The sequence below is a fragment of the Lactobacillus apis genome, from assembly GCF_002837055.1.
Taxonomy (GTDB): Bacteria; Bacillota; Bacilli; order Lactobacillales; family Lactobacillaceae; genus Lactobacillus; species Lactobacillus apis.
This window is the reverse complement of sequence record NZ_PDKP01000005.1, coordinates 1-57671: the sequence shown is the minus strand read 5'-3', so window position 1 is coordinate 57671 and position 57671 is coordinate 1. Positions and strand designations below refer to the sequence as shown.

The following is a 57671-nucleotide window of genomic DNA, read 5'->3' as shown; positions in this document are numbered from 1 at the left end:
CTTGGATTAGCCAAAAGCAAAAAGAACTCTACTTAGCAGAAATTGATTCCTATGTTGCTAAGTTTAGTAAATAAAAACCTGAACCAATAAAAAAACAACTTCCATTTTTTGGAAGTTGTTTTTTTGAGAGAATATAGAATTAAAACTAACTTATGTTTACGCTTTATCTGCAATTGCTTTAACTGCATTTCTACCAGAGAAAATACAGTAACCAGCATGTGTTCCTGGAACGTTAACACCGTATGTATCGCCATAGAGAACCGCAGAACCATCACTACCAATTGCATATAGTCCTTCAATTGGTCTGCCTTTAATATCTAGAACTTCATTATCTGTGTTAACTCTTAAGCCATCACCAGTTGTGTAAGCTCCGACACCTAATTCAATTGCATAAAACGGACCATTGCCATCAACAGGTAATAGATATTTAGCAGGTTTATGGAAATCTATATCTTCACCGTTTGCTGCCATTTCATTGTAATGCTTTACGTATGAAACAAGATTTGGCGTATCGATTTCTTCAGCCAGTTCTTCAAGGGTATTAGCCTTGTGTAAGTACTCACGACCATCTTTTTCAGCCTGCTCTATATCATCACGCAAGGTTGGGTAGCGATCTTCTGGTACAAATGGCTTCATTGATCTTGGATAGGACTTATCGGTAAAATCATCTAGAATTTTTTGGCTGAAGACGCAGAAAACACGTTCTTGACGGTTCATTGCATTACCTTCATTAGCCCAGTTGACGACCGCAGCACTTTCATCAACAAAACGTTCGCCCATTTCATTAACCCACATTTGTGGTTGATCACAAACTGAGCTCCAAATTGCTGTGCCCCATAACTTAAATGATGGAACTGTGCGATCTTTTAGCTGGCCACCAAACATCATTGACATCCCTGTAAAGAATTGTTTAGCACCAAGTTGCCAAGCCAATTTCAAGCCATCACCTGTGCTCTTGCCTGAATTTACTGGAATAACATTATCAGGGTTTTGATGTGGTGTTTGTTCCATTAACTCTAAATTGTTCAAGTAGCCACCAGTTGCTAAAACAACATTTTTAGCTTTAACAACAGTATCGGTATTATCTTCAACATTAGTCAGAGTCACTTCAAAGGAACCACTCTTAGCTTTTTGAAGATCAGTAACTCTAGTTAATGTCTTAATTTCGACACCGTTTTCTTTGGCATATGGCTCTAAACCATTATGAATTGCATCATGGCCTTTGCCCTCAAACAAATGCCATGTTTTAGCGCCATCACCAAGTCCGGCAACCATCGCAATTTTGGCACCATGGTCTTCAAGCCAAGAAACATTAGTACCAGCTTGATCAATGTACTTTTGCCACATTTTACCGTCAGCCTTGTAATGCGAATAGGTCAACTCTTCTTTTAAAAGTTCTTCTTTATCAAGCACAGAGTTGTCTTTTTGTTGCAATGCAGAATCAGCTGCAAAAACACCTTCAACATAGTTACCAGTACCACCGGTTGTCTTGCCTTTTTCAACTAACAGCGTTTTTAAGCCTTGTTCACCTGCTTCAGCAGCTGCTGCAAAGCCTGCAAGTCCAGCACCAGCAATTACTACATCATATTTTTCTTCAGCCATCACTATTCTCCTTTTTGGCTAATAATTACTTACCAGCTTTTGCTGTCTCAGCAGCATCAATTCCTGCCAGTCGGCCAGAAATGTAAGCAAATCCTAAAGTTCCGCCTTCGAAATCTACGTAAGCTTTACCATACATTCCAGACGCATCAGCACCAGCAACATACAAGTTCGGTACGGGCTCACCATCTGGAGCAAGTGCATGCATTTTTTCGTCAATTGTTGCACCACCGAGTGTACCTAAGTTACGTGCAATGAATTTAACGGCATAAAATGGACCTTGTTCTACTGGAATCATGCGCTTAGTATCAGAGAAGAACAGATCATCCTCGCCCTTCTTTTTAGCGTTATTATACTGATCTACTGCATTTTGCAAGTTTTCTTCGTTAACTCCCATTCTCTGGGCCAATTCTTTAATAGTCTTTCCAATAAAGACCACATTGGTTGAAGATAATTTATCCAAAAGTGTCGTAAAATCAACTTTTTCATGCTCACGCTTGATTGCTTCGTCAGTATCAGTAGGGAAATTGAATTCCATATAAAATTCACGGTGATCTTTCCACTTGCCATAGTGATCTTCGATTGCTACTGTTCCGCCTTCTTTGATCTTATCAAGCATTGCTTGATCCAAAACAACAAATTCGGTTTGTTGTGGTTGCTCTGACAATTCAGCTCCGTGAACTGCAAAGTCGAGTGCATGAGTTTCACTGGCATAACGTTGACCACGATTGTTAACACGTAAGTTTGGAAAATCAGCTAGCGCATTGATTGGCATCCAATTAGGACCAACAATTTTAGCCATTTCACCAATATCTTCATCACTAAAAGTTTGCCAGAAGTAATGCGTAGAACCATTAATATGGTGGGCAGTTCCGGCATCCCACGCCATGTTTAAGCCATCACCAGTATTTTGTAAAACTTGGCCTTGTGTACTTACATCGCCCAAATACTCCTTACGCATTTTTGGATTACCACCAAAGCCACCAGTAGCAATGATTACCTTCTTAGCATTAACATGTAAAACTTGATCATCGCCTTGTGCGACAACACCAGTAACATTGCCATTCTCGTCTTGCAATAGTCTCTGACCGGCAAAACCAAAGTACATTTGGCCGCCTAAAGACTTAAACTTTTCGATTAATTTAGTGACAGCTTTTGTACCGCCCTCTTGGTAACCATGCAATGTAGCGGGCATGCCGATATGGTCATAACTACCGCCCGTTCCGGCATCTACTAACTTCATGATTGCGCCATTTTCGTTTAGCCAATCAACTGTCTTACCAGATTCATCAATAATGCGACGAACTAAAATTGAGTTCATATAGCCTTGAGAAGCGTCCATGTATTCGTCATAGAGCCACTTCTTAGATACAACTGCATTCTTTTCCTTCTGTTGTTGACTATCTCCAGCAAACATACCACCGGCAAAAGTACTTGCACCAAGAGGTGAAATTGTCTTTTCAATTAAGGCTACGCTAGCACCATGTTGACGTGCTGCAAGGGCTGCGGCAACACCGGCACCGCCTGCTCCAACAACTGCTACATCAACATCCACTGTTTTTTTACCAGAAGTGGTAGAATGCGAGCTATTCTCTTTCAAAGCAGCAAAATCAACTTGAGCTTTGCCTAAAGCTTCTTTTACACCTTCGATAATTCCACGTGAAGTTTCAGAAGCGCCTGAAACAACGTCAACATCAACTGATTGATGGTCAACAATTTTTTGCGCCATTTTCTTAAAAGCATTATCTGCCAAGCTATCAGGTGCGTATTTATCTAATGGTTTTACATTAACTATTTTGTCAGAGCCAACTTCAACCTCAAGGTTAATTTCGCTCTCTTTGCCTTGACCAGAACCTGTATATTCACCAGGTATCTTTGTAATTTCCTTTGTCATAAGAATTATTCCTTTCTAAGCCATAACCTTTAATGTAATCTATTCGTGCTCACGAGCAGCATTTGGATCTGGTAAAATTGCTAGCACGATTACTTGAATCATGAAAACAACACCTTGAATAATAAAAGTTAACGCATAATTTGCACCGGCAATTGCTGAAATAATAACCGGAACTCCATATGAAAGAAGTAATGAAACAGTACCTACTAAACCGCCTGCACTACCAGCATTTTTAGGTCCAATTTCAGGGAATGTGATAGGCATTGCTTGCATGATAGGTCCGGTCATGGCACCAAACACACCACCGAGTATCAAAGCAATTGTTAGTGGCATTCCTAAAGGAATGTACCAAGTAACTGCCATCAATAAACCTCCTAAGATTGTAATAAGAATCATTAATGGTTTTGCCTTTTTAGCTTTATTAATAATTGCAGGTCCAAATAATGAACCACATAAGCTACCGATTGTAGCTACAGCCGCAACTGCACCAGCTTGAGCAGGACTCATACCTCTAGCGGCAAAAGCCTGTGGCATAATGCTTGAAAAGGCCTCACTAGAACCCATTCCGAAACCAACAGCCAAAGCAACATACCAAGTTTTCTTACTGTGAGCAGCAGCTTTAAAGAATTCGAGTGAAGACTCAGCCTTTCCATCTTCCACTTGTGGTTGAGGAATTTCTTCTCCTTCTGGAGTATCTTTTACAAAAATCATCCAACAAACTGCTAAAACTAATAAAACAGTAGATGAAAAAGTATATGCTATTTGAACGCTTGGGAACATTGAGCTGGTAGCTTGGGAAAGCATGATACCAACACTGGCTGAGGCAAAGAAAACACCCATAGCGGTATTAGTATCTTGTTTGAACCACGTACCAAAAATCTTCAACGTGTTTGCATTTAACAGTGCCATGTAAACACCAAATAATAGCAACATAATCATTAGTGTAACGAAGTTGGTTGCAATTAAACGGCCATATGCGCCTATTACTGAAATAACTAATCCAATCGAAACAATCTTTTTTGCACCAAATTTATCTGCAAGTGATCCTGCAGGAATACTCAAGAAAACCGCAATTAACATTGGTGCCATTACTAAACTCTGCAGTTGTGCTGGTGAAATATGCAAAGCTGGCATAATTTGAACGGCTAAAGCAGAAATTTGAAATTGAATGTAACTGCTTGTTGCATCAAGCAAAGCAGCAATTGCCAAAATTACCCACCGATAATTCGAAAGCTTCGGTAATTGTTTTTCTTCCATGATTCTTTAACTCCTTTTTGATAAAAACTAATTTTCAGCTGCGTATTGCCCAGCTAATCGACCGAAAGTCTGAGCGTGACTGCAAGTAAGACCAGGAACACGATCAGGATAGCTACCCCAGAAGAAACCACCACTTGCATTACCAGCTGCATAAAGATGTGGAATTGGCTTACCTTTTTTATCGATAACTTCCATCTTGGTATTGATGCGTAATCCATCAAGTGTTGCGAGAAGGCGACCGCCCATAATGACACCGTAATATGGTGCCTTATCAACTGGGAACAATCTGAACTTTTCTTTACCAAAGTCTGTATCTTCGCCTTGCTTGCACATTTCGTTATAGCGTTTAACAGTTGCAACCAAGTTGTCTTTTGGTAATTCCAGCTTTTCAGCTAATTCCTCAATTGTGTCGGCCTTTTGAATCATGCCGTCATCAATCCTGCGCTTAATCTCTTCTTTGTTTTCCTCAGTATTGTAAATGCCAGGCCAACCTAAACGTGAACAGCCCTGGGTATCAAATTGAGCCAAATGATCCATTGTGTCTTCTGACCAAATTTGTGCTTCCAAGTAACCAGGCTGCTTAGCCATTGCATTAATGTCAAATTGATAGGGAACACTTTCGTTACCAAAACGTTCACCATTAAGGTTTACTTTCAGTAACGGATAGGCGCCCATCCAGAAGTATCCTGGATCTTTAAAGTCGATTTGATAGTGGTCTTCAGCATCAGTGCCAACTGGTACAGCACCGCGATCAAAAATAATTTCAGCTGGTTCTTCATCACGAGCAGCTCCCACTTTAAGACCAGCAAGAATACCTGAACCATCATCACGAGGTCCATCTGAATAAACATTTTTCTTGTAGCCAAGTGGATCCCACTTTTTCATTAATTCGACGTTTCCACCATAACCACCCGTACAGATAATGACTCCCTTATTGGCATGGTATTCAGTTTTTTCACCACTAGAACGGTCACTTGTAATGACGCCGGTAACAGCACCACTATCATCCGTTACTAGTTCTTCAAGCTTAGTATTATATTTAAGAGTTACTCCGAGCTCTTTAATCTTATCAATCATCCAATCACCATAATGAGCCCAACCATTATCAGGTGTTGCGATTGCCAATTCGGTGTTAAACGCGGTGTTAACAATCGTTTCATAATGAGCGTCAGATTGCGGTCTTAAGACTCCACCATTAGGCTTCAAAATGTTATCTTCCAGCCAGTTAGCTGTTTCATCCGTGTGATTAGCCCAGGTCCATAACAAACGTTCATCAACATTATCTTGGAAAAACAACGTCAAAAAGTTCATCAGTTTAGCTTTATCAACTTTAATGCCAGCTCTTCTTTGTGCATTACTATCTAGTGCTGCAAAGAATGAGCGGTAGAGAAATTGGGAACTCCCTTGTTTATCAATTAACAGGACTTTAGCACCCTTTTCGGCTGCTGCACATGCTGCCATTCCACCAGCATTGCTTGCTCCTGCAATAATAACGTCATAAGTATTATCCATTTTTTATCCCTCACTTTTAAAGCAATTCTTCTAACCGCTTTCATCATACTGCTAATCAAGTGAATCTCTGCACCATCTTTAGAATTGAAGATTACTAAATGGAATGTTCAACTATTTTCTAATTTAGTTGTCATCAAAAAAGCACTTATATTCCAACGCTTCAGCGTTAAATACAAGTGCTTTTCATTATTTTTATATTTGTGAGTTACTTATTTATATTTACTTGTGAATACTCTTTAACTGCACTCTCCAATGTCTTTAGTACTTCTTCCAAAACTGATTTATTTGAAAAAGAGTCCATATACGCAATTCCATAAGGAGAAATATCGTGATAATCAATCGGAACATAAGTAATACCCTCAGATTGTGAATCAGCAATGAAGTTCGGCAAAATGCCGTAACCCCAGCCTCCACGCACATAGATGTCCATCGCGAGAAAGTCTTGGACAAATTTAATATGCTCCATTCCCAAACTATTAATTAAGGTAGTTTGAAAGTTCATTTGAACATTCAATGAGCTGTTAGGATCTAGCAAAAAAATATTTTTATCCTTTAAATCAGCCATTGTAACTAGCTTTTTTTGGGCAAGTTCAGAATCTTGCGGGCATGCAATAACCACTTTTCCCGTAATCAGTGGCTCAAATAAAACGTCATCAACAATATCAACGTCGTCGCGCGCAATCGCGCAAATATCAACGTGATGGTTTAATAATTCGCCAATCGAATTATTAAGAACAAAGACAAATTGGACATTAATATTGCTGCCAGATTCACGAAGCTTGCGCAAAAAGATTGGCAAAATTTTTTGCTCTAAAGGTGTATCGCAAACTCCAATACGCAGCAACGTTTCCGAATCATTTTTCTTATTTTGCAAATACGCTACCGTATAGTCCATATCATCAACAACATTACGTGCAACACGGTAAAAGTACTTACCGGCATTAGTCAATGAAATACGATGGTGTGCACGATTAATTAACGTTACACCAATTGTGTCCTCAAGATCCTTGATATTTTTTGAGACCGCAGATTGGGAAAAATTGAGTCGCTCTGCAGCAATTGTAAAGCTTGAATTATCCACTGCTTTAATAAAACAGCGCAATTGAGTAAAGTTCATTTTCCTGTCCATTCAATTAATATAAGTTATTGGAGTGGTATTAAAGTAATTGTACAGAAAAAGGCCATCCTAACAAATGGCCTTTTCATTTTTGAATTATTTATCGATTTTACTTAATGCGTCATTAACCGCATCTTTTAGTCCGCGGCTTGTGCTTGAAGCACCAGAAACTGCATCAACATCAACTTTATTTTGCTTAACCATTTCTTCAGGTAATGTCTTGACTGCCTTTAAGCCGTAGTCTTCGGATTCTGCCTGCTTCAGAACTTCAATCTTCTTCAAGTTCTTGTCTTTGTCCGCAGTAACACGAACGACGATTTCGCCGCCCATACCGCCATTGGTTCTACCAATGTATTGATCTTTGCCAGTTTCAAAAGTTTCATGGTTAAGGTCAGAAGTTAAGTGAACATCATGACTAGAAGCACCAGTTGCTGCATCAACAGTAACATCGTCTTTAGTCTTAGCAGCATTTTCACCGGCAATCTTACCCCAAATCAAGCATTCAGCAATGTTGTTACCACCTTGATATTGGTTTGCACAAATACCACCAAATTCACCAGCTGAATATAGATGTGGAATTGGTTGACCCTTAGTATCCAAAATTTCAGCTTGAGCATTTCTTCTTGCACCACCTTGGGTGTTAAGCATTGTCTGCTCCATTTGAATAGCATAAATTGGGCCATCAGCAAACACACGCATAGTCTTTGGATTACGACGGAACTCAGGATCATCACCAGTTTGAGCAGCTTTGTTGAAGCGTTCCAATGAATCTTTCAAAATAGCAGGATCTACCTTAATCTTATCTGCTAGTTCTTCTACAGAGTCGGCCTTAACTACATTTTCCTTATATACTGGATAACTACCAATAATTGGATCTGCATCCAATTCTGCCTTTTTAGCTTCATCAAAAATTAAGTATGGGTGTTCCTGATTAATTGGCACTTTCCATTGACCGTGATTCTTAATGTGACCATGACGGTTTTCTTCAGCTTCATCAAAGTATCTTGTACCATCATCACCAATAACAAATGAACTACCATGAGCAACAGCAATATTTTGTGCACCAAGCATCAGACGACCACGTTCACCCTTTGGCACTGCAAAAGCCATTCCGTGAAGTAAACCAAGTGATTCAAAGTTGTGCATGTGCCAAAAGTCTGCACCAACTTGTTCAGCCATCTTGATGCCGTCACCCTTATTGTAAAGAGTACCTAAAGGTGCTAATCTCTTGGCGCCAAGATAATCTTCAACCATGGTTTGGTTATTTTCAAAACCACCGGTTGTCATTACCACACCATTTTTAGCTTGAACCTTAAGCAGTTTACCTTCGCGTTCAATCAAAACCCCTTCAATCTTACGAGTCTCAGGGTCTTGAATTAATTCCTTAGCAGGTGTGCTGTACATAACATCAATGTTATCCTTACGTTCAACTACTTTTGCTCTTAGGATTTTCCATAAAGCTGCGTCAAACCAAGATTCGCGAACAGTTGTGAAATCATAGGATTCTGATCCTTCAAATTCAGGAAATTCTTCGTAAGCATGATGCAAACGTTCAGGTGCGTATTGCTTTGCGCTACATGGTTTTACACCTAAATATTTTGTGACATAGTTTGGTGTGTTAACCATCCCTTTAACGTAAGTATCAATCATCTCTTCATCAAGTGACATTGGTGCAGTCAAGTTCTTGTAGTACTTCTTTAACTCATCAAAATCATTACCAGTTCCGATTAATTGGGCTGAATAACGCGTGTTGCCTCCTTCATGACCTTCTGGTGCTGCATCAACAAGCAGTACTTTTGAGCCACTATCAGCTGCAAAACGAGCAGCAGTTGCACCAGCACCACCAAAGCCTAGTACAACAACATCGTAATTAGCATCCCATTTAGTATCTTTTTGATAAATCATGATTCTGTCCTTCTTCTTTTTTGTAATCACTTTCATTAATAAGTTAATTTTATCACTAATATTACTTTTGGAATGATTTATTTTAAAAAATTGTCCTACTTATTTAAACAAAAAACCACTTTTGTCATTTGTTTCATAAATCACATAAACGCTTACATCAAAGATTTTGTCATAAATTGTATTTATATTTTTCAACTTATAACTATGCAAAAAAGAAGGAAGTTATCTTCCTTCTTTTTACCAAGATATTTTTATATTCATCTAAGCGAAACTCAATGTTAGTTATTGAGATATTTCTTTAATTCCTCACCCTTAAGTCCAGCGCTAAGACCAACTAACAGTTTGATTCTAGCTTTTGGTCCGGTTAATCCACGACAGAAAATGATGCCCATTTTAGCAAGATTAACGCCGCCGCCCTCGTAGTCGTAAACTGGTTCAGCAATTCCGTTGAAGCAGCGTGATACCAGTACTAGTGGGATATTGTGGTCAATTAAAGACTGCAGCTCAGGCAAAGTCTCTGGTGGCATGTTTCCAGCTCCCAAAGCTTCAATCACAATGCCATTAGTTTCCGGCTTGTTTAATGCGTGGAGTAGTTCTGTACCCATTCCAGCATACGCTTTAACCAAATAAACATTTGAGACAACGTGATCAATTGGTTCATGCGCTTGTGGCTTAATTGTTTGAACGTAATTAACATGCCCTTCGGAAACAATTCCAATTGGACCAAAAGTTGGTGTTCGGAAAGTTGCAACATTGGTGGTGTGAGTTTTTGTCACATAGCGAGCTGAATGAATCTCATCGTTCATTACCACTACTACACCTTTACCCATTGATTCAGGTGAACTGGCAACTGTGATTGCCGTTCTAAAGTTATATAAACCATCGCTGCCCACTTCATTGGACGAACGCATTGCACCAGTTACCACAACTGGCATTTTACTTGAAATGGTTAAGTCTAAAAAGATTGCTGTTTCTTCAAGCGTATCGGTGCCATGGGTAACAACTGCGCCAAAAAAGCCTTCTGCTTCAGCACGACGAATTCGTAAAGAAAGTTCAAGCATTCTTTGAGGTGTCATATGCGGTGACGGTACATTAAAAATTTCTTCCGTTACTAATTCAACTTCACCTTTATTCTCTAGCTGAATGGCAGTAAGTGGATTTTGGTCATTCGGTTTAATATTACCATCTGCATCTTCAGACATTGAAATAGTCCCACCAGTATGCAAAATCAGAATTTTCTTTGTCATATTCGTCTCTCCTAGCTATAAGCGATTAAGCCAATTCTAACATTTATACAGCTCGGATTGAAATGATTAAAACGGAATTTTTACGCCTTAATTAGAGACTTTTTTGATAATTATTCACCATAAACTTCTTTAGCTAAATCAAAGGCAGTCCATGCATTAGGCCAGCCACAATAAAAGGCTAAATGAGTAATTAGTTCTACCATTTCTTCTTTGGTGACACCATTAGTTTTTGCAATACCCATATGCGATTTTAATTGTGGATATGCTCCTTTTGCCATCAAAGCAGCACAAGTAATCAAGCTGCGATCACGTGCTGGCAGCTACTTTTCGCGAGACCAAACTTCACCAAATAAAACATCATCATTTAATTCTGCAAATTTAGGAGCAAATTCACCTAAATTATCACGTCCTGCTGTTTGTTTTTTCATAATTAATTCTCCAATCCTTGATAATATTCATCTGTTACAGGTTCTAGCCACTCTGGCGTTCCCGCTGTAATTGCAAGATGCGCAAACCAACTATCTTTAGTAGCACCGTGCCAATGCTTGACACCATCATGAACTACCACTACATCCCCAGGATGTAATTTCTGTGCTGGCTTATTCTCTTCTTGATACCAGCCCTCACCCGCAGTTGCAATTAAAATCTGGAAACCATTGTTGTGCTTATGCCAATTGTTACGGCATCCTGGCTCAAAACTAACATTTGAAACACCAACATTTAATGCAGGATCTGCAACTAAATTCTCTAAGTAACTTTGACCAATGAAATATTTTTGATATGCTTCATTCTTTTCGCCTAAAGGAAACAAACCTTTTTTGACGCTTTCTTCATTATTTGTCATTCTTGGTCTCTCCAATCTGTTTTAGATAAGCTGCAAAAGTTTCGTCGTCAGCAATGCTGTGATCCTGCTTTGCCTGGTACCAGTCGATTTTTTGTCCAAGCACTTTCATATTGCTATTCAATTCCAGCAACTTTTCTTCAGCAGTAGTTTGAACTTCTTTTAACAAAGCTAGTCGCTGTGGAATAGTTGCATCCCCTTGGGCACGCAGCTGGATGTACTCTTTTAATTGCGGAATTGTCATTCCAGTACCTTTTAGATGCAAAACAAACTCAAGCCAGCTGAGATCATCATCTGTATAGTAACGTTGCCCTGTTTTATCTCTTTTAGGAACAAGTAATTCTTCTTGCTCGTAGTAGCGTAAAGTCGATGGTGTCAAATGCGTCAATTCACTGAATTGACCAATACGATAATGTTCTTTTGCAGTCATCATTACTCCTAGTTAACCTATTATTTTTAACAACTTTACGATATTCCTTCAAGTGCACTTTAAGTCAAGCGCTTTTTAATTTTTACGTTTTATTTTTTATTTTAAAACTTTTATCTTTTACGTTTTATTTTTAAATTTTTATTTTTTGACTTTTAATGGGTATTTTTGCTTGCCAAAATTTCGACCGACTTGTAAAATGACCGTTGGTCATTATTAAAAAGGAGACACTTATGCACGTCTTAACTCCTGAAGAAAAACAAGCCAAAAAACAGCTGATTGCAACAGCTGCAAGCAAACTTTTTCAAGAACACGATTTTAACGAAATCTCAATGGCACAAATTGCCAATGAATCTGGTGTAGCCAAAGGTACACTATTTAACTACTTTAAAACCAAAGAAAATATTTTTATGTACCTTCTTTTATCCGGCTACCAAGACTACTTAAAAGAGGTCTTATTCGATTGGCAAACTGGTTCCCAAATTACTACCTGGGGCCAATTAACTGCTTTTTTATTAAAGGAAAATCACTATTTAATTCACGAAAAGGCTGATTTATTGCGGCTTAATGCACTGCGCGCACCTATCTTGGAAGCAGCTGCTGATCGTGAACAGACGCTTGCCGGAAGAGCTGCTCTCTATCAAATCAGTCAAGAACTTGGTCAGGCCATTGCAAATAGTATTACAGAATTATCGGCTAAAAAGGCTAGCCATATTTTTGTAATTCAGAGTGCGATTATTAGCGGCTTAATGAATATGATGAATCTTGATGAATTTCATCATGACCAACTGCCAGTCGATTTTAAAGAATTTCAAATTGATTTAGAAACAGAAGCAAACCAACTGCTCGAGTTTTATCTACAAGGATTGCAAAAAGAATTGGAGAGATAATTGAAAATGAAAACTGCAAATATCCGTAACTTTGCCATTATTGCTCACATTGATCACGGTAAATCTACTCTTGCCGATCGAATAATGGAGCAAACTGAAACAGTGAGCGAGCGCGAACTTAGTGCCCAGTTATTAGACAGCATGGAAGTTGAACAAGCGCATGGTGTAACTGTCAAATCGCGTTCCGTGCGTAACTTTTATCATGGTGATGATGGTCAGGAATATGAATACAATTTGATTGATACACCTGGACACGTTGATTTTTCTTACGAAGTTTCAAAAAGTCTTGCCGCTAGTGACGGTGCGATTTTGCTTGTAGACGCCACTCAAGGTGTTCAAGCACAAACAATCGCCAACCTGCGACTTGCAGTGAAGCATCAATTAACCATTATTCCGGTTATCAACAAAATTGATAGTTTATCCGCAGACGTTGCATCAACTGAAAAGCAAATTCGCGCACTACGCCCCGAATTTGCGGATTGCGATATTTTGAAAATTTCCGCTAAAACAGGTAAAAATGTGCATGACGTTCTGGAAGCAATTTATCAAAAGATTCCTGCTCCAACTGGTGATCCCAAGGCTCCGCTCAAGGCACTTGTTTTTGACTCCCAATACGACCCTTATCAAGGAATCATCGCAGAAGTAAGAATGATTGATGGTCAACTAACCACCCAACAGAAATTGAAATTGATGAGTCAAGGTGAAACCTTTAATGCTCAAGCCGTTGGGATTTTTACACCTAACATGAAGCCTGTTGAAAAACTCGAAACTGGCGAAGTTGGGTACCTAGTTACCGGTCTAAAGGACGTGGCTGCTGTTCAAGTAGATGAAACCCTAACTGATGCAGCTATTCCAACAGCACAAGCTTTTCCTAACTTTAAGCCAGCACAGTCAATGGTTTACGCCGGACTTTACCCTAAAGGTGATACCAGCTATGAGGCACTGAAGCAGGCCATTAGCAAGCTCGCACTTAATGATTCAGCTTTTCACTACACACCTGAGCAATCAGAGGCACTTGATGCCGGTTTCCGGTGCGGTTTTCTCGGAATTTTCCACTTACAAATTATTCAGGAACGTCTGCGTGACGAGTACCACGTTGAGGTGCTAACAACTGCACCAAACGCTACTTACCACGTCTATTTGAAGTCACCTGATCCAAAGCAAGAATACCTGACCATCACTAATCCAGCTAAATTCCCTGACTTCTCAGAAATTGACTACGTGACTGAGTCTTATGTTAAAGCAGTCATCACCACGCCAGAAAGTTATCTTGGTGCCGTAATGAAGCTTTGCGACCAACATTTTGGTGAAATGGTTGATCTCGATAACCAACAGGATTTAGTAACATTAACCTATAAGTTGCCTGTTTCGGAAATTGCCTATAACTTTTTCAATAGCTTAAAGTCAATTACCCATGGATATGCAACATTAGATACTGAATTTCTTGATTACGAACTTGTTGATGTTGTCAAAATTCAAATTCAGATTAACTACGCAGCAGTTGATGCACTCGACATCATTGTGCCACGCCAAAATGCAGACAAAATTGCACATAAACTGGTTGAAAAACTAAAATACACTGTGCCACGTCGTCTCTACCCGATGCCAGTTCAAGCAATGGTTGAAAACAAATCAATTGCCCGTGTGGACGTTCCTCCACTACGTAAAAATGCAGCTGTTAACGGTGAAAAGCGGAGCATTTCTAAAAAGCAACAACTATTGCGTCGGCAAAGTTTAAACAAGCGTCAAGCAGTCAAAAGCGATATTAAATTGCCTCAAAGTGTTTTCGATGCTGTCTTAAACCTTAATGAAGATGACTAAAAACTAACGAATAACAAGTAAAAAGTAAAAGAGCCCCTAATATTTAGACCTATAGTCTATTTATTAGTGGCTCTTTTTATAGCTGCACTTTTTAGTAGAACTGATAATTAGTTTAAAGGAACACTTGGGCTAACCTCGCAATATCTGCTTCGATATTTTCTTTGTCAGAAACCAGAATGGCAACATCCCTAAATTGAAATTCATTTGCCAAATACTCTGTTTTTGCCTTTAAGTATTCGTCTGATTCCACAATAAGTAATTCATCTTCTTGCGAAGTCGATTTTGAAGAAATGTCTTCGGCTAAAGCCTGCATAGTAATTGCATAAAATTCCTCACCCCATTCCTTATCAAATGTGGCAAGACGATTTATATCATTTGTATAAACAAATTTAGCTATCTGTAAGTTGGGCACATGAAAAGCAATCCCGACATTAAGCCTCTCTTGCCTAATTTCACTTGGTACGTATTGTAGAACTGAATAGTAAATTTTTACTTTCTGCATTATTTTCACCCTTACCTAAAGCTTAAAGTGTTCTTGTAAAACAGCAACAATTTCCTGACAGCGATTAAGCTGGAAGTAAATAAACTTTTTAGCTGCCTGTAAGTCTTCGTTAGTAATGCCCCAATCCGTTAAAGGAATCTCTCTAAAAATATCTGCTTTAGCATCATCGGAAAGATTATCAATCCTTTGCTCTATTTTTGCAAAAGCCTGTTTTCCTTTAATCTGCTTTATCATTGCTTGATAAAGTGGACCATTCAGTTCCTCTAAAACAGTCAGCGGCATTTCCATATCCTGTGATAAGCTATATTGATCCCAAATCTGAGCAATTCTAAAAATGGCACCAAAGTCGATTAAGACAATTCTTTTCGTTTCTTTTTCAAAAAGCCAATTACCACGATTGGCTCCACGATCAATGTTTTCCAAAAGTTGGTCGATTAATAAAATGCCTGCAAAATCTTCCTTGTTAGTTGCATGTCTGAAAAAGTTCGGACATGCGCCTGATGTTGCATTAATACATCTAGAAGCAAAACAAATACCAGCTTGAGCATTGATCTCTTGAAACTGTTTATTTGCATCAATCATGTCTTGAGATAAATAAATTAGTTGCTGCTCAGGGACAGGTAGAGACAAAGCTCTTGCTAGGCGATAGCCAATTAGTTCATTAAATAGTGCCTTTCCAGTTTGATACTTGTTTTGACATTTCAATACCAACAATTCAAATTGATAATCACAGTTAACTAAAAACGGAACCGTCGTTCCCACTTTTAATTTAGCTGCTACTGAAGTTACTCTTTTCATAATACCAACTTCTACAAATACCTTAGTTTGTCAGATTTTTGTATGATAGAAAAAAACCACTTCGAAAATAATTTCGAAATGGCTTTTTAGTTCAAAGTTAAATTAGTCGTCTAACTTTTCTTTGTTAGTAACGTTTAATTTTTCATCGAATGTGTAAACTACTGGTTCACCTGTCTTCATTTCTAAGTTCATGATGTCTTCATCAGAAATGTTTTCAATGTACTTAGTTAAAGCACGAAGTGAGTTACCGTGAGCAGCGATGATAACGTTCTTACCAGCCAATAGGTCTGGTGCAATGTGATCTTCCCAGAATGGCATTACTCGTTCAAGACAAACCTTTAAGTTTTCAGTCCGAGGAATGATGTGTGGGTCAAGATCTGCATAACGACGGTCATGTACTTGACTAAACTCTGAATCATCTTCAAGCTTTGGTGGCAAAACATCGTATGAACGACGCCAAATGTGAACTTGTTCGTCACCATATTTTTCAGCAGTTGCTTCTTTGTTTAAACCTTGTAAACCACCATAGTGACGTTCGTTAAGTCTCCATGATTTAGTTTCAGGAACCCAAAGTTGACCACTTTCTTCTAAAGCGAAGTGCAAAGTCTTGATTGCACGAGTCAAAACTGAGGTATAAGCTTGGTCAAATTTGAGGCCGTGCTCCTTAATTAACTTACCCGCATTCTTTGCTTCTTCTACACCTTTTTCTGACAAGTTAACATCAACCCAACCAGTGAACTTGTTTTCAAGGTTCCATTCACTTTGGCCGTGACGAATTAAAACTAATTTCGACATGAAAAAATATCTCCTTTGCAAATTAAAAGCTTCACTTACTATTTTACACATTTAAATTTTGTTTTCATAGGGTTTAGGGCTAAAAATCGTTTTTTAAATTTTTGATTTACGATACAATAGAGATATTAATGAATATAAGGAAAGAGAATATCTAACCAAGATGAAATTCAAAAAAGTATTGTTAAGTATAGGCGTTGTCGTTGCACTAGTTTCTAGTGGCTGCTCTAAACAAAAAAAGCAAGCCGATCCAATTTTAACTAAAACACAGGTCATTCAAAAATCACAGAAGTCCTTTAAGAGTGGTGAAGCAAAGCAAATTGTTAATTTGAAAACCGACACTTCTAGTCAAATCGTTGCTTCTAACTATTCATTCGGTGGTGACCCAACCGTCTTTCACGTTAACTACCAAACCGAAGCTAAGGGTAAAACTCATAACATGGATGAATGGATTAGCAACACCGGTAATCTTTACATCAATGGTCAGAGCACATGGTATAAAACTGAAATTGAAAAAATGTCCGGTCACTCATATGCCGACGTTCTAGATGCAGTTTTAAACAACGAAATGTTAATGAATCCACCTAAGGGTTTAACTGATGCTTATAAGATGAAGCGTTCTGGTAAAACCTACATGTTAACAGCAAAAATCACTGATAAAAAGATCATGAAAGTTGCAGTTGCACCAATCTTTACAACTAATACCCAAAGTCCGCAGCAGCAAAAAATCTATCAAAAGCTAGCTAAAGTTGGTAAATTTGAAGATATGACCGTGAAACTGGTAGTAAAAGGCACTAAGTTATCCACTTTCAGTTACACAGTTAACCTCAAAATTGGGAAGATGATGAAAATGAGTGCAGGACAAAGTTATAGTAACTTTGGTCGCCACGACTTCCTGAAGGTTCCTAACAATGCGCTAGATGGTAAGCCACTACCAAAAGAAAATAAGAAAAAGTAATTTAAATTTATAAAAAAGAGCACTATTTCTTGAAGAAATAGTGTTTTTTCTCGAAAAGAATAGACTAGACCAATTAATTACTGTAAAATCAGAATTAAATTAAGATTAAACAAGGAGAAAAATTATGAAAACTAAAAAGGTTATTTCTAGTATATTATTAACCTTCGCCTTCCTAGCAGGTGGGCTAAGTCAAACACACAGCGTTTCGGCTGCTCTTGATAAAGAACAAGCAGTATCAATTGTTAAAAAAGGTTCACCAGAAACCCAAAGTGCAGGTTTAGATGCTACTTTTGATGTAAAAGTTAACAAGGAAAAGCCAATTATATTCAAGATAAATAGTGAATTAAAAATTAAGCCTGCCCTAGCTCATGTAACACTACAGACTAGCTACGGCAAAAAGACGAATAAAACTGAGGAAATGTGGACTTCAGAAGAAACTAATCGTCTTTATAGCAAAAATAAGGGTAAATGGGAATACACGACCTTACCAAAGCCTTCAAAAAAGAAGCCTAAAGGTGCAGAGGCTCAATTATTTAATCTCTTGAGCGACCCTAAGACATATACCAAAACCGGTGATTTGTTTATTAAAGCTCTAGATGACAATAGTGAATTGTCTGGACCGGATCAAGATGGCGTGTACACCCTAACTGTTAATGTAAGTGCACCTAAAATGAAAAAGCTATTCCTAGAGTTTTACAAAAAAGCTAAATTTAGTAAGAAAGAAATTAAGGAGTTCAAGAAAAGCGTCAAGTTTACCAACATCGAATTTGCCTACACAATTAAAGATGAAAAACTTGTTGGCTATACTGGAAATGTTACCTTAAAATTGGCAAAATTAATGAAATTTAGTGAGACCATATCCACAAATCACTTTGATGGGTATAATGATCTTAAACTACCCGATGAGGTTATAAATGCCAAAAAGGCAAAATCAAAGTAAATTTAATGGAGGATATCGATGAAGCTAGGAATTATTGGTAGTGGAAAAATTGTTCATGATTTTTTGACAACTGCGGATAAAATAGCCGACTTAGAACTAGCAGCTATTTCAACCACTCCACGCAGCAAACAAATTGCACAGGATTTAGCTGAGCAATATCAGATTGCTGAAGTTTTTTCCGATAATGACGAGCTCTATCGTGACCCCAATGTCGATACTGTCTACGTTGCTGTCCCTAACTCTTTACATTACGATGTAGTTAAACAGGCTATCCTGAATGGCAAAAACGTGATTTGTGAAAAGCCATACGTTGCAACGGTTGCTGAAGCAAGAGAATTGAAAAAATTAGCTGATGAACATCACGTCATTATCATTGAAGCAATCACTAATATCCATTTAGAAAATTACTTAGCAATTAAACGTGCTCTTTCTAAAATTGCGCCTATCCATATTGCTAGCCTTAATTACACGCAGTATTCTAGTCGCTACGATGATTTCCTGGAAGGAAAAATCGCACCAGTTTTTGATCCTGCAAAAGACGGCGGCACGTTAATGGATTTAAATATCTATAATATTCATTTAGCCGTTGGACTTTTTGGCAAGCCAAAAGCCGTGCAATACTATCCTGTGATGCAAAAAGGAATCGATACTTCAGGTATTCTAAATCTGACTTATCCTGAAATGCAGGCTAGTCTAATTGCCTCAAAAGATTGCTACACTACTCCACGTTCTTTTATTGAAGGAGAAAAAGGAACAATTTTCTTTGATGGTTCAACTGGTGTGATTGATCGTTTCAGCATTGAGTTGAGAAATGGCGATACTGATAGCTTTGAATTTAATCGTTACAAGCACCGGATGGCTAGTGAGTTCAATGACTTTGTTAAGATCATTGACAACCACGACACTAAAACCGCTGAGGAATTATATGATCATAGCATCACAGTCATGGATGTTTTGGCACAAGCGAAAAAATCGGTAGCAAAGTAGTCACATTAAAATAAAAGTCCTATTTAGAGTTATTACTAAATAGGACTTTTATTATTTTTTACCAACAATTCGACGTACTCGGTCTGCAGCTTCATATTTAGCAGAAAAGATTAATTCATCACCAGCTTCAATCACAGTATGGCCGTGTGGAACCAGCCACTTTTGCCCACGACGAATACGGCTAACAGTAATATCTTTGGCTAAGTCCCAGTCCATTAATTCACGTCCTGAATACTTCATATTGCGAACAACAACTGAATAGACAGCATTCTTGGTATCTGTTAGTACACTGTATACCCCTGGTGATTCAATCAGTGCGCGTAATAACGATGAAGTCACGTTACTTAAATCATAAACTTCCATTCCGTTCTGCCGTAGTTCATTTACTTTAGCAATATCCGCACGCTTTTGACAAATAATGATTCTCTTAAACTTGCCTTTAGCTTTTGCCTGCTCACCTAAACGTAAATTGGTTTCATCTGAGCGTAAAGCAGCGACAAAAATATTGCCACTGAATGCACCGGCTTGATTAAGATCGGTTTCTTCCAGATGTGGTAACAAAGTTAAGTTGGGCACCCGACTCTTATAGATATCGTAGTGTTCACTGCTTGTCGTATACATTTTCACGGAGTACCAGTTGTCGTGCAAGTCATGCATAATCGGCACAGTTAGCGCATTAGTCCCCATAATGACAACTTCTTCTTTTATGCGATCTTCAGGCTGCAATTTGAAAAGAGCGTTGAACAAAATTGGACAAAGAATACAGACGATAACAGCTGCCAAGATAAAGACGTCTGATTGAAGTCGAGAAATGACATTTAGCTTACGTGCAACTTCTAGTGCTGGCAGAACTATTGTAATTGTGGTTGCCGTCAAAAAACCACCAGCAAGACCATTACGTGAACCAAACTTTTTCATAAAAATCAGGGCTACTGGTAGTTTAGCCAAGAGCAAAAATACAACAAGAATTGGTAGTAAAATCAATGAATTAGGATGAGCAAACAATGATCTTAAATTAAGCTTCACTCCCGTCATGATAAAGAAAATCGGGATGAAAAAGCCATAACCAATCGATGTCAATTTGTCTGCCGTTTCATGACTAGGTTCAAGCAGTTTCATCACAATTCCGGCCAAAAAGGCTCCCAGAATATTTTCCACGCCAACTTTTTCAGCAACTGTGACTAAAGCAAAAATCAAGAAAAAGGCAAGACGCACATCTAATTGCGTTGTCGACTTAGTTACCTTGGCAAACCATAAATATGGTTGCTTAAAACGCCACAATAATAAAATCGCTGCGCCAAACAATAGAATAATCAGCCATAATTGCCTAGTGTTACCACCATTGATTGCAGCGTAACCTGTTAAAAGAATCAGTGGGATAACTTCACCCAAAACAGCTGTTAACAAAATAGTCTGTCCAACCGGTCGCCCCAAAATATCCTTTTCTTTCAGTGTCGCAATTACGACTCCCAAGGCTACGGTCATAAAGATAATAGTTGCAAGCATTACGTCACTGAATAATCCTAACATCTTTAAGACAAGCGCCAGGCACACCGACAAAACAGTAACGCCAATAAAGGCACTAATCGCTGTTTTCAAAGGATCAACTTGCTGATCTGACTTTTTCTTGCCAGGTTTCAATAATTCAAAATCAATTTCCATCCCTGACAGAAATAGTAACAAGATCACACCCAAACTGGATAAAAAGTTTAAGTCATGCGTTGGCTGAACAAAGTTAAAGCCACTAGCACCCAAAATGATGCCAATAATGATTTCTGCCACTGCAGTTGGGATTGCCGTTACTTTAAGTCGCGCCATTATAATCGGTACGATTAAGGCAAACAAAACAACCAAGAATAAAGATAGCTGTGCCATGAAAAGCCTCCTTAAATACTGTGAAAATTATACACGAAAATAGTATCAAGCAAAACTAACAACAACGCAGTTTTAGCAATAGTTTGCAATCTATTTAATTACTTAAAAAATTGAAGACAAAGTTTAATCAACCAGCACATTGTGCTAAAGTAATCCTAACAGCAAGTTACATTAGGAGGTAGTTTTAATGATTAGGAATGCACAAGTAACTGACAGTTCAGCAATTCAAGAAATTAATCGGACACAATTAGGTTACGATTGCTCACTTGAGCAAACAACTAAAAACTTGCAACGTATTTTAAAGAATGCAAATCATCATTATCTATTAGTTTATGAAGATGAAGTAAGCCATCAAGTAGAAGGCTATCTTCACGCTGAAATTTTTGAAGAAACCTACTTCGAGCCATTATTGGATGTCTTAGCTTTAGCTGTTGCCGGTTCAACGCAAGGAAAAGGTATTGGCACTCAGTTAATGAGCAGATTAGAAGAGCTTGCACAAGAACTCGGTATCAATGAAATAAGATTGAGTTCGGGAGAGGAACGAGTAGCTGCACACACATTTTATGAAAAACTGGGTTATCAATGTCTAAAAAAACAAAAAAGGTTTGTCAAAAAATTAAGTACAAAATAAAAAAGAGCTAATCACAATAGAAATTTGCGATTAGTTCTTTTGGTAGTCTTTAAAAATCAACTAACATATTAGAAATTTGCCACTTTAACAAAGCGATTCTCACTAATTGCGTAGTAGACTTGACCAGCAATATTAATCCTACCACCGTAAGTATGAACACTAGTGCCTCGTAATAGTTTAGTATTGTCAGCACGTAGACCAGTAGTATCGTAAATATATGCGTTATGCGTCAGAACTCTGGAAGTACCAATGATGTTACTTGCAACAACATATTCATTTTCACCAATTTGCAAGTACTTCTTACCATTGATCATTTTTGTAGCAGTTACATTCACTTCGACGCCAGCAGTCTTCAGTGGTGCATCGGTGCGTTGACCATTTGCATCGTAGACATAGGCATCATGCATCAACTTCTTCTTACCAGTTGGCGCTTGTGAAACTGAATCGGAGTCAGTAGCAGTACTATTACTGTTAGATACGCCGTCTTGACCAGTAGAGGTATCTGTTTCACCAGCTTGAAGATTGTAGTAATACTTAAGCAAGGAGAAAAAATCATCCATTGAGTAACCCCATTTAGCAAAGTAGCCATCTGGGTCTGTGTGATTGGTTCCGCCTAGAAAACGAGAAACTGCGTGGTGTGACCAAATTGTTCCTTGACCAGTGTTTGAAGCATTAGTTGGGACGATGCCATAGCGATGCAACAATTTAGCTGCATAAATTGCATCATTGTTAACACTTTTAGCAAACTTATCCCTAGTGTTTTCCTGGCAAAGTTCAATCTGGATATAGCGACTGTTTGCAACTGCACCAGCACCCCAGACACCATAATTTGGTGTCATCATCTGAATTACCTGTTTACTGTCAACGAAGGCATGAACATAGGAGTACATATTCATCCATTCACGGTTAAAGTAGATGGCTTCATTATAAGCAGAAGCATTTGGCGTTGCCGTTTCGTGAATTACAATTCCTTCTGGCTTACCTTTTCTGTACTTGATAATGTTGCCATTGGCATAAAACTTGTTGTACTTGATGTTGGCTGTTTGCAACATCTTGTACAAGTAAGTTTCCCCAACATAGCTATTTTGCTTAGCAACCGCATTAATCGATGCCGCCTCAACTGTCTGAGTCTGGCTGACTTTAAAAACAGGCGCAACTAAACCTACTCCGATAGCAACAGTAGTTATTAGTTTCTTTATCTTCATTCTAAACGTTAATTCCTCATTTCTTTTTGTTATCTGGTTTTTGTTTTAAAAATTGGCCTTCTTTACATACTGATGAACACCAATCCGGTAGTATTTGTGCCCATAAATTGTTATTGCAGCCCCATATGTTGCAACTGACTGTCCCTTCTTCAAGACTTTCTTATTGTCACGATTGCCATAATCGTTATAAACATAAGAATTNATCCGGTAGTATTTGTGCCCATAAATTGTTATTGCAGCCCCATATGTTGCAACTGACTGTCCCTTCTTCAAGACTTTCTTATTGTCACGATTGCCATAATCGTTATAAACATAAGAATTCTTCTTTAGTGTTCTAAAAGTGCCGTCAATGTTGCCACTGGCTATGTACTGATCTTCACCAATCCGGTAATACTTCTTGCCATTAATCTTTTTAGTGCCATAAGTTGCGATAACCTTGCCTTCATCGCCAGCCTTAATTGCTTTCATACCCTTAACTCGTTTACCTTCTGCGTCATAAACGTAAGAAGTATGCATCAGAGTCTTATTAACCTTCTCATCGCCTTTAGGTGCTTGAGAAGCAGGAGGTAATGCACTACCAGCATTTAGCAATGTATCATTAACCCAGCCTTTACCTGAGATGTACATCCGTTTTTTGCCGTTATAAAAAGTAATTGTCTTCGTTACAGTTACTGCATCGCCTTTATTAACTGAACTTGTTTTTGCAGAAACTGAGTGGTCAGTTGGCCAAGCATAGGTAGCACCTGCTTTTTTCACTACGTAGGACTTAGACGCGTTAGAAATCGTCGGATCATATTGCGTAAGATTGTAAGCAGTAATACGACTATTCAAAATCGTGTTGTAGTTATTGGCTGTTGCATACGTTCCAGTCAATGCTTTGGTAGCAGTAGTATATGAGGACGCATTTTCAAGCCAAGTGCCTTGGTAGCGGTCAGGTTGCCAAGAAACACCTAGACGCAACTTTTTACCATTGTCATCGAAAGACTCTTGATAGGTGTTGTATTTTCTGAATTTAGCAGTGACATAGTAGCTCTTGCCGTTCTTGTCTTCTTCACGCGTTTTAGCGGAATAAGTAGCACCTGGCCAACTATCATCTGCTTTCATACCAAATAAGTTGTTAGCATTAACTGCAAGCCCAGATTGCCCCCAATTCGACTCAACAATTGCTTGTGCAATCATTACTGAAGGATATAGACCATATTTCTTAGCGACCTTCTGTGCTTGTCTGGTAGCAGTGTTTAAAAAAGTTGTTTCCGTTGCTGTAGCAGCTGAGACTTGATCAGCTCGAGCTGGTGAAGCGGCAATTAAGTTGTTGGTAACTGGAATTACAGCAGACGCAGCGAGTAACGCAGCTGAAAAACCAGTGATTAGTTTCTTTTTCATAGATGTGTGTTTGCCTCCTTAATCGACATCTTTATTGTATCGAGCAATTTCACGAGAAACAATAGATAGCATTTAATTGTAGTCAAAAAGTAATATAGCTCGACTTTTATTACAAGAAAAAGTTATCTTTCTAAAACTTCCTGTAATCGATTTAGTAACTGATTTTTAATACGTTGTAGTTGTCCTCTACTGACACCTATTTGCCTACTAAACTGTCGAACTGGCTCACGCTCAATCAAATGCTTTATAAATAGCTTCTGCTCTATGTCAGACAAGTACGGTAGCTCTGCTTCTAATGCTAAGTAATTATCCCAATTATGGTTATCTTCAACTATTTGCAGGTCTGTCAGTTCACTCTCACGTTCACACAGATGTTGCTCCTTGCGTAACAAATCAGTTGTGCGCCAGATTATCTTGCGAAAACTGCTTCGATCGACTTCTTCACGCGGAAGGGTTTGATTCTGCGTGAGCATATGCGCATAAGTAATAATCCCTTCCTGCAAAAAGTCCTCATAATTAGTATAGTCCTGTCTCACATGTGCGTACTTCAATGCACCTCTGACTAGTTTTTGGTTCTCCCATGCCTGTAAAAAAGCTTGTTGACTTATTTCCATTTGTGACATCTTCCTTTTCGTCTTTAGTGTCACAAGCGCTTGTGCATATAGTAGCTTAGCAAGTTATTAATACTGCGTAAAAACAAGTATCGTAAGCGGTAACAATTGAGTTAAGCGCATTCTTAATTCAAGGGTAAAACATAACCCTGTGCTACTTGAGGATTAATAAACTCAATAAACCGTGCCAAAAAAGTGTAAACAAAAAGCGAATTAACCTAAAGTTAATTCGCTTCTTTATCAAAATAGGGTATCACGGCGTTGGGTAGCCTTCCTAACTGCCCGATGAAATTCAGTTAACAATGGCAATTCCAAATAGTCAGCTAGACAGCGACCATATCGTTGCTGTCTTTTATCCTGTAATTCAAGCAGTAATGGCTTAATTGCCAGGTCATTGTATGGATCATGAGGATGAAAGTACTCCGGCTGATCTATTAAGGATTCACCCTTGGGTCGCTGCACTTGCCAGCCTAGTGACTGCTCGAAATGAGCAATTAGTAGTTCGCAAAGGATGTGATTATAAACCAGACTATTGGAAATCTGGTCAACCACATAACGGCTACAATCATAATAAGCAAAAATGTAGCTTACTTCTCCATACGGTACTGTTTTAAATACAACAGAAGAAATATTAATGGCCCTAAAACCAATCATCTGATGCAATGATACCCAATCAATGCTGCCTGAGTTATAACTGCGTAATGAAAAATATGCGAGTCTTCCCGTAGCAATAATGTTACGACTAGTCAGGTTTAATTTACTAGCAAAATCACGTTGAAATTCCAAGCCAGCTAAAAGACATTTCTGTCCAAAAGCGGTAAATAATGAGCGTGTACTATTTTGACATAAGACTATCCCTTTCTGACAATCAAAAATTACGCTTTTATATTTACCTAATAGCGGTTCCTTCTGGAATTCATATATCGCAATTGTATCCCGATTAATTTGATAATTTGCATCTTTTGTAAGATACATGTTAATTGTTTGATCTACTCCAACTTTTTGTCGCAAAATATCTTTGGACCACACACGGTGCTCCTTTTCTCGCGGTAGATTTAAGGTCTGCTGCTTCTTTGCTAACATTCATTCAGTCCTCTCTATTTGATTTTACCTATACAATTATACACAAGTTGTTATCGGTTTCATAGAAGAGTAAACAAAAAACGGAAGCGACTAATGCCGTTTCCGTTTCTGTAATTAATTTAACTAATTAATTAAAAGTTAGCAACTTTAACGTATTGCTTAGCTGGGCCACCGATACGGTAGTATGAAACACCATTCTTGAATTTGTATGGTGAACCGTAAGTAGTAACCTTAGCACCCTTGCGTAATACACGACGGTCAGCACGTTTAGTACTTGTCTTGTATACGTAAGCGTTGTGAGTTAAAGTACGAACAGTACCATCGATGTTGTCAGCCATTACGTATTCGTTGTCACCGATTTGGTAAACTAAGCTACCATCAGCAAGTTTAGTAGCTGCACCATAAACGTTAACGTTTGAGTAAGCTGCTAAAGTCTTAGTACCAACACGCTTGTGGTCCTTGTCGTAGATGAATGCGTTGTGCATAACCTTCTTAGCAACCTTGTCAGCTGGCTTGAAAGTACCATCAACATATTTGCTTTCTACGTACTTGTTAGAATCAGCGCTATTAATACGTGTGTAACTCTTGTCACCAACCTTGATTGCTTCACCAAAGACAGCAATTTGGTCACCGTTCTTAACAACAGTCTTAGTATCAGTTACGTTGTTACCAACAATTTCGTAAACTGGTACATCACCATCTGATTGAACAGTCTTGTAAGAAGCACCTTTAGCACCAACAGTTAACATGAAAGTAATCTTAGTAGTCTTACCATCAGCGTTAGTTGCACTAACAACTACTGGGTACTTACCAGCAACCTTAGTGTTAACAGCTGAAACATCAACGCTTGGAGTTAACTTAGTTAAGTCAGTTGCACTAACAGTAGTAGCAAATGCAGCTACAATAGCATCCTTATCTACAACACCATTAACTGGTACATAGTTAAAGTTAGCAGTATCTGGAAGTGTATCAATGGTTTTAGTACCCTTGTACTTATTACCTGCAAAAGTGATTTGTGGGTATGTAGCATCACCTTCGTCTGTAGTTGGGTTTACAGTCAAAGTAAATGTACCAGTTTTACCGTTTGTTGCATAGTAGTTAAGAGTAACTGGGAATGCAGCAGCTGGCTTGTCAAAGCTCTCTTTTGCATCGTTCTTAACAGTAATACCAGCAGTCTTTAATGCAGCACGAACGTCTGCTTTAACGTTAGTCCAGTGACCAGATGCAGGATTTGTACCAGCTTGAGTAGTAACACCTACACCAAACTTGTTTACGATTGCTTGAGCAACAGCTTCAACGTTGTACTTAGTAGAATCAAGATCAACTGAACCAGATTGTACAGCCTTACCAGTAGTGATGTCCTTAACGTAAGGTGCACCAGTAAGTGATGCATCTGGAACAGTAAATGAAGCACTAGTTAATTCAACTTCATCTGAAATACCTTGTGCGTTTACATTAACTGAAGAACCATTGACAAGAATAGTCTTACCTGCAAGGCTAGTCAAACCAGTAATGTTAACCTTAACCTTAACAGCGTAAGATTTACCCCCTACTAACTTGTCAGTAGTTGCATTATTTGCAAGAATGTCTTTACCAGTAGTAGCATCTTTGCCAGTTACTTCATAAACACTTGCCTTAGCTGGAGCAACAGCAGCTCCTGTAGGAATAGATGGGGTTGAAATTGAAGCAGCAACTTTAGCTGGTGTATCACCATTAACAAGAGTTGAGACATTAGTTACACTTAAAACTAATGTAGCCTTATCAACTGGGTTAGTTTGTGCATCACCATTAACAGTAACAGTAGTATCAGCTAAAACAGTTGATACAGTAGAAGCAGCAACTGGTGCAACAGCTAATAAAGCAGCTGCAGCAGCACTAGCAATTCTTAAATTTTTCTTCATGTGGTCTTTCCTCCTTGTGTATATACAAAATAGTAATAGACTATAGGTTCAGTCGTTTAGAGCCTACATTGTTACAACATCCTTCAAGCCGAATCCATAAGTTTATAACTCTTATGAGGTAGCTTTCAGGCTGAAGAACGCGCATGCGTACAGACTAACGCGCCTGAAGCATAGCTATCACTTACCACATTTCATATTGTACCTACCTTTAGCTAAAATTGCAAGGTGTGCGGATATTTTACACACTTTTGTAATAAACGCTTACAGATTTAGGTAAAAGTACTTTCTTTTAGTTAATTCGCAAAAGCTTATGTAGCAATTATTTTTTACACTTTTAAAAATCAGCCAGTGTTCTTAAATTATTTTATGCAACATTAATTTTACAAAACATTAACAAATTAACAGGAAATAAAGTAAAAAGTCATGCCTAATTAAACAAGGCACGACTTTTTAATAAATAATTATCTTCGACTAGTAAACTTTTTCATTATTCTAATCAAACTAGTTGTGAGCCTGAACAGTTGCAGCCCTTTTTGAACTATCTGAAGAATCATCGAACAAATTTGTAACCACACGTTCAACATATGAAGCAGATTGTGGAATCTTATAGACATCAACTCCATCTTTTGCAAATGCATCTGCATCTGCAATTGTCTTCATTGCCGTTTTAACTTCTACTGAAGTCAAGTGATCAGCGGCATCCGGTAAGGCCAATGTGACCTTTTTATCATCACCATTTAAAAATACTAATTGTAAAGTTTTTGATTTAGTTACCAAATTAATCTCGCTCCTTTTCTTTCCTATATAATTAGCAAAAATTTTTTTTAGTTAACAGTGTCAATTAGCGGAATTGCCTGCTTTTGAATTAAGGTTGCGGCAGTCAAGTCCGCACCTTGCAGACTTGCAAGTGCATCCCCCACCTTAGCCAAGCCTGCGGCAGACGCACCCTTTTTCACATTTTTAAAGACACGCGACTTAATATTATCCTTGCCATCTTGTTGATTGTAGAAAGTGTATTGGATTGTTTGCTCTAATAAATCTAAACTCATATTTTTTACCATCCTTTTGATTGAATTATTGAAACTAACAATGTAAGAAGTAGCGCGCTAGATGTCTTACACTATTACTAACGAAATGAGACGGCAAAGTGTAACAAATTTCTTGAGAATTTTTTATATTATTGGCAAAAAGCGTGTATCGGTAGTCAAACAAGTATTAACCCTCTATAATTAATGTAAGAATTAGTAAGGAGGATAAATTCCTATTATGAAAAAATCCACGATTTGGACGATCGCAGCCGTTGTCATTATTGCCCTCGGCGGTGGCGTCTTTTACGCAACCCAAAAATCAAATAGCAATCAAGTAGATGCTTCTTATAACAGCGCAATTCAATCTGGTAAAGAAGCCGTTAAAGACAAAAATTACACTAGAGCAAGTGACGCGTTTGACAAGGCCCTTTCGATTAAGAAAACCGATCAAGCACAAGCTTATAAAGAGCAAGCTGACAACATGACGGCTGCAATTAAAGCAACTAAAGATGGTGAATACGATGACGCCCTTGCCAAAACTAATGATGTCATTAAGCAGAGCAACGGTTATTCCGTTTTAGTTAGTCACGGTAAAAAGCTGACTAGAACCATCAAGGATGTTCAAGATAATTATGAACACGAAATTAAGCCAATTTTTGCAACTGCTAAGCAAAACGAAAATGACAAGCAATATGATCAGGCTGCTGACCAATACCAAAAGGTGCTAGACCTACCTTATATTGATGGCAAGTACTACGCTAAATATAAGAAACAAGCTAGCGCTGGCCTTGATAAGAATAAGCAGGCTGCTAAAGATAATAAGAATGAAGCTGAATCTTCTTCTAATAGTAGTTCTAACAGTGCCAATTCTAATGGCGGTGACACTGGTAATGCAGGTAAAACTGGTGAAGGCTCAATGGGCGACCACAAAGTTCACGGTCAAACCGTTACAAATGACCAAATTGTTCAACTGCGTAAACGTGTAACTAAACTTGGCTACGAAGGTATGGCATGGAGTCCGCAAGATTTAATCGATCTTTACCGTAAATCTGGACGTGCAAATCCTGATCAAATTACTAAGAATGATGTGCAAAACTATCTAAAACCATAATTGATACTTTATAATGAAGAAAAGTTTTAAAAGCGTCTAAGTATTTTAGCTAAGACGCTTTTAACTTGGGCATTTTTAGCCATTTAATCATGTGCAACAATAATGCTATAATTTGACTAACTGAAGAAATGAGCTACTAGGTTTTTCTCAAGTAGCTACTGATAGTTGCTTTTACCGCTTAAACTCTGTAAAATGACTATTGACTTTCACGTTTCCTATTTTTACTAAAGGGGTGTCTGCTTTGACTGAAAAAGAAACAAATATCAAAGAGCAAGATAATGAACAAGAAAATGAAGAATTAAAGGTTGTCATGCCTGAGGCTGAATGGACAACAATGCCTGAAGAAGAATTTGCTGAACAACCTGATTATTTAAGAGTTTTCACTGACTTCTACATTGCTAAATTTAATCAACGTGACTTGGAAATCATGAACACTTATGATGTTGATTCGAACATGGTTGATATTAACCACTATGTAATGGACAACATCAAATTTTCACGTAATGAATTGGTTAAGCATGCTTTGCAATACCACGCTAACAACTTCCAAAATATAGTAGACGAAATTGTTAAGCAAGATAGTATTAAACCTGAAGAAATGACTTCATACAGCGATTGGGACAACTGGTACGAAGACCGTCGTAATAATATTTCTACTTCTTTATCATAATTTACTTGTACTATTACGAAAAAAAGAACAAAATAGATACTTAAATGGGAATGTCGGTTGACATTCTTTTTTACTTAATTAAATAAAATCTTGAAATAGTCTAATGGGAGTATCAGATTACTATGGATCACAAGAAGAAGCGGATTTCCGCGGCCGGTTTGTTAATCACAATTGGGATTGTGTACGGTGATATCGGAACTAGTCCGCTCTATGTTATGAAGTCGATTGTTAATGGTAACGGCGGCATCGCTAACGTTAACCGCGAATTGATTTTAGGTTCAATCTCACTGATTTTTTGGACAGTTACATTATTAACGACTGTTAAATACGTTATAATTGCGCTTAATGCGACCAACCGTGGTGAAGGTGGTATTTTTGCCTTATATGCACTCGTTCGTAAGCGAGCCAAATGGTTGGTTATGCCTGCCTTAATTGGTGGGGCTGCACTGCTTGCTGACGGTACACTGACACCTGCAGTTACCGTTACGACCTCAATTGAAGGTCTGAAAAATATGCATTTTGGTAGTAGTGTTCCTGTTCCTAATCAGAACTCTGTCATTATGATTACCATTGTCATTTTGTTACTACTATTTTCAATTCAAATGTTGGGGACCAGTAGTATCGGTAAAGCGTTTGGTCCAATAATGTTAGTCTGGTTCACTTTTTTAGGTGTAATCGGTATTAGCAATATGGCTCATGACTGGTCAATTATCGAAGCACTCAATCCCGTATGGGCAATTAAAATTTTATTCAGCCCTGCAAACAAAGCCGGTATCTTCATTCTAGGATCAATCTTCCTGGCAACTACCGGTGCCGAGGCGCTATATTCAGATGTTGGTCACGTTGGTCGTGGCAATATCCTAGGCTCTTGGCCTTACGTATTTGCTTGCTTGTCCCTAAACTATCTTGGTCAAGGTGTTTGGATTTTGCAAAACCCTAATTATCAAACTAACGGTGGCGAATTAAACCCATTCTTCGAGGCCGTGCCAGCTAACTTACGATTATTTGCCATTATTTTGGCAACTATTGCCGCAATTATCGCTTCACAAGCCCTGATTACTGGTTCATTTACACTTGTATCTGAAGCCAGTGGTTTGAAGTTTTTACCACGGATGAAAATCAACTACCCAACAACCGAACACGGTCAGATTTATATTCCATCTGTTAACAAGATGATCTGTGTCGCAACCATTGGTGTCGTTCTGTTCTTCCGTACTTCGGAACACATGGAAGCAGCCTACGGTCTGTCAATTACGGTTACCATGTTAATGACCACCCTACTCTTATTCGAGTACTTGGCTTCTAAGCATCACCCACTTATTTTGCGTCTTTGCTTCTTGCTTGTCTTTGGTTTTATCGAAGGCATGTTCTTGATTTCAAGTTTAACCAAGTTTATGCACGGTGGCTACGTAACTGTCTTAATTGCCGGCTTCATCGGTGTAATTATGTTCATTTGGTACTTTGGTAACAAGGTACGTGATAAACATGAAGGAGCAAAAACTTACGTCCGCTTAGACGAATACACTGATATGTTAACTGACTTAAGTCATGATGATGATTATCCAGTATATGCAACTAATTTAGTTTATATGGCTAAAGTGAAGTATAACAAGTTTATTAAACGTGAAATCATGTACTCCATTTTGGATAAACGGCCAAAAAGAGCGGCTGCATATTGGTTCGTTTCAGTTAACATTACTAATGAGCCTTACACTGCTCGCTATGCGGTTAATACTTATGGCACAAAAAATGTCATTAACGTTCAACTTTTCTTAGGCTTTAAAAAGCAAACCAGCGTGAATGTTTACTTACGGCAAATCGTTCAGGACTTAATCAAAGACGGAACAATTGAGGCACAACCGCAGGATTACACTACTACGCCCGGTCGCCAAGTTGGAGACTTCTCATTCGTTATAGTTAACGAAGTCTTCAGCCCACTTACCAAACTTAAGGGCTTTGAAAAGCTAATGTTAAAAGCTCGTATCTGGTTACAAAACTTATCTTCCAATCCAGCATCTTGGTTTGGTCTGGAATACACCGATACGGTGGTTGAGCAAGTCCCATTAATTCTGGGTCGTCCTGAGACAAAATTGCACATTAAGCGTGTTGCACCAAAGGACTACTCTAATTTAAAAGATCAGGAAACTGAATAAGAAACAAATAAGCATCTGAAGAAAATCTTCAGGTGCTTATTTTATTGTCTATGAAACTGTGTCCAACGTGTTGTCACTAATACAAACTAAGTCGGTTAAGTGGCCAGTATCGAACTTTGACTACACCTTCAATTTTACTTCTAGGAATTGCTCCAATGTAACGACTATCCTTTGATACACTCCGGTGATCGCCCAATACAAAGTATGAATCTTTCGGAACCTTATTAGTTTTTCTCATCAAGTTCAACTGCGCTGCCGTATAAATTTTCTTATAGTCTTTTTTAGTTGCTAACGAACGAATCGAAAAGTTTCCAGTGTCAGAGTAATGCGTACCATTGAAGCCATCCTCATGGTCTATCAGTTTAAAGCCCGGTTCTAAATAACTCTGGTCAATCTTTTTGCCATTAACATAAATCTTATTGTTCTTTGCAGTAACTGTATCACCTGGTAAGCCAATGATTCGTTTGATATAAAACGCTTTTGGTTCATCAGGTGCTTTTAGAATGATAACTTCGTTACGCTTTAGTTCACTATGGCGATAAGCAATGACGCGCTCTTGATTTTCAAAAGTTGGTTGCATTGAAATGCCTGATACAGAGCATTTAACTATTACAAACTTGGTTAACAAAAAATTGATTACGACAAAGGCGATGAATAAAACGACTGTATACTTAAAAATATCGTAGAAATCTTTTTTACTTTGCTGGTTATCTTTCATGAACTTAACTTTCTTTTCTATTACTGAGAACAAGTTTATACAATAAGTACATTATAAACTTTAGAATGAAGAATCCCAGTGTATCAGGCATCAAACTTTTTTATTAAAAGCGCTTTTTCCGAAAGATCCAATAGCCAATAACAAAGAAAACAGCGATATAGATTAACGTGCCCATAAGAAGCTCAACATTACTAAGATGTGTAGTTAGATGATATGTAGCATAATTACCATACTGTCTAGACAGATTGAGCATATTGAAAGGATTCCATTTGAGAACACTAACAAGCTTCGGCTTACTCATAATATCTGATGAAATACTTTCACCTAATAGTACTACTAAAAGGCTAGTAGTCATGACAACTGCATTACTGTTAATTAGACAAGATAATAAGAAAATTATTGTAATGATTAGCATGGACACCGCTAAATCCAACAGCGTCGCTTGCAAAGTATTAACCCACAGTGGCTGATGATAGTAATTGATACTTGTCCACGAAATGTTGGATTTGAACAAAAATCCTTTCAGTACAATTGTGTACCCAACTGCAACAAGATGTAAAAATATGTCATAAACAAGGAGCACTAAGTATTTAGATAAGTAAACGTAGATTTTATTAGATGCTTTATATAGCAAAGTTAAAATAGCGTTGTTTTGGTACTCCATAGAAAAACTAGTAGCTCCAATAACTATCAAGATAAATGTTATCCAATCCGTTGCATCATAACACATCACTGCTGTTAGTCTTGCTTCATCGCTGCCAATAGCATAACCAGTAAATATCATTAGCACTAACATGATAATTGGCGCAAGCCAGAACATTTTTTTATGATAAAGTTTGAAAAATTCTTGCTTAATACTGTAAATCATTTTTCCTCCTTATACTCTACGCCGTTTGAAAAGATAATAGCCCAGTAAGCCAAAAATGATCCCGTAAACTACCGTAGCAATAATCAATTGAAAATTAGTTAAGTTGGACTTTAATGCAAAAGAGCCTCTAGTCAGCTGTTGAGAAATAAAAATCATATTCAGAGGATTCCACTTAAGAATTCCAACAGCTGTTGGAAAAGTATGCATCAGTGCAGTAGAAAAGCTAGCGCCAAAATATGCTAAAACTAAGCCGATACAAATTACAACCGTATTTGCTTTTACTAACATGATTAACATGAATGATAAGCCAACAATAAAAAAGCAATAAATGACTGCACCGAAAAGGTTAAGAAGCAAGTCGGTTAGAATTGTATGGCCTTGATAATAAGCAAGCCAGTGATACTGACCAGGTACTGTCAACAGACTAAGCAGGAAAGTTAGCAGAATTGCGCCCAGTGCTAAAGCAATGCTGTAGCAAAAAACCACTAAAAACTTTGCTAAATATATCTTCAGTTTGCTTGAATTTTTATAAAGCAGCATAACTATTGTTTTGTTATCATATTCCATCTCAAAAAATGCTGCACCCACTGCAATAATAATAACTGGTATCCACTCAATCGCCCCAAAAGCAAAGAGTAAAGTGGATTTATTGATGGTCTTGGTCAATGTCGAATACAAAGTCGTTACTAATAAAACGAGCAGGCCTAACAAAGCTATCTGCTCATGGCAAAATTTATAAGTTTCTTCTTTTAAGGCTGTTAGCATCTTTTTAATCCCTTTCCTTGTTTAGGGTATCAACCACTATCTGCTCAAAGTTTGCTTCAATTGGCAACATTTCTTTTAAATGTAGTTTCTTTTTAGCAAGCTCATCTTGAATTTTAAAAATGTCCTCTTGTCCTACAATTAAATATTGTTTTTGTTTTTTAAAATTAATTCCCTTAGTCTTAAAGAGGTGCTCAGCTTGCTCATCATTTTCAGTAGTTAGTTTGTATTTCTGATGGCTAATTGCTTCAAATTGACCGATACTTTGATTCAAAATAATCTTTCCGCCGCTTATTAGTAAAACTCTGGTCATCACTTTTTGTAATTCACTTAAAATATGACTAGAAATCAAAAAAGCAGTACCCCGATCAGCATATTTTTTAATTAGTTTTCTAACACCAATTGTCGCCTCAATATCTAGCCCATTCATTGGTTCATCCAGAATGACTAGCTTAGGGTTGTTTAAAAGGGCAATCGCAATCCCCAATTTTTGCTTCATCCCTAGGGAATACCCTTTTGCTTTCGACTTGATATAGGAATCCATGCCTAATTCTGAAATAATTTTGACCATATCTTGATGATGATGAGAATACAATTCAAGGTTTTGTTCACCTGTTAAAAAAGGATAGATTGCTGGATGTTCGATCAAAGCGCCCACTTTTTCCAATGCATGATGATTATTTTCCGTAATCGCTGCTCCGGACATAGTGATTTTGCCAGTAAATTTTGTCAGACCCAATATGGTTTTCATTACTGTTGTCTTTCCTGCTCCATTTGGTCCGATTAAGCCAATAATATCGCCTGCCTTTATCTGAAAAGAAGCGTCCTTAACAATTTCAGTCCTACCAATATAGGTACAAACATTATCTAATTCCAGTACTTCTTGACTATTTTTCATTAAGTTACCTCCCGAAATTTTAATATTACTGTATTACTTAACTGATACACTAATATTAGATTAAAATTAATCTTTTTGCAACTACTCATATTAGTTAGCAATAAAAAATCAAATGCATATCTATTATTGATCTGTCATTTTCTAGCTTTTTGAAATATAATAACTGGAATGTTAGTTTTATATATGGAGGAATAATTTGTGGAAGACAAACTACTAATCGATGAAAAACAAGCTACTGCACTTTTTGATGCTTATTGTTCATCTGAAACAAATCAAGGTCATTACAAGGAGAATTACCGATGTCAGTTGAAAAAGACTACGAAATACTTAATAAGATGCTCAGCGAAAATAAAGATAGTTATTACGTTGACTTTGTTCCCATTACTTTTCAGAATGAGGGCTTCGCTGAATTAGCTGATTATTTAGAAAAACACTATAAAAAAGATTTTGCTAAAGGTATTATTTTTACTGCTTTCACTATTCTTTATTACTATGAGTCAGTTGTCTATTTGGATAATGACTGTGAAGATCCAGTTTATCCTGACCTGATTGATGACGACCTGAAAGAGTTGGAACTAGATAGTTTAGCAGAACTCATCCAAGAAGTGATTATGGAAAACTGGTCAGGACTAACCATTCTTTTTAAAAATGATGGTAAATATTCCTTAATGCAAATTAAGGATGGCTGTGACGTCTATTTTGGAAATCTCTCTGGTGAAGCACTAAAAATAGTTGATCAATTGATTACTCAGCAAGGCCTTTTCCTCAAGAAATTTGAACGTGAATATCGCACTGATTCTTTCAAAGAAGAAGGTGGCTGGAAAATCGAGCCGGATAATAGTCCTCTAAGCTGCCACAGTGAAAGTTTTTGGAAGCTCAAGGACAAAAATGATAAGCGTGTAAGCTTACTTGATAAAGAAGGTAAAGTATTAGGCGAATAAGTAAAGAAAGAGTAGCTTTCCTTACTAAAACGCATCTTAAATATCAAAAAAGCCCCATTTCTGTTATAGAAATGGGGCTTTTCGTTTTATTTAATTTTTGTCTATTAAACTAGATTACCAAATATAAACGCGTTTATCTGGATCTAACCACATACCATCTTCTGGCTTAACATCAAAAGCCTTGTAGAAGTCATCTTGACATTGAGTCTGAACGTTAGCACGTAATGGACCAGGAGCGTGAACATCAACTGCAGTTTGACTCTTAATTGATTCAGTCAATTGTTTGTTAGCCCAAATGCGAGCAAAGTTTTCGAACAATTTCTTCAAGTCTTCATTCTCATTCTTAGCAGCTTCGACTGCTGCAGTTAAACCACCTTGGTCTGCAATGTTTTCTGAAACAATTTGCTTACCGTTAAGAGTAACTGGACCATATTCAATACCATCAAACAGGTCAATTTCAGCTTGCGTACGCTTCTTAAATTCAGCGTAGTCTTCGTCAGTCCACCAGTTCTTCATGTTACCAATTTCATCGAATTGCGCACCATTGTTATCAAAAGCGTGGGAAACTTCGTGGGCAATAACAGTACCGATACCACCGTAATTAGTAGCACGGTCTTGTTTTAAGTCATAAAATGGTGCCTGAAGAATAGCAGCAGGGAATGTTAAGTCGTTTCTTTGTGGGTCGTAACATGCATTAACGAGGTTACCAGGCATTGCCCAAACTGTCCGATCAACTTCCTTGTGCAATTGTTCAAGGTTGTACTTTTGCTCCACAATGCCGAATGAACGTTCATTTGAATAAAGGCTACCACCCTCATTAGCTGGAACCACCTTTAAGCGATTGTAAACTTCTTCAATCTTGTCAGGGTAACCAATCTTTAGCTCTAAAGCGTTAACCTTAACAATGGCCTTTTCTTTAGTTGCTTCTGACAACCAGCTATTGTTTTGCAAGCGATCCTTATAAACGTCAAGCATGTGATGAATCATTTCTTCAACATCTTTTTTAGCATCTTCGCCAAAATATGTCTTGCCATAGTACACACCCACAACTTCGCTGAAGTCTGAGTTAGCAAATTGATATGCTTGCTTTTCGCCACTTGTTAATTTTGGTTGACCATTTAATGCTTGGCTGAATGGGAACGCTGCTTCACGAAATTCTTGTGATAAAGCAGGAGCTGCAGCATTAATAAAGTTAACAATCATCCAGCCTTTGATTTCATCAAAGTTTTCTTCATTGATAATTTCGTTAATGTGATTCAAGTAGCGTGGTTCTTCAACAATAATTCGTTCTGGTTCTTCACCAATTGCTTCTTTCAAGTAGTAAACAATCTTGAATTGATCAAACTTAGCTTCAAAGTCTGCAATCTTCATTGGATTGTAAGTAGCAGGATAATCTGCCCATTCTTCTGTAGACTTAACAATCTTAGATAGCTTAGCATCAAACTTAATAGCATCTTCTGCATATTTTTCTGCTTTAGCTTGATCAATACCAGCCATGGTTAAAAGCTTAACCGATTGCTTTTGTAAAATGTCTAATAGCTTTGGTGCATCTGGAGTTTGATAAGTTGTAGTATCTGGTAAATATGTTCCTGGACCTGCAAAATACAAAGCATTAACTTTAGTATTCTTCATGTCAGGTGAAACGTCAAAGCCAAACGGGATTGAAGCAAAGGTTGATAAGGCAGGCGCATTTAAGTTGTAGTCAAAAAAATCCTTAATGCCGTCAAGAATAGCTAAATCGTCCTTAATTGGATCAGCACCTTCTCTATTACGCTTGTCAAAATCGCATGCTAATTTATAGAGCTTAACTGCTTCATCCAAGTTAGGAACATCAGGAATTTCCTTTTTACCTGATGCAAAATCAGCTAAATCCTGCATTAAATGCTTTTCAACGCTAACGTCAATGCCATCAAATGATGCCATACGTGAACGATCTTCTGGAATCTTAGTTTTTTCAATCCACTCAGAGTTAACAGCTAGGTATAAGTTATCCTGAGGTCTTGTGCCAACTTTTGGTTCAATGACGTTGCCGCTACCGCCACGAATTGCCGAAATATTTTTCATTGAGAGAGTCCTCCCCTTTTTTCTAAAATTAAAAATACACTAAATTAATATTATCATTTTAATCAATTGATAAGTGTTAAAAAGCCTTTACAAATTACTTGAAAACTTTAATGTGTTTACGCAATTTTGCATGAAGAGGAATTAGCAATAAAACCATCATGAAAATACAAATTGCAGCCGTAATAAAGAATGGAATGTAACCTGCATGATCAATCATCATCCCTCCAAATAGTGGGCCAAAGGCTTGACCAATTCCACGCGCAACACTAATTGCACCCTGATACTTACCCTTACTTGTCATCGGTGACAAGTCGTTAATGTACGCTGGGACAGCAGGAAACGCTGTGGCTTCTCCTAGCGTTAACACCACCATCGACAAAGCAAAGTGTGCAAAGTCGTGGGCAAAAATAAGTGTCGCAAATGAAAGAGCGAACATTGTTGTCCCAAATATTATTTGCTGAAACAGGTTTTTAAATAGGCGCGGAAAACGAGCCAAAATAACCTGGACAGTCACAATAATTGCACCGTTAAGCGTCCACAGTAAACTGTATAAATGAAACGGAATTCCGAGTGAAACCATGTAAACCGATAGGTTTGATTCCCAGTTCATGTACATTAGCCAAGTTACTGCTAGTGAAATTAGAAAGCCGACCATCAACATGACATTGTACTTAGGCATTGGTTCAGTTTTAACTTTACCGCTTGCTCCCTTACTTTTAGCTTTGCGTTCTTTATGAAAATTAATAATTGGTCGGTAGTGAATTGCCGCATTAACGCAGGCAATTGCAAATAATGAAGAAGCTAGTAAGAACAGGAACTCAATTGAGAAGTCATAGAGATAACCAACGAGCAAGGTTCCAGTAACCGTACCGACGTTCTGGGCAAAGTAAATCAAGTTGAACACATAGCGCCCAGGATATTTCTTAATACTGGTGGAAATGGAATTGATCATTGTTCCGTTCCAACCACTAACAAATCCAGTGATAATCAGCCAAATCCAATAGGCTGGCCAGCCATGAAAGAAAGCCATAAAAAACAGGACCACAGCATCAGTGCCTAGTCCAGCAACAATTAACGGATATGGATTGAAGCGGTCATACAAGCGCCCTGCGGTGAATGACCCCAAAACATTACTTGCACAGTTGCAGAAAAGTACAAGCCCGATAACTGAAAGGCTAATGTGTAATTGCTTATTTAAGTAAACTGAAGTAAGTGGCCAAACAAAACTTGAACCGATCCAGGTTGCTAGTTCCCCTAGCAATAACCAACGTAATTTAACTTCGGTTCCAGTATTTGATCCGTGTGTGAGTTTCATTTATTCAGTCCTTTCTTGTTTTAATTTCCATTTAACAGTGTAGCAAGAAGTACGCTAAATTAACACCCTCACCTAACAGTTCAAAGTCCTAAAAACGTGGTGGTGAATAGAATTTAGGTACACATAAAAAAGAATGATTATCAGTCTAAACTGTAATCATCCTTAATTTAGTTTTCAAAAAATTGGCCTTTGTTTTCTTGGTAATATTTCTTATATCGGCCATTATAATTATGGAACATATATTTCATTAGTAGCCAACGCTTGAAGTTACGGTCCTTATCATAAAAGACAGTTGTTCCATAGCGGCCTTCGTGAATTAGTTCTTCGGCAAGCTGTTTAGCTTCATTGTCATGTGCATATTGCTTAAAGACTTTTACAGGTAGACCAAGCCATAGAACATGTTTGGACTTAAGCTTATTGCCGTAGACTGTTTCCTTGTCTTGCAAGCTGTCATAAACATAATCATCAACATACCACTTAGCTAAATTATAGCCGTTTAATGTCACGTAAAAGCTTGAGCGACCCTGACGCAAGTTAATTTCAAAGAACTTGTACTTGCCATCACGCGCATCATACTTGATGTCGAAGTTGGCCATCCCCGTGTAGTTAAGTTTTTCCAAGAAGGCCTCAACCTGTTCATACAACTTTTCATTATATTCAGGCAAAATTGCCATGTAGTTACCAATGGCTTGTGGAGTTGGGTCTTCTAAGAGTGGATGACCCAAGCACATCATCTTAACATGGTGATGACGGTCAACATACGCGTTAAGAACACGCATATTGGAATCGTCACCAGGGATAAAGTCCTGTGCAATTAAGTCAGCCTGATAGCCGTTGCCATAAATCTTGCCAACAATGTCACGCAATTCTGTTTCGTTGTGAATTGTGAAGGCCTTTTTACGTCCTTCAAAGTGAACATCAAGCCAAGAAACTGGATCTTCTGGTTTTAGTTCAATTGGATAGTCAAACGGCAACTCAAGATAGTTTTCTGCCTTAAAGTCAGTCATGGTAATAATCTTAGTCTTAGGGTAAGGCAAACCGCATTCTTCAGCTATTTGGTAGAAGCCCTCTTTAGAAATCAATTTTTCTAACAAATCATATTCAATGTAAGGTACGACAAAGACATCGGCTAATTCGTCTTTATGCTTGGAAAGAAGCTCAGCGTAGCCGTCTCCGCAGGCAATTAGAATAACAGGTTCCTGATGATCCTGGTAGAGCTTTTTTTGCTCACGCATTACTTCAATAAAAGTTGGATCTTCACTAAATCCTGGGTGAAGCTCAACACTGACAATTTTAGAATAACGGGTTGGGGCTAGCTGAGTATCCGCTAACGCTTTAACGCTAATTCCATAGGCTTCATTAAAGGATCTTGCCATCCCATATACGTTAATATCACTACCGAGTAATATAGGTGTAAAATCTTGACTCATTTAAAACTGCTCCTATTAAACTAGCTTTCCTTGTTCAATCAAGCTAGCTACTTCTGGTTGCACACGTTGATACTTAGAAACTGTTTCATCGTAATCAACAAAGAATAATTTGTACCAAACAAGGAACGTGTAAATTGTCCAGATTTGGCGACGATGTGAGCCATCGCCTTTGTAATTTTCATCAAGTAATTGCAAAATTTTGTCTTGTTCAAAAATGTCATTAACAAAATCTTCGCTGAACAAGTCACGCACTTGTTGATAAAAGCGTGGTTCTTGCAACCATTCTTTGATTGGGGTTGGGAAACCTAGCTTAGGACGCTTAGCCCACTCGTCTGGCAGCACTTTTTCTGATGCCTTACGCAAAGCGTATTTAGTATCATGCTTGTTAACCAAGTAATCGGTTGGAATTGAATTAGCACGTTCAGCAACCTTGCGGTCAAGGTATGGCACACGCAATTCTAGCGAATGAGCCATTGAAATCTTGTCGGCCTTTTGCTCAATATCATTTAGCATGAAGTGGTGCAAATCGATGTATTGCATTTGGCGAACGTTATCAAGATCCTTAACCTTTTCAAAGTCCTTTTGATAAATACCATTAACGGTTAATTTGTTGCGGTATGATGGCTTCAAAACGCCATTAGCGTCTTCTGAAGTGAAGATAGTTGGGTAATCCATGTCATAGATGACTGATTGACCAACGTAAAATTCGCTTGGTTCAGCCAAGTTGGTGTACATGTGAACCTTGCCAGGGAAGTTTGGCATCTTTTTAATCTTATGTGCCAATTTAACCCTTGTCTTCTTCGGCAACTTTTTACATTGAGAAGTAAAGACCTTAATAACGTTGTTATGCGTGTGCATCCCGTAGTTAACGTAGCCGGCAAATAATTCGTCCGCACCTTCACCAGATAAGGCAACCGTAACGTGCTTACGCGCCATCTTGCACAAGTACCAAAGAGGAATGATTGACGGGTTAGCGTCTGGTTCATCCATGTGGTACTGCATTTCTGGGAAGTCATGCATTGCCTCGTCAGCTTTAACCTTGTCTGAATAGAAATTCCAACCATTCATATCGGCTAAAGCCTTAGCCTTAGATGCCTCATCATAAGTTGCATCGTCAAAGGAAATTGAGAAGACATCATCAGGATTTAAGATGCTGGTAATGTAACTGGAATCGACTCCTTCTGATAAGAAGGCACCAACAGGAACATCCGCAATATGGTGTAACTTAACTGATTCGTGCAAATCTTCATCGATTTTATTAACCGTCTCTTCAAAACTAAGAGTGTTAGCCTTATATTCAGCGTCCCAGTATTGATGGGTTTTCATTTGACCGTCTTTATATTCAAACCAGTGGCCTGCTGGGAAACGCTTGATGCCCTTAAAGAAAGTCTCATCAAGGTCATTATATTGGTTCATCAAGTATGGTTTAACTGCTTCTGTATTAAGACGACGCTTAAAACCAGGGAACTGCAAGAAACTCTTGATTTCTGAGCCAATAATCAAGTGACCATTCTCATCGCTGTAGTAAAGTGGCTTGATACCAAAGAAATCACGGGCGCCATACAGCGTTTGAGTGTTATCATCCCAAATGGCAAACGCAAACATGCCCCGGATACGCTTAAGTAAGCCATCCATACCCCACTCTTCAAAACCGTGCAACAAAACTTCTGTATCCGATTTAGTGGTAAATGTATGACCTGCTTCAATCAATTCGTCTCTTAATGGTTGGAAGTTGTAAATTTCACCATTAAAGATAATTGCCTTTGTTTTGTCTTCATTGTAAATTGGTTGGCTACCGCCACGTAAATCAATGATTGATAATCTTCTAAAACCTAAAGCAACTTTATCGTTGGTGTAAAAACCATCTGAGTCAGGACCACGGTGCATGATCGCTGCCATCATTTTGCCAATAGCTGCTTGCTTATCATTTATTTCTGGATTATAAAATGCGACAATTCCGCACATAGATTTATCTTCCTTAATTAATCTTAGTTAGTAACCTGTTAGTTTTTAAGTTTAACTTTCACATTATAAGATAATGGCGGCCAAATTCCAAATTGTCCACCCATTTTACCTAAATGTAAAAGATTCTTCGCCTGCTGGCAGCCCCATAACCAAAGGCCTGGATTACGTGTCGATGCAAATCAATGTTTACAACGTACCCAGCAAATTCAGTTTGATGATCGATTTGACGATTCCAGTTCTTATTATATTTAGTCGTCAAAACATGGTTCGGTCCCATTAAAGCTGAGCAGTTAAACAAAATATACTGGATACCATTTATTCTGAACTGGTCTTCAACGTGACGGTGGCCACAGAAGTAGGCAATAATCCGTGCATTTTTCACATTAGTAAAATCAAAGTCATTTGCTAAGCGAAATTCTGGTGGGATACCGCTGCTTGAATGCATTTGCCCTTTTTCACCCTGATTAAATGCCACTAGTAGTTCATGAAGGGACCGGCCGTTGTACTTAAGTGCATTCGAGCCCTTACGGTTAATCGGATTGCCGTGACTCATAAAGACAATGCTCTTATTGGATGACTGCTCCAAGATTTCAATGATTTCTTCCATCTGATCTTCCCTGACAGCCAAAGTGATTTTGGCATCGTAACGCTTTTGACCCTGAGCATTTAAAATGTATGGCAAGTCAGTGGTATTGACTGAAATGAAGCGGATATCATCGACATCATAATAACAAACGCCGTGCTGGCGTGAAATATAGTGCATACCAGGCTGGGCATACATTGCTGGCCACATGATCTTTTCAAATTCATTCTCGGGGAATGATGCTTTTAAGTCGTGGTGCTCATCATACTTGTCGTTTTCGTCATGATTGCCTTTAATCATCAGATACGGTACTTTGGTTGATTTAAACGAGTCACGTAACTTAATTAGTTCGCTTTCGCCCAAGAAACCCGTGTCAGAGCCGTCAATCCAGTCACCCAAATGAACCTTGAGATCAAGTAACCCAGAGTCATCAAGATAGGAAAATTCGTTAACATGAGTTAAACCATTCCAGCCGTAAAAATCCGTACTATTACTATCCTTATAGTGGGTATCAGTAATCACACTAACATTGACAGAATTTTTACCCTCATGCGTCCGCTCCTTGACACGTTTAATGAATTCATCAAGGTATTCTTCCACAATATAACGACGCCCCGTTTTGCGATTAACAAACGCACGGTATCGTTCTAATTCAGGACTAAATTCACGCACATATTCTGGCGCTAAGTTATCAGCACTTTCTAAACTGAGTGCCTGATGCAAAACATCATTTTCATCTTTATAAACGGTCAGATTATATGGCAGACCTTGGGGTGTATGTTGCGCTGTATCAACATGATATTCACCGACCGTCACATATTCCTGCATTGGATCGAGTGAATTTTTCCTTTTATTAAAAAGACGGCGCATTTTAGCCCCATTTTTCCGATCAAATAATCCCATTGAATACTTAAAAACATTCATTATTGTGCCTCAACCCAAAGAAAAAAGCCGGGCGGTCAGCCACAGCTTCAGAAACTACGCGTTATCTGCCAATGCGTGGGCTGCTAAGCCGATTGACAAAACTGCATCTTTAGACAATACTTCTTGTAACACTTTAGGTGCAATTACTTGAACAGCACCGATTACCTTTAAGCTGTAAGTAACCACGTGTAAATCAACTGACTCATTATAAAAATCGTCTTCATAGGGATTTTCATGATTATAAGTCAGATTAATTTTATTCTGATCAACGTAACCGTCAACATGGTTAGTTAAGATGCGGTCATGTAAATCAGTTAATTGCTCTGACAAGTTAATCAAAGTAAGCTTGTGGTCACTTTCAGTTTCATAGTATTGCTCTTGAGTCATGCCAAAATAGTCTTTAACTGGCTTGTGCAATACATGCAAATTATCAATCACACGATAAACGGCCTCAGCATCAAAGTCTGTTTCTTTATTTAAAATACTTTCTTGATTATCGGCCAAATTATCGGCCAGAGTCATTGTATCTAACTTTTCCATGATATCCTCCTAAAGTTCATTTTATATTATACCAAAAAAACTATTATTGCACTTTTTGTAAGAAAAAATTTTACCTTTCGTTAATGGGTTTTTTAAACCAGATTTTACTCACGCTAAATAAGAGCCAATAATATTTATTTTAAAAAGAAAAAACAACTTTTTACGTATCTAATATTGATAGCAAAAAATATTATTAAAGGAGACTAACGATGTCTGAACTTATCCGCTGCCCTTGGGGCACAAAAGACGACTCATTAATGCAGCAATACCACGACCATGAATGGGGCAAGCTCAATCTTGATGAACAATATCTATTTGAAATGTTAACTTTAGAGCTTTTCCAATCTGGTCTAAATTGGTCAATGATTTTGCATAAGCGAGAAAACTTCCGAAGGGCTTTTAAAAACTTTGCACCAGTAGAAGTGGCAAAAATGACTGATGACGACATTGCACTTTTAATGCAAGACAGTTCAATTGTCCGTAACAAGATGAAAATCACGGCTACACTCAAAAATGCAAAGACAATTCTAGCAGTTGATGCCAAAGAAGGCAGTTTTGCTCATTACTTGCAGCAGTTTATCAAAACACCAATTGTTCATCATGCGCAAACTGCCGAAGAAGTACCCAGCACCAGTAAAATCACGGCACAAATGGCTAAACAAATGAAGAAGGACGGCTTTTCTTTTGTTGGTCCGATTACACTGTACTCATTTTTACAGTCTGTTGGCTTAATCAACGATCATCTTGAAACTTGTTCATTTAAATATCAGGGTTAAACAAAAAGTTGGACTACTTCTTGAGTAGCCCAACTTTTTTAATTGGTTAAATCGTTTTATTTTTAAACTAATTTTTTCCGAATCCAACCGGAAATCCAGTCAATGACAATTACCATGATGATAATGCCAAGCAGGATAATTCCTACTCGATTCCATTGCCGGTATTGTAAGGCAATAATTAGCGGATAGCCGATACCACCGGCACCAACTAGTCCAAGAACCGATGCCGAACGAATCGAAACATCAAATCGGTATAAAGTATTGGAAATCAGCGCAGGCAAGAGGTTTGGTAAAATCGAAAACATGACCACATTGGTTTTTGAACCACCAGCGGCAGTAACTGCTTCATTAGGACCATCTTCCAAGTTTTCAATTGCTTCTGAAAATAGTTTAGCAAGCATCCCTACCGAGTGGAAACCTAAGGCCAAAACACCGGCCGCTGAACCAGGGCCAACAGCTTTAATGAACATCAAGGCCAAAACAATTTCTGGAAATGACCGAATAATCGCCAAGACAATTTTACCAACCCGTGAGACATACCACTTTTTGTGTCTTGTATGTGCTGCCCAGAAGGCAAACGGTAAAGAAATAATTGCCGAAATAAAAGTTCCTAAAAAGGCAATGCAGACGGTATCCCACAATTGTGAAACCAAATCTTCACCCGTGCCGTTATAGACATACGACCAATCGGGGTGGAAAATACCAGAGAAAATGGCACCTGCAATTTGACCTGCAGTTTGCTTAATTCCACCAAAATCAATGCCAGTGCATGACCAAACAATCAGTAGAATGGTTACGATTGCCAGTGCCCAATGCGCTACGCGCTTTTTCTGATCAACTGGCTTAGGAGGCAGTTTTTTCATTGAAGTATCCATTATTTCATCAACGCCTCCCTTGATTTAGAAGAAACATAGTCGATAAGAACCACGACTAAAATAATTGCAATGATAATTGTACCGGTCTTAGGGTAATCGAATACCTGCAATGTTTCTTGCAAGTAAAGCCCAATACCACCAGCACCGATATAACCCAAGACAGTCGATGCACGAACGTTGATTTCAAATGCGTATAAACAGTATGAAATAAAGTAAGTCATAACCTGTGGCAAAACAGCAAACACAATAATTTGTAACTTATTAGCACCAACCGCAGTTAAGGCCTCAATTGGACCAGGATCAATTGTTTCGATTGCTTCATAGAACAACTTAACAACAATCCCAAACGTACAGATTGCTAAAGCTAAGATACCTGCAACAGGTCCAATACCAACGATTGCTACAAATATTGCACCTAAAAGTAGGTCAGGAACCGTTCTAATAATGTTCATAATGACTCTTAAAATGCCGGTCACTGCCTTATTTTTAACAATGTTACGAGCAATCAATAACGAGTAAACAAAGGCAAGAATTGATCCGATTACTGTACCCAAGATTGCCATCTTGATGGTTTCAAGAATTAACGGAATAACCGCACCTAAGTATGACCAATTTGGATGCAACATTTGCAAAAAGATATCTGCAAATTGACCAAAGTTAGCAAAAAGTGCGCCTAAGCTGGTTTTGGTTACTTTGGTTGAAACAACTAAACCAACAACAAAGAGAATAATCCATAATAAGTTCAAAATTTTGAACTTTTTCTTTGGCAATGTCATTAGAGTTTCTTCTTCAGTACTACTCATCTTGGTCACCACCGGAATAGATTTGATCAAATGTTTCTTTAGGCGTTTCACTCATTTTGCCATCGTAAATAATTTCACCAGCACGAACACCGATAACCCGTTTACCAAATTCTTGTGCTAATTCAACACTGTGTAAATTGATTACCACGGTCATACCATGCTTTTCATTAAGCATCCTTAAGTCTTGCATCACGCGACGCGAAGTCTGTGGGTCAAGTGAAGCAGTTGGCTCATCAGCCAGAATAATATCAGGGTCTTGCGTCAGCACCCGTGCGATTGCTACACGTTGTTGCTGTCCACCGGACAACTCATCAGCGCGTGTGTAAACCTTGTCTGCAAGGTCAACTTGTTGCAATGCATCATAAGCGCGTTGCTTGTCTTCTTTAGTAAAGAGGTTGAGGGTACTCTTCCAGGTTGGGTAATAACCAACGCGACCCGTCAAAACATTGCGCAAAACACTTGAGCGCTTAACCAAGTTGAAGCTTTGAAAAATCATACCGATATTTCTACGCAACATCCGTAGTTCTTTTCCCTTAGCCTTGGTAATTGACTCACCATTAATTAGAATATCGCCTTCAGTAATATCAATTAACCGGTTAATTGAGCGCAAAAGTGTTGATTTACCTGCACCAGACAAGCCGACAATAACGACAAATTCACCCTTATTGATCGTTAAATTGATGTCCTTTAAACCAACAACATCTTTGCCATAGACCTTTTTAACGTTTTTTAATTCAATTACTGGCTTAACTGCAGAATCTGCCATTATAAACTTCCTTTATCTCTTATTTTTTAGTTGATGCGACAATTTTGTCATACTTACGAACAGTATCGAAGTCGCTGTCCTTACTTGAAACGTATCCTTCATGAGTATAAATGCTTTCGATAATCTTCTTACCCTTCTTAGATTTACCGATATCAATAAATGCATTTGCTAACTTCTTACGGAATGATTTAGACATGCTTGGAACAACAGAAATTGTGTCATTTGGAATTGGCTTAGTGAAGTAGATTGGCACAACTTGATCCATAATCTTAGGGTTGTCTTTCTTCACGATTGTACGTGCATCTTCAAAGACAAATGCTGCATCAGTGTCACCGTTTAAAACGTTCAAAACTGATTGATCCTGTCCTGTAACAGTAACTAATTTGCAGCTCTTCTTAACATCAAGACCTTTTTCCTTCAATTCAGCGATTGGGTAAACGTAACCAGCTGAAGAAGTTGGGCTTTGGATGGAGATTGATTTACCCTTTAAGTCCTTCCATGACTTAATTCCTGAACCCTTTTTAACTAAAATTTCAGCACGATAGAAATTAACTAAGTCCTTAGTTGGACGGCCGCCAGGTTGCTTAACGCCGTATCTTTGTGCTTGTAATAAGACATCAGCAGCACCTTGCTCGTGTGCTAGCACATAACCACTTGGTGGCAAGAAGCCAACATCAACTTTCTTGGATTTCATCGCTTCGACAACTGTGTTGTAGTCAGTTGACATTGAAACGTGAACTGGAATGCCTAAGCGATCAGATAACATCTTTTCCAAAGGCTTTGCGCGTGACTCAAGTTCAGTAGCAGCTTGACTAGGAACAAACTGAACGTTCAATGACTTTGGTGTGCCATTACTACTACTGTTATCGCTCTTGCTTTTACCAGAACATGCAGTAGCCATTAATACAACTAACATAACGGCTGCACCAGCTAAAACTTTTTTAAATCTCTTCATCGTGCCCTCCCAGACATAAAAAAAGACCTAATCTAATTAACACGTAACGTGAATTATACTAAGTCTTTTGGTAATAACATTATTAATTAAGAAACGAACATTACCCTCTTTTTTAAGGGAACGAAAAGAGCTGCCAACAATGTCTTTGATGAATGCTGTACGCAATCCATACTTTTGCATGCCTCTAACTCCCCTTTCGACAGTCCGTAAATTATTCTTACAAATAATAGCAGAAATGTTTCCTTTAGAAAAGTAATTTAATCAGAAAACTTCGTCTGAGACCAAATTTGAGGTGAATGCGTTCCAAATAATAACTTAGTCTGGTTTATTTTTTAGTTGAGGCAATGATCTTGTTATATTCACGAATGATATCGTAATCACTGTCTTTAGCGTAAGTATATCCTTCTTGATTGTAGACACTTTCGATAATTTTCTTACCCTCTTTCGAATGAGCAATCGAAATGAATGCCTTAGCTAACTTCTTCTGGAAAGCTTTTGGCAAACTTGGAATAACCGAAATTGTGTCGTTTGGAATTCTTTGTGAGAAGTAGATTGGCACAACTTGATCCATAATCTTAGGTTCGTCAGCCTTAACGTTGTTGCGGGCATCTTCGAAGACGAAGGCTGCATCAGTGTCACCATTAAGTACGTTTAGTACGCCTTGGTCTGCACCCTTAACTGAAACAATCTTGCAGCTCTTAGTTACATCGAGTCCCTTTTTCTTCAGTTCTGCTACTGGAAAAACATAACCGGAATCGGAAGTAACATCTTGAACAGAAATTGACTTACCCTTTAAGTCCTTCCAGCTCTTAATTGATGAACCTTTCTTGACTAAAATTTCACTTCTGTATGAGCTAACCAGTTTCTTGGTTGCTACACCACCAGGTTGTTTAATGCCGTAACGAACTGATTGCAAAAGCAAGTCAGCCGCACCTTGCTTGTGAGCCAAAATGTATGCATCAGATGGTAGGAAACCAACTTCAACTTTCTTTGACTTCATTGCTTCTACTAAACCGTTATAGTCGGTTGACATTGAAACATGAACTGGAATGCCTAGACGTTTTGATAATAATTTTTCCATTGGTTTTGCCCGAGCTTCGAGCTTGTTGGCACCAACGCTAGGAACAAATTGGACATTCAGCGACTTCGGCGTACCGTCACTTTTTGAAGTTGATTTACCACTTGAGCAGGCAGTTAAACCGGCGGTTAAAAACAATAAGAAAAATGCTAACAGAAATTTCTTAACTTTAGACAATTTCATTTTTTACTCCTTAAAATAAACTATATTTTCGACAATCTGTTTGTTATCAATTTTTCAGATGATTAATGCTTATTACTACTTCATCTTCTTTCACAAGTGGTAAAAATCCCAACAAAAAAGAGCACGATGTTTCCGACTACACCAAGCTCTGTTTGATATTGTTATTAGCAAAATGAACAAATAAGTCTGCCATTGAAAAAAGTTGTAGTTGCCTAAAAAATTCATTTGTTACTTTCTTCGTTCTCATTTTCGACACCTTCCTCAAAAAGCAGCATTACGTTCGTTACAATAAAATAATATCATAAATATTCGCTATTTTACACAAAATTAACGATGATATTTAAATTATCGTTTGAAAAATATAACAATCACGAACAAAGGTGCAACAACTTTTTTACGATACAAAAAGGCATACACCAAGGTGTATGCCTTAAATTTTTAAATTCAAGATTATTTAAGTGGCTTATTATCAACGTCCGTACGTACAATAAGTACATCAGCCAATGCATGCTGGTTAACGTATTCGGTTACTGAACCCATTAACATTCTCTCAACCGCGTTAAGACCAGTAGCTCCCATAATAATCAAATTATTATGATGATCTTTAATAAAGTCATAGGAAATAATAGCTTTTGGACTGCCATAGCGGATGTGGTAATCAAGATCATCAAAACCTAGGTTGTCATGAGCCCAAGTCTTTAGACTCTTAAGGTACTTTTCTGCATCTTGTGTCATCTGATAAACGGTATCACCCGTAATTAGTGTGTCCTGCATTTCCCCTAAAAATTGTCTAGTATCAATGACGTTTAGAACATCAACGTGGGCATTTTCAGTCATTGCAATTTTAACTGCTTTATCAAAGGATCTTTCAGCTGATTCTGAACCGTCAACTGGAACTAAAATTTTGTCTTGTTTCATACTTGTGTCCTCACCCTTTAGAAATTCTTTCTAAGCTTATTTTAACATAGTTTCGGTAGCAGTTACTTTTTTTATAATTGTTTGGACATAGCTTTATTGTTAAAATGGATTTTATGTCAGAAAGTAAGGGTGGAGAATGCAATGACGATAAAATTAGAAAATCAATTACTTAACATCAAAAATGGTCGTAACTTTCGTGAGTTAGGCGGCTACCAAACTAAAGACGGCAAAACGATTAAGAAGCATAAATTAATCAGAACCGCTAACTTAGCATCACTTGATGAAAACGACCTTAAATATCTGCAAGATTACGGCGTAAAATATGTTGTTGACTTCAGAAGTAAAGATGAAGTTGAACGTGAACCTGATCGTGTCCCAGAAGGTGCAACTTATGATTTTGACCCTGTTTTCAGCGAGGACTTGACCGATTCTTCAAAAGGAATTGATGAGGTCTTAAGCCAAGATAACAAAGACCCTAAAGCTGGCTATAATCATATGTTTATCGCCTATGATGATATGATTAAAAGTGAATCAGCACAACGTGCTTATCGAAAATTCTTCGATGTCCTACTTGCAAACGATGAAGAAAACCGCAGCGTGATTTTTCACTGTACAGCCGGCAAAGATAGAACTGGTTTTGCGGCACTTTTGGCACTATCTGCCCTAGGCGTTCCGCTAGACACAATTAAGCAAGATTATCTATTCACCAATGCCGCAACGACAGACTTTGTTAACAGTTTTCTTCAAAAAGCAAAAGATGAAGGCGCAAGCGATGCAAACCTAAGCAACATAAAAGATTTGCAAACTGTGCATCCCGAATATATTGATCATGTTATTGAAACATTACAACAAAATTATGGTGGCGTTGAAAACTATTTACATGATATGATGAAATTAACTGATGAAGAGATCAGTAAGTTGCGTAAAATTTATCTGAATTAACATTAAAAAGGAGACACAAATGAACAAAGCAAAGACTGTTTACTTTGGTGCAGGCTGGTTCAACGAAAAGCAAAATAAAGCTTACCAAGATGCGATGAAAGCTTTAGAAGCTAACCCAACCATTGACCTTGAAAATAGCTATATCCCACTTGACAACCAATACAAGGGAATCGATGTTGGTAAGCACCCAGAATACTTACATGACCGTGAATGGGCAACTGCAACCTACCGTGGTGATTTAACTGGTATCAAGGCAAGTGACATCATGATTGGTGTTTACTTACCTGAAGAAGAAGATGTTGGTCTTGGGATGGAACTTGGTTATGCAATGAGCCAAGGCAAGTACATTGTCTTAGTTATCCCTGACGAAGATTACGGTAAACCAATTAACTTAATGAGCTGGGGCGTTTGCGATAACGCAATTAAAATCAGCGAACTTAAGGACTTTGACTTCGACAAAGCACGTTTCAACTTCTACGATGGTGCTGTATATTAATATAAAAGTTTTATTAAAGTGCTTCATGATGGACAGATAGACATTCTGACTATTACGGAGCATTTTTTGTTATCCGCTTTTAGCGGACTTTTTGAACACATCGTGGTAAAATAACTATGAATAATTAATTTGATGATCCATCTGGATTCACACAAAAACGCTCTATCGGTCAAATAGAGCGTTTTTGCATGCTAATTACCAAGAGGGAAGGCAACTTTACTTCTTGATTTTCTTGCCATTTAGCCAATGTTTTTCAACTATGAAAACTAGCAGTTCCCTAGTTAGGTCAAGAAAAAATTGAGTAATTAATTTGATAATATCCATTGGATTCACCTCCTATCTATGTAAGATAGGCTGTTGCCTCCGTCTGTATTATAGCAAATACTAATTTATGATTGAGATGACAATTTAACTAATTTGTTATTGTCATAAAAAGCTTATCAGCTTTAGTTTCCCTATAGAAGCTAGTATCGACTGGCATAGACTATCCAATAATACTAGCAACACAAAAACAGAAAGCAAATTTAAACCTTATTTTTGTAATAGTTATTAATTAGCCTTGAGCAAGATAATCTAAAATACTAAACATTGCTTCTCGATTAGCCGCAGGTATTGATTTATTAATAATTTGCTCTGCCGTTTGATTTAAGACTGAGCCTTCAATGTACTGTGAATCATTTACCACAATTTCATTGATATTGTTTTGCTCAGGTTCCAAGTGAAACTGCAGTCCGACGGCTTTGTGACCTAAAACGAATCCTTGATTGGTCAAATTTTCGTTAGAAAAAAGCACATCAGCTTCTTCAGGTATTTCGAACATTTCTTCATGCCAATGTAAAACAGTTAGTTCTTGTGGCAAGTCATTAATCTTTTCTGACTGTAATTCAACTGGTGCCCAACCTACTTCTTTTACTGGTGCCTTTTTTATCTGGCAACTTAGCGTTTTGGCAATTTGCTGTGCACCGTAACAAACACCCAGGATAGGAACATCTTTATCTAACAGTTCCTTAATTAGTTGCCGTTCCTGCAAAATCCATGGTAAGTCATCATTTGGACTCATTGGACCACCCAAAATAACTAAAAAGTCAGTTTGCTGTGCTGTTGGTAAGATACCAAATTGGTATGGATGATAGACATAAAAATCATGATGATGTTGTTTTGCCCAAGCTTCAATTGAGCCTGGTCCTTCATTTGGGGTATGTTGTAAAACATTGATAATCATTTTTTCTCCTACTAACATTAACTCTACTTTTTAATTATTAATAATATCAATCTATTAATATTATTTAAAACTATTTGTGTAATTTTAGTACCGTTAACTTTAATGAAAAGTGAGTACTAATCATGAATAAAAGAAAAAGCAGATTCGGGAAATCAAATATTTTCCTAACAAATAAAGCACCATGATTTTAAAACCATGGTGCTTTTATTTTTCTAGCTTAAGCCTTATAACGTGATTTACCATTCAAATAAGTTTCACTTAAAGTCATGTCTGGGTTCAAAACAATGAAGTCCGCAGCCTTATCAGGTGCAATCGAACCACATTTGTCTAGGACATTAGCACTTTTAGCTGGAACATAAGATGCCATCATTATAGCTTCTTCAGGAGTCGCTGCATTCCAGTCAACAACATTTTTCACTGCAGTATTTAACTGTAAAATACTGCCGGCAAGATTATCGCCATCTTTTAAGCGAGCCATACCATCTTTAACATATACAGGTAATTCGCCAAGCATGTAGTCGCCATCAGGCATCATTCCTGCTTCCATACAGTCAGTAATTAAACAAATGTGCTCTGGGCCCTTAACCTTAATTAAAGAGCGTACCATTTCCTTCTTAACGTGGTGACCGTCACAGATTAATTCATCAGTCACATTGTGTAAGTCCATTGCTGCATTGGAAATTGAAGAATCATGATGTGATGGATCAGGCATTCCGTTGAAAGTATGGGTAAACATAGTTGCACCCGCTTCAACACATCTTTTAGCTTGATCATATGTAGCACTTGAGTGACCTAATGATACAACAACACCTTCTTTTGTTACTGTGCGAACAAATTCTTTAGCGCCTGCACGTTCTGGAGCAAGTGAGATTTTATTTAGTAAACCTTCAGATTGGTCACGCCAGTCATTAAATTGCTTAACACTAGGGTCTAGTAAGTACTTAGGATTTTCTGCCCCAGCATGTTCAGCAGTAAAGTATGGTCCTTCGAAGTGTAAACCTTGGATTTTTGCTCCAGTCTCTTCACCTTTATGCGCACCAAACATCTGACAAATTCTAGTCAAAGTAGCTTCATCAGCAGTATATGTCGTTGGTAGCCAACTGGTAACACCGGAACGTAAAAAGCCTTCAGAAAGACGGTTGATTCCACCCCACTCACTTACCATCACATCTTCTTTTAGTGAGCCGTGAACATGTGTATCAACTAGTCCGGGAGCAATCCATTTACCAGTATATTCGACAATTTTACCTTCTGGCTTCTCATCTTCCGAGTAATAAAAGCCAAACTTGCCGTCATCCTGGATTTCTAGATAGCCGCCATCTTCCGTTGCATTTTCAAGGAAAAATTTATCTGCGTGAATATAATAGGTCATAATTTTTGCCTTTCTTTTAAAACTTGTAAATTCGCTTTCAAAATCAATTTTAGACTAATAAACTGGTCATTACCAGATGAATTATAAATATAACGGAAAGTTTTCGATTTTTAGTTATAATAGGTATAAGAAGACTAAACAGGAAGCAAAAATTATGATACAAGAACCGCAAACAGATAAACATCAAATTGGAGCTTTAACAGGTGCAAGCAAGCGCGATAACTATTACGAATTGCACTTTGAAACAGGAGAAATTGCCCGCTTTTATATCTTGGCTGATGGTATTTTCCGCCTTTTACTTGATCCAAAGCAACAATTTAATGAAGAAAATTCCGCTTTTATTCAGTTTGAACATTTTAATAACAATGCCTTTGAGAAATCACGTGTCCGTGCAACAAATGATTCCTTAATTATTCATTCCGGTAATTATCAAATCATTTTTTGGCAAAAACCGGCTATTATGAGTATTTTCGATGAAACATTGCATGGAACACGTATGGCCCAATCCAGTCCAATTGAAGTTGGTGCTCAACAGACGACTGAATTTTTAGATCAAGATAAAAACGAATTCTATTTTGGTGGCGGCTTGCAGAACGGCTATTTCAGTCATAAAGGTAGAAAAATCAAAATCAAACGCGACCATATTACTGGAAAAGGTGGCGTCATTAGTGAAGTGCCGTTTTTCTGGTCAAACAGAGGTTACGGTGAATTACGTAATACCAGACAAGCTGGAACTTATGATTTTGGCAAACCTGACTCTAAAGTTACTACGATTAGTCACCAGGATCAGCTATTCGATAACTTCTATTTATTAGGCTCTACACCACAAGAAATACTCAGCAAGCTTTATCAATTAACCGGTAAACCTGCAATGTTGCCAAAATACGCACTAGGATTAGGGCATATTGGCAACTTCTGTACAACCATGTGGCAGCCAAGTAAGGCTGCCGTTCGCAACGCAACCAAAATTGACGGTAATTTTTACACACGGACTAAAAACGAAGAACTTGCATCCCATAAGGCTTCCCTCAACGGAGAAGAAAATTATCATTTCTCTGCGCGTGCAATGATTGATCGCTATCAAAAAGCCCACTTTAAGTTAAGTTGGTTTGTGCCTAATTATAATGTCACAGCCGCAA

53 protein-coding genes and 2 pseudogenes (1 of these 55 running past the window's edge) are annotated in these 57671 nt (G+C 38.0%); 15 read left to right on the top strand and 40 right to left on the bottom strand.

The genetic code is table 11. The annotated features are described in order from the left end of the window. Window positions 1–74, top strand: the end of a protein-coding gene (add, locus tag CRG87_RS05225) for an adenosine deaminase (RefSeq protein ID WP_074425887.1). Its footprint begins 949 nt before the window's first position; the window shows 74 of its 1023 coding nt (coding positions 950–1023); its start codon lies beyond the left edge, outside the window; its stop codon occupies window positions 72–74. Between the two features lie 82 nt (window positions 75–156). On the opposite strand, the gene CRG87_RS05220 is transcribed toward add, so the two are convergent. From CRG87_RS05220 to CRG87_RS05175, 10 genes and pseudogenes are all read right to left on the bottom strand, one after another. Continuing rightward, a complete protein-coding gene (locus CRG87_RS05220) occupies window positions 157–1602 on the bottom strand; it encodes an FAD-dependent oxidoreductase (RefSeq protein WP_074425888.1) in 1446 nt (481 codons plus the stop codon). 25 nt (window positions 1603–1627) lie between these two features. Beyond that, window positions 1628–3493 carry an FAD-dependent oxidoreductase gene (locus tag CRG87_RS05215; RefSeq protein ID WP_074425889.1) on the bottom strand — a complete coding sequence of 622 codons (1866 nt, stop codon included), beginning with the start codon at window positions 3491–3493 and terminating at the stop codon, window positions 1628–1630. 39 nt (window positions 3494–3532) lie between these two features. Next, window positions 3533–4750: an MFS transporter gene (locus tag CRG87_RS05210; protein WP_074425890.1), complete on the bottom strand. Its 1218-nt coding sequence runs from the start codon at window positions 4748–4750 to the stop codon at window positions 3533–3535. A 27-nt stretch (window positions 4751–4777) separates the two neighbouring features. Continuing rightward, the gene (locus CRG87_RS05205) at window positions 4778–6262 is read right to left on the bottom strand and encodes an FAD-dependent oxidoreductase (protein ID WP_074425891.1); all 1485 of its coding nucleotides are present in this window, start codon (window positions 6260–6262) and stop codon (window positions 4778–4780) included. A gap of 205 nt (window positions 6263–6467) precedes the next feature. Further along, window positions 6468–7379 carry a LysR family transcriptional regulator gene (locus CRG87_RS05200; protein WP_074425892.1) on the bottom strand — a complete coding sequence of 304 codons (912 nt, stop codon included), beginning with the start codon at window positions 7377–7379 and terminating at the stop codon, window positions 6468–6470. A gap of 96 nt (window positions 7380–7475) precedes the next feature. Next, complete coding sequence (locus CRG87_RS05195) at window positions 7476–9284, bottom strand: FAD-binding protein (protein ID WP_074425893.1); 1809 nt, start codon at window positions 9282–9284, stop codon at window positions 7476–7478. A 278-nt stretch (window positions 9285–9562) separates the two neighbouring features. Continuing rightward, a complete protein-coding gene (locus tag CRG87_RS05190; protein WP_074425894.1) occupies window positions 9563–10531 on the bottom strand; it encodes an asparaginase in 969 nt (322 codons plus the stop codon). Between the two features lie 110 nt (window positions 10532–10641). Beyond that, window positions 10642–10962, bottom strand: a pseudogene (locus tag CRG87_RS05185) (carboxymuconolactone decarboxylase family protein). Then, window positions 10962–11375, bottom strand: coding sequence for a cupin domain-containing protein (locus CRG87_RS05180; RefSeq protein ID WP_074425895.1), 414 nt, complete (start codon window positions 11373–11375; stop codon window positions 10962–10964). The pseudogene CRG87_RS05185 and the gene CRG87_RS05180 overlap by 1 nt, the downstream one beginning before the upstream one ends. Continuing rightward, window positions 11365–11802, bottom strand: a complete 438-nt coding sequence (locus CRG87_RS05175; protein ID WP_101138687.1) for a MerR family transcriptional regulator — start codon at window positions 11800–11802, stop codon at window positions 11365–11367. The genes CRG87_RS05180 and CRG87_RS05175 overlap by 11 nt, the downstream gene beginning before the upstream one ends. A gap of 230 nt (window positions 11803–12032) precedes the next feature. Between CRG87_RS05175 and CRG87_RS05170 the strand changes: the two genes are divergently transcribed. Both CRG87_RS05170 and lepA read left to right on the top strand, forming a co-directional pair. Further along, window positions 12033–12689 (top strand): TetR/AcrR family transcriptional regulator, encoded by a 657-nt coding sequence (locus CRG87_RS05170; RefSeq protein ID WP_074425897.1) that lies wholly within the window; start codon window positions 12033–12035, stop codon window positions 12687–12689. Window positions 12690–12695: 6 nt separating this feature from the next. Beyond that, window positions 12696–14510 carry a translation elongation factor 4 gene (gene lepA, locus CRG87_RS05165; RefSeq protein WP_074425954.1) on the top strand — a complete coding sequence of 605 codons (1815 nt, stop codon included), beginning with the start codon at window positions 12696–12698 and terminating at the stop codon, window positions 14508–14510. Between the two features lie 112 nt (window positions 14511–14622). On the opposite strand, the gene CRG87_RS05160 is transcribed toward lepA, so the two are convergent. From CRG87_RS05160 to CRG87_RS05150, 3 genes are all read right to left on the bottom strand, one after another. Beyond that, a complete protein-coding gene (locus CRG87_RS05160; protein WP_074425898.1) occupies window positions 14623–15012 on the bottom strand; it encodes a DUF3037 domain-containing protein in 390 nt (129 codons plus the stop codon). A 15-nt stretch (window positions 15013–15027) separates the two neighbouring features. Then, window positions 15028–15810, bottom strand: a complete 783-nt coding sequence (locus CRG87_RS05155; protein WP_074425899.1) for a HipA family kinase — start codon at window positions 15808–15810, stop codon at window positions 15028–15030. Window positions 15811–15912: 102 nt separating this feature from the next. Further along, window positions 15913–16605 (bottom strand): 2,3-diphosphoglycerate-dependent phosphoglycerate mutase, encoded by a 693-nt coding sequence (locus CRG87_RS05150; protein ID WP_074425900.1) that lies wholly within the window; start codon window positions 16603–16605, stop codon window positions 15913–15915. A 160-nt stretch (window positions 16606–16765) separates the two neighbouring features. Here CRG87_RS05150 and CRG87_RS05145 point away from each other — a divergent pair, with 160 nt between their 5' ends. The 3 genes from CRG87_RS05145 (at window position 16766) to CRG87_RS05135 (ending at window position 19487) form a co-directional block, all read left to right on the top strand. After that, window positions 16766–17560, top strand: coding sequence for a DUF6612 family protein (locus tag CRG87_RS05145; RefSeq protein ID WP_074425901.1), 795 nt, complete (start codon window positions 16766–16768; stop codon window positions 17558–17560). 124 nt (window positions 17561–17684) lie between these two features. Continuing rightward, entirely contained in the window at window positions 17685–18500 is an 816-nt protein-coding gene (locus CRG87_RS05140) for a hypothetical protein (protein WP_074425902.1), read from the top strand. Window positions 18501–18518: 18 nt separating this feature from the next. Continuing rightward, a complete protein-coding gene (locus CRG87_RS05135) occupies window positions 18519–19487 on the top strand; it encodes a Gfo/Idh/MocA family protein (protein ID WP_074425903.1) in 969 nt (322 codons plus the stop codon). 51 nt (window positions 19488–19538) lie between these two features. Here the strand turns inward: CRG87_RS05135 and CRG87_RS05130 are convergent, their stop codons facing one another. Then, a complete protein-coding gene (locus tag CRG87_RS05130) occupies window positions 19539–21362 on the bottom strand; it encodes a cation:proton antiporter family protein (RefSeq protein ID WP_074425904.1) in 1824 nt (607 codons plus the stop codon). A gap of 187 nt (window positions 21363–21549) precedes the next feature. On the opposite strand from CRG87_RS05130, the gene CRG87_RS05125 reads away from it, so the two are divergent. Next, a complete protein-coding gene (locus CRG87_RS05125; protein ID WP_074425905.1) occupies window positions 21550–21993 on the top strand; it encodes a GNAT family N-acetyltransferase in 444 nt (147 codons plus the stop codon). 68 nt (window positions 21994–22061) lie between these two features. Here the strand turns inward: CRG87_RS05125 and CRG87_RS05120 are convergent, their stop codons facing one another. From CRG87_RS05120 to CRG87_RS05090, 7 genes are all read right to left on the bottom strand, one after another. Next, window positions 22062–23198, bottom strand: a complete 1137-nt coding sequence (locus tag CRG87_RS05120; protein ID WP_074425906.1) for an SLAP domain-containing protein — start codon at window positions 23196–23198, stop codon at window positions 22062–22064. Between the two features lie 45 nt (window positions 23199–23243). After that, window positions 23244–24581, bottom strand: coding sequence for an SLAP domain-containing protein (locus CRG87_RS05115; RefSeq protein ID WP_101138686.1), 1338 nt, complete (start codon window positions 24579–24581; stop codon window positions 23244–23246). A gap of 122 nt (window positions 24582–24703) precedes the next feature. Beyond that, entirely contained in the window at window positions 24704–25195 is a 492-nt protein-coding gene (locus CRG87_RS05110) for a sigma-70 RNA polymerase sigma factor region 4 domain-containing protein (RefSeq protein WP_074425908.1), read from the bottom strand. 237 nt (window positions 25196–25432) lie between these two features. Then, window positions 25433–26275: a hypothetical protein gene (locus CRG87_RS05105; RefSeq protein ID WP_074425909.1), complete on the bottom strand. Its 843-nt coding sequence runs from the start codon at window positions 26273–26275 to the stop codon at window positions 25433–25435. 131 nt (window positions 26276–26406) lie between these two features. After that, window positions 26407–28176, bottom strand: a complete 1770-nt coding sequence (locus CRG87_RS08000) for an SLAP domain-containing protein (RefSeq protein WP_074425910.1) — start codon at window positions 28174–28176, stop codon at window positions 26407–26409. A 501-nt stretch (window positions 28177–28677) separates the two neighbouring features. Beyond that, a complete protein-coding gene (locus tag CRG87_RS05095) occupies window positions 28678–28953 on the bottom strand; it encodes a DUF2922 domain-containing protein (RefSeq protein ID WP_074425911.1) in 276 nt (91 codons plus the stop codon). Window positions 28954–29000: 47 nt separating this feature from the next. Further along, window positions 29001–29225 (bottom strand): DUF1659 domain-containing protein, encoded by a 225-nt coding sequence (locus CRG87_RS05090; protein ID WP_074425912.1) that lies wholly within the window; start codon window positions 29223–29225, stop codon window positions 29001–29003. A gap of 217 nt (window positions 29226–29442) precedes the next feature. Between CRG87_RS05090 and CRG87_RS05085 the strand changes: the two genes are divergently transcribed. From CRG87_RS05085 to CRG87_RS05075, 3 genes are all read left to right on the top strand, one after another. After that, window positions 29443–30315, top strand: coding sequence for a hypothetical protein (locus CRG87_RS05085; RefSeq protein WP_074425913.1), 873 nt, complete (start codon window positions 29443–29445; stop codon window positions 30313–30315). Window positions 30316–30556: 241 nt separating this feature from the next. After that, window positions 30557–30985 carry a hypothetical protein gene (locus CRG87_RS05080; RefSeq protein WP_074425914.1) on the top strand — a complete coding sequence of 143 codons (429 nt, stop codon included), beginning with the start codon at window positions 30557–30559 and terminating at the stop codon, window positions 30983–30985. Between the two features lie 122 nt (window positions 30986–31107). Further along, complete coding sequence (locus CRG87_RS05075) at window positions 31108–33138, top strand: KUP/HAK/KT family potassium transporter (protein ID WP_074425915.1); 2031 nt, start codon at window positions 31108–31110, stop codon at window positions 33136–33138. 76 nt (window positions 33139–33214) lie between these two features. Here the strand turns inward: CRG87_RS05075 and lepB are convergent, their stop codons facing one another. The 4 genes from lepB to CRG87_RS05055 form a co-directional block, all read right to left on the bottom strand. Further along, window positions 33215–33856, bottom strand: coding sequence for a signal peptidase I (lepB, locus tag CRG87_RS05070; protein WP_074425916.1), 642 nt, complete (start codon window positions 33854–33856; stop codon window positions 33215–33217). Between the two features lie 103 nt (window positions 33857–33959). After that, entirely contained in the window at window positions 33960–34724 is a 765-nt protein-coding gene (locus CRG87_RS05065) for an ABC transporter permease (protein WP_101138685.1), read from the bottom strand. Between the two features lie 9 nt (window positions 34725–34733). Further along, on the bottom strand, window positions 34734–35489 hold the full coding sequence (locus tag CRG87_RS05060) for an ABC transporter permease (RefSeq protein WP_101138684.1): 756 nt from the start codon (window positions 35487–35489) through the stop codon (window positions 34734–34736). Between the two features lie 4 nt (window positions 35490–35493). Further along, complete coding sequence (locus CRG87_RS05055) at window positions 35494–36384, bottom strand: ABC transporter ATP-binding protein (RefSeq protein ID WP_074425917.1); 891 nt, start codon at window positions 36382–36384, stop codon at window positions 35494–35496. A gap of 299 nt (window positions 36385–36683) precedes the next feature. On the opposite strand from CRG87_RS05055, the gene CRG87_RS05050 reads away from it, so the two are divergent. Beyond that, a complete protein-coding gene (locus CRG87_RS05050) occupies window positions 36684–37325 on the top strand; it encodes a hypothetical protein (RefSeq protein ID WP_074425918.1) in 642 nt (213 codons plus the stop codon). Window positions 37326–37439: 114 nt separating this feature from the next. On the opposite strand, the gene CRG87_RS05045 is transcribed toward CRG87_RS05050, so the two are convergent. From CRG87_RS05045 to CRG87_RS05020, 6 genes are all read right to left on the bottom strand, one after another. Then, window positions 37440–39389 carry a M13 family metallopeptidase gene (locus tag CRG87_RS05045; protein WP_074425919.1) on the bottom strand — a complete coding sequence of 650 codons (1950 nt, stop codon included), beginning with the start codon at window positions 39387–39389 and terminating at the stop codon, window positions 37440–37442. A 94-nt stretch (window positions 39390–39483) separates the two neighbouring features. Continuing rightward, window positions 39484–40704: an MDR family MFS transporter gene (locus CRG87_RS05040; RefSeq protein ID WP_074425920.1), complete on the bottom strand. Its 1221-nt coding sequence runs from the start codon at window positions 40702–40704 to the stop codon at window positions 39484–39486. Window positions 40705–40871: 167 nt separating this feature from the next. Next, window positions 40872–42134 carry a carboxylate--amine ligase gene (locus CRG87_RS05035; protein WP_074425921.1) on the bottom strand — a complete coding sequence of 421 codons (1263 nt, stop codon included), beginning with the start codon at window positions 42132–42134 and terminating at the stop codon, window positions 40872–40874. A gap of 15 nt (window positions 42135–42149) precedes the next feature. Beyond that, on the bottom strand, window positions 42150–44099 hold the full coding sequence (gene asnB, locus CRG87_RS05030; RefSeq protein WP_074425922.1) for an asparagine synthase (glutamine-hydrolyzing): 1950 nt from the start codon (window positions 44097–44099) through the stop codon (window positions 42150–42152). A 109-nt stretch (window positions 44100–44208) separates the two neighbouring features. Beyond that, window positions 44209–45606 carry a metallophosphoesterase family protein gene (locus tag CRG87_RS05025; protein WP_074425923.1) on the bottom strand — a complete coding sequence of 466 codons (1398 nt, stop codon included), beginning with the start codon at window positions 45604–45606 and terminating at the stop codon, window positions 44209–44211. A gap of 54 nt (window positions 45607–45660) precedes the next feature. After that, the gene (locus CRG87_RS05020) at window positions 45661–46146 is read right to left on the bottom strand and encodes a hypothetical protein (RefSeq protein WP_074425924.1); all 486 of its coding nucleotides are present in this window, start codon (window positions 46144–46146) and stop codon (window positions 45661–45663) included. 209 nt (window positions 46147–46355) lie between these two features. Between CRG87_RS05020 and CRG87_RS05015 the strand changes: the two genes are divergently transcribed. Next, window positions 46356–46922: a DNA-3-methyladenine glycosylase I gene (locus CRG87_RS05015; RefSeq protein ID WP_074425925.1), complete on the top strand. Its 567-nt coding sequence runs from the start codon at window positions 46356–46358 to the stop codon at window positions 46920–46922. A 62-nt stretch (window positions 46923–46984) separates the two neighbouring features. On the opposite strand, the gene phnE (CRG87_RS05010) is transcribed toward CRG87_RS05015, so the two are convergent. The 7 genes from phnE (CRG87_RS05010) to CRG87_RS04985 all read right to left on the bottom strand — a co-directional run bounded on the left by phnE (CRG87_RS05010) (window position 46985) and on the right by CRG87_RS04985 (window position 52500). Continuing rightward, entirely contained in the window at window positions 46985–47797 is an 813-nt protein-coding gene (phnE, locus tag CRG87_RS05010) for a phosphonate ABC transporter, permease protein PhnE (RefSeq protein ID WP_074425926.1), read from the bottom strand. Next, complete coding sequence (gene phnE, locus CRG87_RS05005) at window positions 47797–48600, bottom strand: phosphonate ABC transporter, permease protein PhnE (protein WP_074425927.1); 804 nt, start codon at window positions 48598–48600, stop codon at window positions 47797–47799. Before phnE (CRG87_RS05005) ends, phnE (CRG87_RS05010) begins: the two co-directional genes overlap by 1 nt. After that, window positions 48593–49366, bottom strand: coding sequence for a phosphonate ABC transporter ATP-binding protein (gene phnC / locus CRG87_RS05000; protein ID WP_074425928.1), 774 nt, complete (start codon window positions 49364–49366; stop codon window positions 48593–48595). Before phnC ends, phnE (CRG87_RS05005) begins: the two co-directional genes overlap by 8 nt. Window positions 49367–49385: 19 nt before the next feature. Then, entirely contained in the window at window positions 49386–50321 is a 936-nt protein-coding gene (locus CRG87_RS04995; RefSeq protein ID WP_074425929.1) for a phosphate/phosphite/phosphonate ABC transporter substrate-binding protein, read from the bottom strand. A gap of 36 nt (window positions 50322–50357) precedes the next feature. Further along, window positions 50358–50501 (bottom strand): hypothetical protein, encoded by a 144-nt coding sequence (locus tag CRG87_RS08035; RefSeq protein WP_158593031.1) that lies wholly within the window; start codon window positions 50499–50501, stop codon window positions 50358–50360. A gap of 145 nt (window positions 50502–50646) precedes the next feature. Further along, complete coding sequence (locus CRG87_RS04990; protein WP_074425955.1) at window positions 50647–51576, bottom strand: phosphate/phosphite/phosphonate ABC transporter substrate-binding protein; 930 nt, start codon at window positions 51574–51576, stop codon at window positions 50647–50649. A 456-nt stretch (window positions 51577–52032) separates the two neighbouring features. Beyond that, window positions 52033–52500, bottom strand: a complete 468-nt coding sequence (locus CRG87_RS04985; protein ID WP_046307865.1) for a universal stress protein — start codon at window positions 52498–52500, stop codon at window positions 52033–52035. 141 nt (window positions 52501–52641) lie between these two features. Between CRG87_RS04985 and CRG87_RS04980 the strand changes: the two genes are divergently transcribed. Together CRG87_RS04980 and CRG87_RS04975 are read left to right on the top strand one after the other, a co-directional pair. Continuing rightward, complete coding sequence (locus CRG87_RS04980; RefSeq protein WP_074425930.1) at window positions 52642–53442, top strand: tyrosine-protein phosphatase; 801 nt, start codon at window positions 52642–52644, stop codon at window positions 53440–53442. 19 nt (window positions 53443–53461) lie between these two features. Beyond that, a complete protein-coding gene (locus CRG87_RS04975; RefSeq protein ID WP_074425931.1) occupies window positions 53462–53938 on the top strand; it encodes a nucleoside 2-deoxyribosyltransferase in 477 nt (158 codons plus the stop codon). Between the two features lie 553 nt (window positions 53939–54491). On the opposite strand, the gene CRG87_RS04970 is transcribed toward CRG87_RS04975, so the two are convergent. Together CRG87_RS04970 and nagA are read right to left on the bottom strand one after the other, a co-directional pair. Further along, entirely contained in the window at window positions 54492–55160 is a 669-nt protein-coding gene (locus tag CRG87_RS04970) for a type 1 glutamine amidotransferase (RefSeq protein ID WP_074425932.1), read from the bottom strand. A 217-nt stretch (window positions 55161–55377) separates the two neighbouring features. Beyond that, the gene (gene nagA, locus CRG87_RS04965; protein ID WP_074425933.1) at window positions 55378–56532 is read right to left on the bottom strand and encodes an N-acetylglucosamine-6-phosphate deacetylase; all 1155 of its coding nucleotides are present in this window, start codon (window positions 56530–56532) and stop codon (window positions 55378–55380) included. 154 nt (window positions 56533–56686) lie between these two features. Between nagA and CRG87_RS04960 the strand changes: the two are divergent. After that, a pseudogene (locus CRG87_RS04960) lies at window positions 56687–57671 on the top strand (TIM-barrel domain-containing protein); the annotation flags it as partial.

Bases quoted from the DNA above. Each gene is read 5' to 3' on its own strand.
- CRG87_RS05140 (WP_074425902.1), top strand. From the start codon at position 17,685: ATGAAAACTAAAAAGGTTATTTCTAGTATATTATTAACCTTCGCCTTC.
- CRG87_RS05130 (WP_074425904.1), bottom strand. From the start codon at position 21,362: ATGGCACAGCTATCTTTATTCTTGGTTGTTTTGTTTGCCTTAATCGTA.
- CRG87_RS05085 (WP_074425913.1), top strand. From the start codon at position 29,443: ATGAAAAAATCCACGATTTGGACGATCGCAGCCGTTGTCATTATTGCC.
- CRG87_RS05160 (WP_074425898.1), bottom strand. From the start codon at position 15,012: ATGCAGAAAGTAAAAATTTACTATTCAGTTCTACAATACGTACCAAGT.
- CRG87_RS05020 (WP_074425924.1), bottom strand. From the start codon at position 46,146: ATGGAAAAGTTAGATACAATGACTCTGGCCGATAATTTGGCCGATAAT.
- CRG87_RS04975 (WP_074425931.1), top strand. From the start codon at position 53,462: ATGAACAAAGCAAAGACTGTTTACTTTGGTGCAGGCTGGTTCAACGAA.
- CRG87_RS05220 (WP_074425888.1), bottom strand. From the start codon at position 1,602: ATGGCTGAAGAAAAATATGATGTAGTAATTGCTGGTGCTGGACTTGCA.
- CRG87_RS05135 (WP_074425903.1), top strand. From the start codon at position 18,519: ATGAAGCTAGGAATTATTGGTAGTGGAAAAATTGTTCATGATTTTTTG.
- CRG87_RS05150 (WP_074425900.1), bottom strand. From the start codon at position 16,605: ATGTCGAAATTAGTTTTAATTCGTCACGGCCAAAGTGAATGGAACCTT.
- CRG87_RS05055 (WP_074425917.1), bottom strand. From the start codon at position 36,384: ATGAAAAATAGTCAAGAAGTACTGGAATTAGATAATGTTTGTACCTAT.
- CRG87_RS05060 (WP_101138684.1), bottom strand. From the start codon at position 35,489: ATGCTAACAGCCTTAAAAGAAGAAACTTATAAATTTTGCCATGAGCAG.
- CRG87_RS05155 (WP_074425899.1), bottom strand. From the start codon at position 15,810: ATGAAAAGAGTAACTTCAGTAGCAGCTAAATTAAAAGTGGGAACGACG.
- lepA (WP_074425954.1), top strand. From the start codon at position 12,696: ATGAAAACTGCAAATATCCGTAACTTTGCCATTATTGCTCACATTGAT.
- CRG87_RS05205 (WP_074425891.1), bottom strand. From the start codon at position 6,262: ATGGATAATACTTATGACGTTATTATTGCAGGAGCAAGCAATGCTGGT.
- CRG87_RS05210 (WP_074425890.1), bottom strand. From the start codon at position 4,750: ATGGAAGAAAAACAATTACCGAAGCTTTCGAATTATCGGTGGGTAATT.
- CRG87_RS05035 (WP_074425921.1), bottom strand. From the start codon at position 42,134: ATGAGTCAAGATTTTACACCTATATTACTCGGTAGTGATATTAACGTA.
- CRG87_RS05200 (WP_074425892.1), bottom strand. From the start codon at position 7,379: ATGAACTTTACTCAATTGCGCTGTTTTATTAAAGCAGTGGATAATTCA.
- phnC (WP_074425928.1), bottom strand. From the start codon at position 49,366: ATGGCAGATTCTGCAGTTAAGCCAGTAATTGAATTAAAAAACGTTAAA.
- CRG87_RS05180 (WP_074425895.1), bottom strand. From the start codon at position 11,375: ATGACAAATAATGAAGAAAGCGTCAAAAAAGGTTTGTTTCCTTTAGGC.
- CRG87_RS05145 (WP_074425901.1), top strand. From the start codon at position 16,766: ATGAAATTCAAAAAAGTATTGTTAAGTATAGGCGTTGTCGTTGCACTA.
- CRG87_RS05015 (WP_074425925.1), top strand. From the start codon at position 46,356: ATGTCTGAACTTATCCGCTGCCCTTGGGGCACAAAAGACGACTCATTA.
- CRG87_RS05190 (WP_074425894.1), bottom strand. From the start codon at position 10,531: ATGACAAAGAAAATTCTGATTTTGCATACTGGTGGGACTATTTCAATG.
- CRG87_RS05025 (WP_074425923.1), bottom strand. From the start codon at position 45,606: ATGAATGTTTTTAAGTATTCAATGGGATTATTTGATCGGAAAAATGGG.
- CRG87_RS05050 (WP_074425918.1), top strand. From the start codon at position 36,684: ATGTCAGTTGAAAAAGACTACGAAATACTTAATAAGATGCTCAGCGAA.
- lepB (WP_074425916.1), bottom strand. From the start codon at position 33,856: ATGAAAGATAACCAGCAAAGTAAAAAAGATTTCTACGATATTTTTAAG.
- CRG87_RS04985 (WP_046307865.1), bottom strand. From the start codon at position 52,500: ATGAAACAAGACAAAATTTTAGTTCCAGTTGACGGTTCAGAATCAGCT.
- CRG87_RS05045 (WP_074425919.1), bottom strand. From the start codon at position 39,389: ATGAAAAATATTTCGGCAATTCGTGGCGGTAGCGGCAACGTCATTGAA.
- CRG87_RS05090 (WP_074425912.1), bottom strand. From the start codon at position 29,225: ATGAGTTTAGATTTATTAGAGCAAACAATCCAATACACTTTCTACAAT.
- CRG87_RS05175 (WP_101138687.1), bottom strand. From the start codon at position 11,802: ATGACTGCAAAAGAACATTATCGTATTGGTCAATTCAGTGAATTGACG.
- CRG87_RS05215 (WP_074425889.1), bottom strand. From the start codon at position 3,493: ATGACAAAGGAAATTACAAAGATACCTGGTGAATATACAGGTTCTGGT.
- CRG87_RS04980 (WP_074425930.1), top strand. From the start codon at position 52,642: ATGACGATAAAATTAGAAAATCAATTACTTAACATCAAAAATGGTCGT.
- asnB (WP_074425922.1), bottom strand. From the start codon at position 44,099: ATGTGCGGAATTGTCGCATTTTATAATCCAGAAATAAATGATAAGCAA.
- phnE (WP_074425926.1), bottom strand. From the start codon at position 47,797: ATGGATACTTCAATGAAAAAACTGCCTCCTAAGCCAGTTGATCAGAAA.
- CRG87_RS04995 (WP_074425929.1), bottom strand. From the start codon at position 50,321: ATGAAGAGATTTAAAAAAGTTTTAGCTGGTGCAGCCGTTATGTTAGTT.
- CRG87_RS08000 (WP_074425910.1), bottom strand. From the start codon at position 28,176: ATGAAGAAAAATTTAAGAATTGCTAGTGCTGCTGCAGCTGCTTTATTA.
- CRG87_RS08035 (WP_158593031.1), bottom strand. From the start codon at position 50,501: ATGCAAAAGTATGGATTGCGTACAGCATTCATCAAAGACATTGTTGGC.
- CRG87_RS05120 (WP_074425906.1), bottom strand. From the start codon at position 23,198: ATGAAGATAAAGAAACTAATAACTACTGTTGCTATCGGAGTAGGTTTA.
- CRG87_RS05110 (WP_074425908.1), bottom strand. From the start codon at position 25,195: ATGGAAATAAGTCAACAAGCTTTTTTACAGGCATGGGAGAACCAAAAA.
- CRG87_RS05195 (WP_074425893.1), bottom strand. From the start codon at position 9,284: ATGATTTATCAAAAAGATACTAAATGGGATGCTAATTACGATGTTGTT.
- phnE (WP_074425927.1), bottom strand. From the start codon at position 48,600: ATGAGTAGTACTGAAGAAGAAACTCTAATGACATTGCCAAAGAAAAAG.
- CRG87_RS05065 (WP_101138685.1), bottom strand. From the start codon at position 34,724: ATGATTTACAGTATTAAGCAAGAATTTTTCAAACTTTATCATAAAAAA.
- CRG87_RS05125 (WP_074425905.1), top strand. From the start codon at position 21,550: ATGATTAGGAATGCACAAGTAACTGACAGTTCAGCAATTCAAGAAATT.
- CRG87_RS04970 (WP_074425932.1), bottom strand. From the start codon at position 55,160: ATGATTATCAATGTTTTACAACATACCCCAAATGAAGGACCAGGCTCA.
- CRG87_RS05105 (WP_074425909.1), bottom strand. From the start codon at position 26,275: ATGTTAGCAAAGAAGCAGCAGACCTTAAATCTACCGCGAGAAAAGGAG.
- CRG87_RS05170 (WP_074425897.1), top strand. From the start codon at position 12,033: ATGCACGTCTTAACTCCTGAAGAAAAACAAGCCAAAAAACAGCTGATT.
- CRG87_RS05040 (WP_074425920.1), bottom strand. From the start codon at position 40,704: ATGAAACTCACACACGGATCAAATACTGGAACCGAAGTTAAATTACGT.
- CRG87_RS05075 (WP_074425915.1), top strand. From the start codon at position 31,108: ATGGATCACAAGAAGAAGCGGATTTCCGCGGCCGGTTTGTTAATCACA.
- nagA (WP_074425933.1), bottom strand. From the start codon at position 56,532: ATGACCTATTATATTCACGCAGATAAATTTTTCCTTGAAAATGCAACG.